Raw genomic sequence first — 56,853 nt, forward strand, 5'->3', positions numbered from 1 at the left:
TATCTCTCGCATCCCACGGCATAAGCGGCTCCATAAACGGGTTCTTATGCCTTAGTTGTAAGTGTCTACCATGTCCCCGAACAAGTGTTCACGATGTCCCCGGACCGTACACCCTGAAAGGGAGAGGGGGAAAAGAATCAGGCTCTTTCTCGCATGTAAGCAGGGGAAAAGAAGTACTGCCGTTCTGATCCCCTCTCCCCCATGGGGAGAGGGTTAGGGTGAGGGGAAAGACTAGAAAGGCGTTTCGCTCTCTGAAATAGTGAGGGGCTCATACCCGCCAAAACCCGTCCACGTCGCCAGACGCTGATAAACCTGCTCCACCGCCGCTTTCACCGCCTCCGTCATCGGATAGTAGAAGCCGACGATATCCGGCTGAATGCCGAGGAACACCGCTTCCTCCACGTCCTCTTTCAGCTGATCGACCAGATAATTAAGCGGCATATTGTGGGTGGTCATCATAAACATCTCGGCGATGTCGTCCGGGTCAATGACGCGGATCTCGCCGGGGTTGAGCATCATGTCGGTGGCATCCACAATCAGCAGCAATTCCGGATGCAGTTCGCGGATGGCAACCACGTCGTTTTCAGGCGCACTGCCGCCGTCGATAACCACCCAGTCACCCTGCGGAGAAGCCTGACACTTCTCGGCCAGCAGCGGGCCAGCCCCGTCGTCGCCCATCATGCTGTTGCCTACGCAAAGCAGTACCTTAGTCATAGCGTCTCCTTACCATCAGGTAGATGGCGGGTTCTTGTTGAATGGCCTGCAGCATGTCGAGCAGCGCCTGGCTCCAGGCCTGCTGTGCCGGGGTCTGCGTCGGCTTAGCGGCATCCAGCGCCCGGGCCAGCATCACCACGTGATTCTGGTCGATAACAATCTCGCCGTAGCGCGGCACGCCGTTCATTTTGCGCCGGGCTTCGCCGTCAGCTTCAAGCGTGGCAATCCACGCCTGATAGGCTTCCAGCGGGCAAACCAGGCTCTCTTTCAGGCAGTCGATTACCCCCAAATGGTGGCCAATCGCCAGGCTGTAGTAGACCACCTGCTGAGCGTCAGCCGGGGTGTTGTCGTTCTCATCGACAAACTTGCGGCTGAGCTGACAGAACACCACCGACTCGCTCATTACACGCGCTCCTGATGAACCAGTTGCTCAAGGTTAGTGACGATTTCCGTCAGGCGTGGGTCGTTTTCCGCGCTCAGCCACTGCTGAACGGCATCGCCCCCGGTTGTCAGGTTAGTCATGTAGCTGTCGGCAATCTGGCGGCCATAGCGGTAACCGGCCAGGCGACGGGCGGCGCGGTCAATCCGCACGCGCAGCGGCTGAACCATATTCGGGTGGAGGATTTTTGCCGGCTCAACGTCCAGCTCGCTTGCCGGGCGCGCATGGATTTTTTGTTCCAGCAGGCCAAGCGCCATCGCAAACCCGTACAGCGTAGCGGCGGGCGTTGGCGGGCAGCCGGGAATGTACACATCGACCGGCACGATTTTGTCGGTCCCGCCCCAGACGCAGTAAAGGTCGTGGAAGATCCCGCCGCTGTTGCCGCAGGCGCCGTAGGAGATGCAAATTTTAGGATCGGGCGCCGACTCCCAGGCACGCAGCGCCGGGGAACGCATCGCGCGGGTTACCGCCCCGGTAAACAGCAGAATATCGGCATGGCGCGGGGAAGGAACCACTTTGATCCCAAAGCGTTCTGCATCGAAAAGTGGCGAAAGCGTAGCAAAAATCTCGATTTCGCAACCGTTACAGCCGCCACAGTCCACACGGTAAACGTAGGCTGAGCGTTTGATGTTTTTCAGCAGCGACGCCTTCATGCTGGCGATAGATTCGTCCACCGTCATCGGCACCGGAATGCCGTTGTGGTCGCGCGGCCCCAGTAGGTTACTCATTAGCTGGCCTCTCTCATCTGACGGCTAAAGTCGATCCGGTCGGACGACACCAGGCTTTGCTGGCGCTTGCAGTCCGGGCAGGTTTCAAATGCCCCACGGCGGCTTTCCGCACGGGAATCGCCGTTGTGCTCAAGCAGCGCAATGGCGTAGTCGATCTCTTTTTGCACGGCAAACGGGCGGCCACATTCGCGACAGTTACACAGCGGGAAGCAGGCCTGCTGCAGGAAGTCGGCTTTGTTCCACACCGCCAGCTCGTACTGCTGTGAGAGTTTGATGGCGGCCGTCGGGCAAACCTCTTCACAGCGCCCGCAGAAGATGCAGCGCCCGAGGTTAAAGCTCCACTGCAGTTGCCCGGCGGCAAGATCGGTCTCAACGCTCAGGGCGTTGGACGGGCAGGCGTTCACGCAGGCCGCACAGCCGATACATTGCTGCGGATTGTGCTCCGGTTTGCCGCGAAAATTCGGATCGACGGCAATGGGCTGGAGCGGGTAAGACTCGGTTGCCACGCCGCCCTTGATGGCTTTTTTGATGAAGTTAAACATGCGTTTTCCTTGTTTGCCTGGCCTGAATGATTGACCCTCACCCCGGCCCTCTCCCTGAAAGGGAGAGGGGGAAATCTGGCTCGATGCAGTTCCCTCTCCTCTTTGGGGAGAGGGTTAGGGTGAGGGGGTTTCCCTCAAAAGCCAGGCATCAAAATCATTTCAGCGGCGAATTAGTGCGCTCAATGCTGTAGCGCTCCAGCTCTTTGTACGGCACCACCTGGGTTTTCTTCTTGCGCACGTCCACCACCGTCATGCGGTCGGTGCAGGAGTAGCAAGGATCAAGGCTGCCGATAATCAGTGGGGCGTCGGACACCGTGTTGCCGCGCAGCATGTAGCGCAGGGTTGGCCAATTGGCGTACGTCGCCGCACGGCAGCGCCAGCGGTACAGCTTCTGGTTGTCGCCGGTCATGCTCCAGTGAATGTCGTCCCCGCGCGGCGCCTCTGAGAAGCCCAGGGCAAAGCGGTTTGGAATGTAGGTAAAGCCTTCCACGGCGAGCGGGCCGCCCGGCAGGTTATCCAGACCGAAATCAATCATGTTCAGCGCGGTAAAGACTTCGTTGATGCGCACTTTCAGGCGGGAAAGCACGTCGCAGCCGTCGAGGCTGTGTACTTCCATCGGCAGCAGGCCGTAACCGACAAATGGGTGATCGGCGCGGGTATCACGGGCGTGGCCGCTGGCACGCACCATTGGGCCGACATTGCTGAAATCACGGGCGATTTGTGGATCAAGGCGGCCAATGCCGACGGTGCGCTGCTCAATGTTCGGCGTGCTCAGCAGGATATCCACCAGATCTTGCACTTCCCGGCGCATCTGCTGGGCGAGCTGGCGGGTCTGGATCATGTCGTCTTTCAGCAGATCGCGGCGGATGCCGCCGATCAGGTTCAGGCCGTAGGTTTTCCGCGCCCCGGTCAGGATCTCCGCCATCTTCATCGACATTTCACGCACGCGGAAGAACTGCATAAAACCGGAGTCGAAGCCGACAAAGTGGCAGGCCAGGCCGAGGTTCAGCAGGTGGCTGTGCAAACGCTCAACCTCCAGCAGAATGGCGCGAATCATCTGCGCGCGCTCCGGCACCACAATCCCCATCGCGTTTTCCACCGAGGTGGTATAGGCGGTGCTGTGGGCGAAGCCGCAGATGCCGCACACGCGATCGGACAGGAAGGTAACTTCGTTATAGCCCATGCGGGTTTCCGCCAGCTTTTCCATGCCGCGATGGACGTAGAACAGCCGGTAGTCGGCGTCGATAATGTTTTCGCCATCAACGAACAGGCGGAAGTGGCCGGGTTCATCAGAAGTGACGTGCAGCGGGCCAATCGGCACCACGTTGTTCTTTTTCGTGCCCAGCTCGTTAATAAACTCGTAGGTCTCTTTGTCGGTGGTCGGCGCCGGGCGCTGGCGGTAATCCATGCTGTCTTTACGCAGCGGATAAAGATCGTCAGGCCAGTCGTCCGGCAGCACCAGGCGGCGCTCATCGGGCAGGCCAACCGGCTGCAGGCCGTACATATCGCGGACTTCGCGCTCGCCCCAAACGGCGGCAGGAACGCGAGGCGTGACGGACGGGAACTCTGGTTTGTCGGCATCCACTTCCACACGCACGGTGATCCAGCACTTCACGCCGCTTTCCATCGACAGCACGTAATACACCGCATAGCTGCCGCACAGCTGGCGCTCATCGTTGCCAAACAGCACCGAAAGCCAGCCGCCCTGCTGGTAGTAAAGCCACTCCACCACCTCCGGCAGCATGTTGAGCTTCACGGTGACGGTGATTTGGTCTTTGGTCTGCCAGGCTTCGTCGATCACCGCATTCGGGAATTGCTGATGCAGCGCGGCGAGATAGTGTTGACCAATTTTTTCTTCAGACATCGATAGGTTCTCTTAAATCACGCCGCCAGCAAGGAGACGAAGGCTAAAAAGGCAAAGCCAAAACCGGCCCAGGTAATGCGCGAGGTTTCAAGCATCCGCAGGCGCGCCATGCTGTTTTCGAACAGCGCGATAATCAGCACGCTCGCCACCAGCTTCACAACGGCCAGCACCAGGGCAAGGACAAGCCCGCCCCAGCTATAGGCGCTCATTTGCCCCCAGGGCAGGAACACGCCGACAAACATTTGCAGCACAACGAGTTGCTTCAGCGAAATGCCCCACTTCAGCACCGCAAAGCCCGCGCCGCTGTATTCGGACAACGGCCCTTCCTGCAGCTCCTGCTCGGCTTCGGCGAGGTCAAACGGCAGCTTGCCCATTTCAATAAAGGTGGCGAAGGCGCAGGCTGCGAAGGCCAGAACCAGCGTCAGGCTTTGCGCCGTCGGCCAGGCGTGAATAGCCCCGGCGATATTGCTGATGTGCGTGCTGCCGGCTACCTGCGCGGCAACCCACAAACCAAGCAGCAGAATCGGCTCGACCAGCACACCAAGCATGGCTTCACGGCTGGCACCAATCCCGGTGAACGGGCTGCCGGTGTCCAGCCCGGCGATGGCGAAGAAGAAGCGGGCGATGGCGAACAGGTAAATTAAGGTTATCAGGTCGCCTAATGACGGCAGCGGCGAGGCAATTGTCACCACCGGCAGCGCGGTGGCGATGGTGAGCATCACGCCCACCATCACAAACGGCATCAGGCGGAAAACCCAGCCAGAGGCGGCGGGGGCCACGCTCTGGCGGCCCAGCAGCTTGAACAGATCCCGGTATTCCTGCAGCACGCCAGGGCCACGGCGATTATGCAGGCGGGCGCGCGTCACGCGGGTAATCCCTGCCAGCAGAGGCGCGGCAAAAAACAGCGCCAGCGCCTGGATAAGAGCGAATAAAAACGTAGTCATATCAGTTCCTCAGGCAACCATCGCCACCAGTAAGACCGCCAGCTCAACCATCGCCAGGCGGCGGAACGTGCCGGACAGGCGCTCGCACTGCCAGCCAGGGATCCACTTCACCGGGTTCAGGGTTTGGCGCAGCTTAAGCAAAGGCGCAAACGCCGCTTTTACCGGCTGGGCAAAGCCCGTCGCGGTGATCACCATCGCCTGTTCGTGGTCGTAGCCGCAGACCCACGCCGAGCCGCGAGAGCGGTTTGGCAAACGGTCGCCGCGGAAAACGATCATCAAAATAAACGGCAGCAGCGGAGAGGCAATCAGCAACAGCGTGATCATCGGCTGAGACACGGCGGTATGCGCCGGTTGAAGCGGCAGCGGCACGGCGTGCTGAAGCAGAGGCAGCAGCCACGGGGCAGCAACCCCGGCAACTACGCAGCATGCGGCAAGCAGGGCGACTGAGACGTTCATTAGCCACGGCGCAGAGGTCGCGTTTTCCGCTTCTTTAGTACGCGGCGCACCCAGGAAGGTGACGCCATAGACTTTCGCCATGCACATGACCGCCAGTGCGCCGGTGATTGCCAGCCCCACGGCCAGCAGCGGCCCGATAAAACGGCCCACAAACAGCGGCAGGCTGCCAAGGCGGAAGAACGACTGATAGATAACCCATTCCCCGGCAAAGCCGTTCAGCGGCGGCAGCGCGGCCATCGCCATCAGCCCAACCAGCATCGCCAGCGAAATAACCGGCATGCGTTTGCCGATCCCGCCCAGCTTCTCGATGTCGCGATGTCCGGTGCGGAACCAGACGGCACCTGCGCCGAGGAACAGCGTGGTTTTGAACAGGCTATGGTTGAACAAATGATAAAGGCCGCCGGTCATGCCCAGCGCCACCAGCACCGGCTCATGCAGTGCGATACCGATCAGGCCGCAGCCCAGGCCCAGCAAAATAATGCCGATGTTTTCAAGGGAGTGATAAGCCAGCAGGCGGTTGATGTTGTGCTCCATCAGCGCGTAAAGCCCGCCGATAAACGCGGTGATCATGCCGACCACCACGACCAGCACACCCCACCACAGCGGCAGCGTATTACCGATCAGCGAGAAGCTCATAATGCCGTAGAGGCCAATCTTCAACACCACGGCGGAGAACAGCGCGGCGGCAGGCGCGGAGGCATTCGCATGCGCCTGCGGCACCCAGCCGTGCAGCGGAATAATCCCGGCAAGCAGCCCAAAGCCGAGTAGCGCGAGGATCAGTACCGGGGCCGGCAGCGGCGCGCCGTCAAGGAGATGACGCAGATCGCCATAACCCAGCGTGCCGTAGCGCTGCCACAGCAGCCAGCAGGCCATTGCCAGCAGCACGGTACCCAGACGACCAAGGGCAAACCACAGCTGCCCGGACTTCTGGCAGCCGGTGAGGAAATAACCCGCCAGGGAGATGATTTCCGCCATCGCTACCAGCGTGACAAAGTTGTCGGCTACCAGCGCCGCAACGCTTGCCGCCAGGATTAAGTTAATCAGCAGGCCGTCGGCTTTTATCGCCGGATGGCGATGCCAGGCGCAGTTATAGACGGAAATAAACAGGCCGCTTAAGGCCACCGTTACCAGCCAGACGCCGTTGAAAGCGTTGAGCTGCAGGTGCCAGTGCCAGATTTGCGCATCGCCGCTGAAGCCCAGCAGCGCCTGAACGCCCACGATCAGCAAAAGCACGGCGCTGATTGCGCCGCCAACGCCGCCGATAAAGCCGCTAACGGGCTTTGAAAATGCCAGAGCGCCGGCTAACACAGCGCTGGTGACAAATCCCAAAAGCGCCCAGTGAATCAGTAAAAAAGCATTCATTTTCTCGCCTCTGGCTGGGTAAACAGGGTCAGGTCGCCAAGCGTCGCGCCTAGCGTCAGTTCACGTTTGCGCTTGCTGGCCTGGGCGATGTCTTGGTTGTCGATCAGCCGCAGCGCCTTGGTCGGACAGGTGCGAACGCAGGCCGGGCCGCTTTCGTCGAAGCTGCACAGGTCGCATTTGACCGCGATAGCGCGAACGCCGGGAACCCAGTCCAGCAGCGGGCTAACGCGAGCCGGGGCCGGAGGCGCAGGTGGCGCTTTCGGGCTGTTCACGTTGGCGGGAATATGCAGCGGGCGGCTGCCGGAAAATTCAATGGCGCCGAACGGGCAGGAGATGCCGCAAAGTTTGCAGCTTACGCACAGGCTTTCATTCAGCTGCACGGCGCCGTCCACGCGGGTTATCGCGTTGACCGGGCAAATCCCGGCGCAGGGGGCGTCTTCACAGTGGTGGCACATCTGCGGCGCAGATTCATTCAGGTTGCGCATGACTTTCAGGCGCGGCATGGACTGCAGGCCGTGCAGGCGGTGCGTCTCGGCGCAGGCCGCTTCACAGGTATGGCAGCCCATACACAATTTTGAGTCAGCGATTACAAAACGGTTCACCAGTTCTTCCTCAGGTGACAATCGTCATTTTTGACGAAAACATGCCGAAAAGCTGCCGGTTCGACAGTTCTCGACACCCCAGATATCTTCATGCCACGGCGGACTTTTGCAGCAGCGCCATGGATAACGGGGTGTTTTGCTGCACGGCCAGATAAAGGCTGTCGTACACCGGGCGGATCAGCTCGAGGTAGTGTTCCAGCACTTTCTCGCGATCGCGGTTGCTGACGGCGTTATCAATCAGTCCATCATCGTCGATAGTCGCCTTGGCAATCAGCACGTTATCGCTGCCGTCGCGCAGTTCGATGCTGTACTCGATGGTGTGGCTGTTAAAGCCTTCGGCGAGATTGATTTGAATGACGAAGTGGTCAAATAAGAAGAAGCGCAGGCTTTCGTCCGGGTTGCAGCCCACGGCGTGATGCAGCTTCGCTTTGGATAAGGTGATCCCCTGAATCAGGGTATTGCCGTACAGATGCCACTGCGAAAGCAGCCGCTGGTGCTTGTCGGCGATGTACTCGGCTTTTTCGCTCAGTTCCCAAATGTTCATGTTTTGTTCGCTCTGTTAGTGCTTGTCCCTCCGTAAGGCACGTTTCGTGCCATATTTTTAATCTATTGTTTTTAAATGGATTTAACCGATAAAAGTGTCTTTAGCGAGCAGAATGACATGTCATTTCGTCATCTTTGACTTTGGCTGACGGCACTTTTTTACCCTCACCCTAACCCTCTCCCTGGAAGGAAGAGGGGATAAAAGCAGGCCAGGCTACTCCCGGAAGGAAGGGGGATAAACGTTCCCTTTTCTTAAAAGAATTCTCCCTCGCCCCTTCGGGGAGAGGGCCGGGGTGAGGGGCAAAGAAAAAGCCTGGCACCGTCCTTGCATTACCTGCCCCAGTTACCCCCGGAGGCCCCATGCACGAAATCACCCTTTGCCAGCGCGCAGTCGAACTTATCGAAAACCACGCCCGCCAGAACAATGCCCGTCGCGTGACCGGCGTCTGGCTGGAGGTCGGCGCCTTCTCGTGCGTGGAAACCAGCGCCCTGGAGTTTTGCTTTGATCTGGTCTGCCGCGGCACCCTGGCAGAAGGCTGCAAGCTGCATATCCACCAGCAGGAAGCCGAATGCTGGTGCCATGACTGCCAGCAGTTCGTCACCTTACTGACCCAGCGCGTGAAGTGCTGCCCCAACTGTAACGGCAGCAACCTGCGCATCGTGGCGGATGACGGCATGCAGATTAAGCGTCTGGAAATCGATCAGGAGATAGCTCATGTGTAGCACTTGCGGTTGCGGTGAAGGCAACCTGTACATTGAAGGGGACGAACGTAATCCCCACTCTGGCTTTCGCAGTGCCCCGTTTGCCCCGGCGGCACGCCCGCTGCAGCAGATCACCGGCGTCAAGTTTGCCCCTACGGCTGACGAACAGGGCGACCTGCATTACGGTCACGGCGCGGCAGGCACCCACGCGCCGGGGATGACTCAGCGTAAGATGCTGGAGATCGAGCTGGACGTGCTCGACAAAAATAACCAGCTCGCCGCCCATAACCGCGACCGCTTTGCCAGCCACAATCAGCTGGTGCTGAACCTGGTCTCAAGCCCCGGCTCCGGTAAAACCACCCTGCTCACCGAGACGCTGAAGCGCCTGAATGCCAAAGTGCCGTGCGCGGTTATCGAAGGCGATCAGCAAACGGTGAACGACGCCGCGCGCATCCGCGAGACCGGCACGCCAGCCATTCAGGTGAATACCGGGAAAGGCTGCCACCTTGATGCCCAGATGATCCGAGATGCCATGCTGCGCCTGCCGCTTGAACGCGACGGCGTGCTGTTTATCGAAAACGTCGGCAACCTGGTTTGCCCGGCGAGCTTTGATTTAGGCGAGCGCCATAAGGTCGCGGTGCTGTCGGTGACGGAAGGCGAAGATAAGCCGCTGAAATACCCGCATATGTTCGCCGCGGCGTCACTGATGCTGCTGAACAAGATCGACCTGCTGCCCTACCTGCAGTTCGACGTCAGCAAGTGCCTGGCTTTTGCCCGCGAGGTCAACCCGGACATCAAAATTATTCTGGTTTCCGCGACCAGCGGCGAAGGGATGGACGAGTGGCTTAGCTGGCTGGAGGCGGAGCGATGTGCATAGGCATCCCGGGGCAAATTGTTGCGCGCCTGGCCGACGGCAGCGCGAAAGTGGACGTCTGCGGCGTGCAGCGCGACGTGAATTTAACGCTGGTGGGCGACGCCGCAGTGGGGCAATGGGTTTTGGTTCACGTCGGTTTCGCCATGAGCATGATTGATGAAGCCGAGGCGCGGGACACGCTGGATGCCCTGCAAAACATGTTCGAGGTTGAGCCGGACGTTGGCGCACTGCTTTATGGCGAGGAGCGTCGCTGATGCGCTACGTCGATGAATACCGCGATCCAGATCGCGTGATGCAGCTGATTGAAACGCTGAAATCCCGCGCCACGCTGCTGAACTACACGGCGAGCCACCCGCTGCGCATCATGGAAGTTTGCGGCGGCCATACCCACGCTATTTTTAAATTCGGCCTCGATCAGCTGCTGCCGGAAAATATCGAGTTTATTCACGGCCCCGGCTGCCCGGTTTGCGTGCTGCCGATGGGGCGAATCGACACCTGCATTGAGATAGCCAGCCACCCGGAAGTGATTTTCTGTACCTTTGGGGATGCGATGCGCGTGCCGGGTAAAAACGGCTCGCTGATGCAGGCGAAGGCGCGAGGCGCGGACGTCAGGGTGATTTACTCGCCCATGGACGCGCTGACGCTGGCTCGCCAGAACCCGGAGCGCAAAGTGGTGTTCTTTGGCCTCGGCTTTGAAACCACCATGCCCGCCACGGCAATCACGCTTCAACAGGCAAAGTCGCAGGGCATCGATAATTTCTATTTCTTCTGCCAGCACATCACGCTGATCCCGACGCTGCGCAGCCTGCTTTCCCAGCCCGACAACGGCATCGGCGCTTTCCTGGCGCCGGGGCATGTCAGCATGGTGATTGGCACCGAAGCCTATGACTTTATTGCCTCTGAGCACCAGCGCCCGCTGGTGGTGGCCGGCTTTGAGCCGCTCGATCTGCTGCAGGGCGTGCTGATGCTGGTCGAGCAAAAAATCAGGCAGCGCAGCCTGGTAGAAAACCAGTACCGCCGGGTCGTGCCGGAAGAAGGCAATTTGCTCGCGCAGAAGGCGATAAGCGACGTATTTACGGTGCGCGGCGAAGCGGAATGGCGCGGCCTGGGCGTAATCGGTGATTCCGGCGTGCAGCTCACCGAAGCCTACCGTCAGTTTGATGCCGAAGACCATTTCCAGCCCAAACCGCAGCGGGTTTACGACGACCCGAAAGCCCGCTGCGGCGACGTGCTTATCGGGCGCTGCAAGCCGCAGCAATGCCCGCTGTTTGGCCGCGACTGTAATCCTCAAAACGCCTTCGGCGCCCTGATGGTCTCCTCCGAAGGAGCCTGCGCGGCGTGGTATCAGTACCGTTCTCAGGAGTGTGAAGTATGAAAACCGTTGAGCTGGCCCACGGCAGCGGCGGCCAGGCGATGCAGCAGTTGATCGCCGACCTGTTTATGCGGGCTTTTGATAATCCGTGGCTGGCCGAGCAGGAAGATCAGGCGAGGCTTTCGCTGGCAGAGATGACCGCCTGCGGCGACCGGCTGGCGTTTTCTACCGATAGCTACGTTATCGATCCGCTGTTTTTCCCCGGCGGGGATATCGGCAAGCTGGCCGTGTGCGGCACGGCCAACGACGTCGCGGTGAGCGGGGCTACACCGCGCTGGCTGTCGTGCGGTTTTATCCTTGAAGAAGGCCTGCCGTTTGAAACGCTGGAGCGCGTGGTCACCAGTATGGCGAATGCCGCGCGCTCGGCAAATATCGCCATTGTCACCGGCGACACCAAAGTCGTACCGCGCGGCGCGGCGGACAAGTTGTTTATCAATACCGCCGGGATAGGCGCTATTCCTGCGGGCGTTAACTGGGGCGCGGCTCAGATCAAAGCAGGGGATCGGCTGATTGTGAGCGGCACGCTCGGCGACCACGGCGCAACCATCCTCAACCTGCGCGAGAAGCTGGGGCTGGACGGCGACCTACAAAGCGATTGCGCGGTGCTGGCGCCGATGATCGCCCCGCTGCTGCAGATTCCCGGCGTAAAAGCGCTGCGGGACGCCACGCGCGGCGGGGTAAATGCCGTTCTGCACGAGTTTGCCGACACCAGCGGCTGCGGAATGGAAATCAGCGAAAACAAGCTGCCGCTGAACCCGGCGGTGCGCGGCGTCTGTGAACTGCTGGGGCTGGATGCGTTAAATTTTGCTAATGAAGGCAAGCTGGTTATCGCCGCGTCTCCCGAGTCTGCCCCGGCCGTTATTCAGGCGTTACAGCAGCACTCCTGCGGCAAACAGGCGGCTGTCGTGGGTGAGGTTGTAGAGCGAAAAGGCGTGCGCGTCGCGGGGCTTTATGGCGTAAAACGCACGCTCGATCTGCCGCATTTTGAACCCTTACCGCGCATTTGTTGACCTGCACCAGTATGCATTCACGCAACGCTGACTAAACTTAAACAATATTTATATTAATTATATTTTTTAGCCCTGCGCCCGCCGCAGGGCATTTCAATGGAAAGCAAAAATGTCATACACGCCGATGAGCGATCTCGGGCAGCAGGGGTTGTTTGATATCACCCGCATGCTGCTCCAGCAGCCCGATCTCAACGAACTCGCCAGCAGCCTGACGCAGCTGGTGAAACAGGGCGCGCTGGCCGATCGCGTTAACATTCTGCTTTACCATCCCCAGCATCAGCAGGTGAGTTTTTATGGCAAGGATAAACACGGCAAGGAACTGCACTACGAAGATGAAATGGCTCTGGCCAGCGGCCCGGTGCGCCGCATATTGTCGCGCCCGGAGGCGCTGATTTGCAGCCAGCAAGAGTTCGATGAAACCTGGCCGCAAATGGCAAGCCTGGATCTGTATGCTCCTTTTGGCCGCTACTGCCTTTTACCGCTGGCCTCCGAAGGCAAAATTTTCGGCGGCTGCGAATTTATCCGCAACCGGGCGGATGGCTGGACGGAAAAAGAGCTGAACCGGCTTTATACCCTGGCGCAAATTGTCGGCCTGGTGACCGAGCAAATCCAGACCAGGCTCAATTCGAGCCACGATCACCAGTTATTGTGCCGGGAGCGCGACGATTTTCGCATTCTGGTGGCCGTCACCAACGCGGTATTGTCGAAGCTGGACCTGGACGAACTGATCAGCGAGATTGCCCGGGAAATTCACTATCACTTCGCCATTGATTCCATCAGCATCGTGCTGAAAAGCAGCCGCAAGTCGCGTCTCACGCTCTACTCTACTCACTTTGTGGATGAAGCTTCGCCGATTCACGATCAAAGCGACGTGCTTGAGGAAGGCACGCTGTCAGAACGCGTCTTTAAAAGTGGCGAAATGCTGCTGCTCAATCTTTGCCCTGGCGACAAACTGGCGCCGTATGAGCGGATGCTGCTGGAGATGTGGGACAACAAACCTCAGACGCTTTGCCTGCTGCCGCTGAAGTTCGGTCCCAATATGCTGGGCGTCCTGAAGCTCGCCAAATGCAGTGAGCAGGGCTTTACGCCAGCCAACCTCAAGCTGCTGCGCCAGATTGCCGAACGTATTGCCATCGCGGTGGATAACGCCCTCGCCTACCAGGAAATCAACCGCCTGAAAGAGAATCTGGTGGATGAAAACCTCTACCTCACCGAGCAAATTAATAACGTCGACAGCGATTTTGGCGAAATTATCGGGCGCGGCGAGGCGATGTCTATCGTGCTTAAGCAGGTGGAGATGGTGGCCAGCAGCGACAGCACCGTGCTAATCCTCGGCGAGACTGGCACCGGTAAAGAGCTGATTGCCCGGGCGATCCATAACCTGAGCGAGCGCAACAGCCGCCGGATGGTGAAGATCAACTGCGCCGCGATGCCCGCCGGGCTGCTGGAGAGCGACCTGTTCGGCCACGAGCGCGGGGCGTTTACCGGGGCGAACAATCAGCGCATTGGCCGCTTTGAGCTGGCGGATAAAAGCTCGCTGTTCCTCGACGAAGTGGGCGATATGCCGCTTGAGCTGCAGCCCAAGCTGCTGCGCGTGCTGCAGGAACAGGAGTTTGAGCGCCTCGGCAGCAATAAGGTTCAGGAAGTGGACGTGCGCCTGATCGCCGCCACTAACCGCAACCTGAAAGAGATGGTTGCCGACCGGGAGTTCCGCAGCGATCTTTATTACCGGCTGAATGTGTTTCCTATCACGCTGCCGCCGCTGCGCGAACGCCCGGAGGATATCCCGCTGCTGGTAAAATCCTTCACTTTCAAAATCGCCCGCCGCCTGAACCGCAACATCGACAGTATTCCGGCAGAAACGCTGCGCGCCCTGAGCCGCATGGAGTGGCCAGGCAACGTGCGGGAGCTGGAAAACGTGATTGAGCGGGCGGTGCTGTTAACCCGGGGCAGCGTGCTGCACCTTTCCCTGCCCGAAATGGATCACCGCCCTCCTCTGGAACGCCATCTTTCTCCGTGTGTGGAAGAAGAGAGGCGTGAAGATGAGGACGAGTGCGAGCGCATCCTGCGCGTGCTGAAAGAAGCTAACGGCGTGGTGGCCGGGCCTCGCGGCGCTGCCCAGCGATTAGGGCTGAAGCGCACCACGTTACTTTCCCGGATGAAGCGCCTGGGGATTGATAAAGACGTGCTTTAGCCGGAAACTGGGCATAACCCTACATTTTTTGTCTGGAACCTGAATCATGGCAATTATCCCTAAGAACTATACGCGGCTGGAAAGCGGCTACCGCGAAAAGGCGCTGAAGCTTTTCCCGTGGGTGTGCGGGCGCTGCTCCCGCGAGTTTGTCTATTCTAATCTGCGTGAACTGACCGTTCACCATATGGATCACGATCACACCAATAACCCAGAAGATGGCAGCAATTGGGAGCTTTTATGCCTGTATTGCCACGATCATGAACATTCTAAATACACCGAGGCCGACCAGTACGGCTCCACGGTGATTGCCGGAGAGGACGCGCAAAAGGATGTAGGCGAAGCAACCTATAATCCGTTTGCCGACCTCAAAGCGATGCTGAACAAGAAAAAGTAAGCGCCCCCCGCTTAGAGGGGTATCACGCCCCTCTAAGCGAAATCATTTCGCCTTTTCCCTTCATTTTTTCCAGACGCTGCCGATAACTTAGACAAGCATTCACTCCGTACGGTTGGGTTCTGAGGCCGGGTTATCACTTGAGGTTAAAATGGATAGTTTTCAGAAAGATATTGATGAAAGGGCCAACCTGGCGTTATCCAACAAGTTCGAGCTGCTGCTGTTCCGCTTAGGCACCAGCCAGCACGACAGCAAGTCCGAGCTGTACGGCATCAACGTTTTTAAGCTGCGTGAAATTGTGCCGATGCCGAAGATTAACCGTGCCGCAGGCATGGAATCACCGCTGCTGGGCATGGCTAATATTCGCGACCAGATTATCCCGGTTATCGATCTGCCTGCGGTCACCGGCTGCACGCCGACCACCGGCCTGAATTTATTACTGATCACCGAATATGCCCGCAGCACCCAGGCGTTTGCCGTGGAGTCCGTGGAGAACATTATTCGCCTCGACTGGAGCCAGGTGCACGCCGCCGAGGCCGGGGTCAGCAGCCGCAATATCACCAGCATCGCCAATATTGACGACCCGCTAACCGGCAAAGACCTGGCGCTGGTGCTGGACGTGGAGCAGATCCTCTATGACATTATCCCATCCGGGAGAGATGTGAATATTGCCGCGATAGAAGAGAAAACTTATACCCTGAAGCCCGGTGCGGTGGCTATTGTTGCCGAAGATTCCAAAGTCGCGCGTTCGATGCTGGAGCAGGGCCTGAAGGGGATGGGCATTCCGGCCATCATGCACGCGACCGGCCTGGAAGCCTGGGAAAAAATCAAACTTATTGCTGCCGATGCCAAAGCATCCGGCACGCCTATCACCGACAAAATCGGCCTGGTGCTGACCGATATCGAGATGCCGGAGATGGACGGTTTTACCCTGACCCGCAACATTAAGACCGAACCTTCTCTGAAGCACATTCCGGTGGTGATCCACTCCTCACTTTCCGGCAGCGCCAACGAAGATCACGTCCGTAAAGTCGGTGCCAACGGCTATGTCGCCAAGTTTGACGTCGCCGAGCTGTCTTCCGTCATCCACAAAGCGCTGGAAGACGCCGCCACTCACTAAGAGATAAGAAAAGGCCCGGAAACCGGGCCTTGTTTTTTATTCGAGCCAGAATACTTCTTTTAGCGCCTGGCTGACCGGGCTGCCGTCCGGGTTGCTGGGCATGATGTCGCGCATATGCTGCCACCAGCGCTGACAAACGTCGGTGTCGGCCACCGCATTCCAGCGCGCTTCGGACTCAATTTCTACCGTGGCAAACAGCAGATGGCGCTGTTCATCCAGATAGATCGCATAGCGATGAGCGCCGTGCTGTTTAAGCACCTCTTCCAGCTCGGGCCAAATCGGCGAATGGCGGCGCTGATACTCTTCGTGGGCGTCAGGATTAACCTGCATCACAAAAGCTTTCCTGATCACAGCGCCTCCAGATAAAGCTGGCGGATCTCTTCGCGCGAGGCGGGTCTTGGGTTACACGGCGCGCACGGATCGGCCAGCGCTTTGTCCAGCCAGCCTTCAATATCGGCAGGCTGAACGCCAAGCTCACGAAAGCCGGACGGGATGCCAACCCTGGCGGATAACGCGCGAATCGCTTCGATGGCTTTATGGCTTGCCTGCTCGTCGGTCAGCCCCTGAGTATCGCTCCCCATCGCCTGCGCCAGACGAGCAAAGCGAGGCACCGCGTTTGGCCTGTTAAAGGCTTCAACAACCGGCAGCAAAATCGCATTACATACGCCGTGCGGCAGGTTGTGCGTCGCGCCCGGCTGGTGCGCCATCGCATGTACCAGCCCCAACCCGGCGCTGTTAAACGCCATCCCCGCGAGATATTGGCCGTAGGCCATCATTTCACGCGCTTCCAGGTTCTGCCCGTCGTCTACGGCTTTCGGCAACCAAGTGTTTATCAGGCGAATGGCCTCCAGCGCGTTGGCATCCGTTAACGGATGTGCGCTGACGGAAACATAGGCTTCAACGGCGTGGGTAAGCGCATCCATCCCAGTTGCAGCGGTAACGGAGGACGGAATATTCACCATGACTCTGGCATCATCCACGGCAATATCCGGGATGAGATTGGTGTCGATGATCACCTCTTTCACCTGACGTTCGCTGTCGGTGATCACCGCATTACTGGTCATTTCTGCCGCCGTGCCCGCCGTGGTGTTAATCGCCACCAGAGGAACTCCGCCATTTTTTACTTTCCCGACACCGGAATAATGCACGGAAAGCCCCGGGTTTGCGGTCAGGATTTTCACCGCTTTCGCCGTATCAATCGGGCTGCCGCCGCCGAAAGCAATGAGGTAGTCGCAGTCGGCCAGGTTAAATCTTGTGATGCCTTTTTGCACCAGCGCTTCGGTCGGGTTGGGGAACACTTCATCGAACAGTTCGTAAGGCAGGTTATGCTCGTCCAGCGCCGCAAACAGGCTACCTAATAGCCCCATTTTCACCAGTTGTCCGTCGGTTACCACTAACGCTTTGCCCCAGCGTTTTTCGGCGATGAGCTCCACCATATCGCCAATGGCGCCCGCTCCGTGCAGGCTGATTTTGGGTAGTGCCAGCATAAAACTCATCTTTTGCTCCTCAATCCTTAAGTGCTTCTGCAAGTGGCGTGACGCCGAAACGCTCGCCAAGCGCCACCAGTTCCGTGCGAGTGATAGTCTGCTTCATGCCGCCCATCGAATAGATTTTCACCAGGATTTCAGCCGACTTCTCAGCGGTGTCTATCAGGCCAAAGGCTTCGTCGAGCGTAGGCCCGGTGCCAAAAATGCCATGATGTGGCCACAGCACCAGGCTGTGAGCGCGCATTTGCTCTGCGGTGGCGGTGCCAATGTCGTCAGTGCCCGGCACCTTCCACGGCACAATGCCGATACCCTCCGGGAAGACTACCAGGCATTCGGTACTGCCTTCCCAAAGCTGGCGCGTGAAGGCCGCGTTTTCCAACGGCAGGACGTAGCTTAGCGCAATCAGGTTGGTGGCGTGGCAATGCATGATCACCCGATCTTTCCCCCCGGAGATGAGCTTGCGTACCCCGTGGGACTGGAAATGTGCTGCGAGTTCTGAAGTTGGCATCCCGCCGTTGGTCAGCCCCCAGTGGATGCTGTAGGACTGGCCATCGTTGCTGACCTGCAGCAGCGCCAGATTGTCCGCCGGATCGAGCTGAACGTTACGGAAAAACTTGCCTGAACCGGTCACCAAAAACCAGCATCCCGCAAGCATTTCTGCAGGCTGGCTTAGCGCGACGCTGTGCGGTGCATGGCTGAATTGGTCGCGGTAATATTCGACGTCTTCGGCATCCAGCCGCAGGCTAATATTGCCGCCGTTGCGCTCGTCCCAGCCCTTTAGCCACATATCGCCGGTGGCCTTCACCATGTCCTGAATAAACCATGAGTTGAGGATGTTCTGCATTGTTTCGTGTTCCTTAAGACGCTCCCTCTCCCCAAAGGGGAAAGGGAATTGTTCAGTAAGAATGTCGGTTTCACCCTCTCCCTTTTAGGGAGAAGGCCGGGGTGAGGGTCAATTCACGCGCTGCGCTAAAATTTGCTGTTCATACTGGCGAACAGTGCTCAGCCAGGAGGCATCCGCTGGAGTGTCGTGGCGCAGGCAGTACATCTCCCAGACGGCCTGCCACGGCAGACATTTCTGTTCTTCAAGCAGCGCCAGGCGGGCGGTGTAATCGCCTGCCAACTCCAGTTGGCGAAGCTGGGCTGTGGGCTCAAGCAGCGCCCGCAGCAGGGCTTTCTTCATGTTGCGCGTGCCGATAACCCAGGCCGCAACGCGGTTGATTGAGGCATCAAAGAAGTCGAGGCCAATGTGGACGCGGTCAAACAGGTTGTGACGGATGATTTCGCTGGCAATCGCCTGGGTTTCGTCGTCCAGCAGCACAACGTGGTCGCTGTCCCAACGCACCGGGCGGCTGACGTGCAGCAGCAGGCGCGGGATGTAGAGCATGGCGCTGGAGATTTTGTCGGATATCGCTTCGGTGGGATGGAAGTGGCCAGCATCGAGGCACAGGGCCGTCTGGCGGCTGGTGGCATAGCCGAAGTAAAACTCATTGGAACCGACGGTGTAGCTTTCCGCGCCGATACCGAACAGTTTGCTTTCCACCGCATCAATGTGGTGTGCCGGGTTAAGTTTTTCAGCCATGGCTTCATCCAGCGCCTCCACGAGACGCCTGCGCGGGCCCAGACGGTCGACGGTGATATCTTTCATGCCGTCCGGGATCCAGATATTCATCACCGATGGCGTTCCCAGCTGTTCGCCGAAGTAAGCCGATATTTTGCGGCAGGCTTTAACATGATTGATCCAGAACTGGCGGGTTTCATCCCTGGCGTGTGACAGCGTAAAACCGTCCGCACTTAGCGGATGAGAGAAGCAGGAAGGGTTAAAATCCAGCCCCATGCCATGGTTTTTAGCCCATTCAACCCAGTTTTTGAAATGCTCAGGCTTGATGCAGTCGCGAGAGACAGGCTCGTCGGACTCGAGATAAATCGCATGCAAATTCAATCGCTTTGGCCCGGGGATCAGGCTCAGAGCACAGTCCAGATCGGCGCGCAGTTCAGCCGGATTACGCGCTTTACCTGGGTAGTTGCCCGTGGCCTGGATGCCGCCGCTTAGCTCGCCTTCGGGGCTTTCAAACCCGGCGACGTCATCACCCTGCCAGCAGTGCATGGAGACGGGCAGGCGATCGAGCTGGCGTAAAACCTCCTCCGCATCAACGCCTGCTGCGGCAAAACGCTGTTTCGCCAGGGCCCAGGCTTCTTCGATTTGAGTCGTCATGCGTAAAGCTCCTTACGTGTCTGAATGTTTTGCCGTTGCTGCCCGACGTAGCGGCGAATGTCACTGTCCGGGTTCGGCATGAAGGAAATGAGATTGCTGTTTTGGCGCACGAAGTGGCGAAAGGCGTCTACGTCTGGAATCACGTCCAGCGCCATCAGCTGACAGCCAATGTTTCCCAGCGTTGAAGCCTCCACCGGCCCGGCAACAACGGGGATCCCACAGGCATCGGCACAAAGCTGGTTGAGGAAATGATTCTGGCTGCCGCCGCCGACAATATGCAGGCAGTCAAAAGGCTCGCCTCGCAACGCTTCCAGCTCGCGCAGTACCTCGGCATAGAGCAAGGCCAGGCTGTCAAAAATACAGCGCGCAAGCTCTGCATCGCTTTCCGGCACCGGCTGGTTCGCCTCACGGCAGGCGGCCTGAATTTCAAGGCTCATGTTGACCGGATTGATAAAGCGATCGTCGTTGGGGTTGATGGTGAAGCGGCAGCCGGGCAGACGCTGCGCCAGGGCAATAAGATCGGGGATATCCATTCCCGCGCTTTCGCGGGAAACGCGCTGCAGCAGCCACAGCCCCATGATGTTTTTCAGGACGCGATAACGCCCTTCTGCCCCACCTTCGTTAGTTATATTGGCCGCCAGCGCCGCCTCGCTGACGCAGGGCGTTTTGCTTTCAAAACCCATTAATGACCAGGTCCCGGAGGAGAGATAAGCGGCGTTTTCCCCGACCAGAGGAGCGGCAATTACCGCGCTGGCCGTATCGTGGGTAGCGACGCTGACTACCGGAATTTTGTTGCCTTCACGGCACACCCACTCGCCGCTCATCACGCCGGGATGCGTGGGTGTGCCAAACCAACGCTCCGGCACCCCTGCCCAGGCAAGCAGCTGGCTGTCCCAGCTATCCGTCTGGATGTTTATCATCTGAGTCGTGGTGGCGTTGGTGTATTCCCAGTTCATCACCCCGGTAAGCCGAAAACTGAAATAATCCGGGATCAGCAGCGCGCGAGTGGCTCGCTTTACCCAGTCCGGGTGCTGCTCTACCAGTGCACGAAGCTGATATAACGTGTTGAAAGGTAGAAATTGAATACCGCTGCGGCGGTAGATTTCTTCGCGCCCAAGCTCGCTGATAGCCCGAGCCATTACGCCGTCCGCCCGACTATCGCGATAGGACACGGGCAGGCCCACGCGGCGGCCATTTTCATCGAGCAGAACGAAATCCACGCCCCAGGTGTCGATGCCAATGCTGTCGATTCGCACGCCTTCATCACAGGCTTTTTGTAGCCCAAGGCGTATTTCAGCTTCGAGGCTGTCAAGATCCCAACAGTCATGGCCGTCAATGCGAATCAGCCTGTTGGTAAAGCGGTGAATTTCCCGCAGGGAGATCTGCCGGGCGGCTTGATCATAGCCCGCCAGCATCACGCGGCCGCTGGAGGCACCGAGATCGACGGCAACGCTGTGGCGAAAAGTCATGATGGGAGTCCTTATTGGCGTCATTGCCCATCAGTCTAAAAATGCCGCTCTGCCCCTGCCTTCATCCCAATGACAGCGTGCGTTCCCGCCTGGCAAAGAGGCAAAGATGAACGAGAGAGAGTTCACATATTTACTTAGCCCGCCTCGAAAGGCCGCGCTTCACTCCTGTGACCGCACACACATTTCCCGATAAAGCCCGTTTCATCTTCAAAAAAGAACGCTTTATGCACGATTTTGTGTCGAAAATTTAAGGTGATGCCGGGCGCGGTTCTCTACTATCGACCCATCGTTAGCACAGTGAGAAGCAATCATGACGGTATTACACAGCGTGGATTTTTTTCCAGACGCCGGGATATCGGTGGCCATTGAGCCCCGCCAGCCTCAGCCGGACTTCCCTGAGCACATCCATGATTTCAATGAAATCATTATTGTTGAACGCGGCACCGGCTCCCATATTTTCAACGCGCAACCTTATACGCTGAGCGGCGGCTCCATCTGCTTTGTTCGCGATCACGATCATCATCAGTTTGAGCACACCGAAAACCTCTGCCTGACCAATATTCTGTACCGTGAGCCGGAAGCCTTTTGCTTTCTATCCGGGCTGCACAAACTCCTGCCGCAGGAACAAGACGGCTATTATCCGGCACACTGGCGGGTCAATCAGGGCGTATTGCGTCAGGTGAAAGGGTTTATCGAGCAGTTTGAGGCGCTGAGTTCGGAAAACACGGCGCCTGCCCTCGCCAGGCGAGAACTTCTCTTTATGCAGCTGCTGGTGTTGCTGAGCCAGGCGAATCAGGCAGACAATCGGGGCGGGGCCGACGAGCGCTTAAACCAGCTTCTTCTCTGGCTGGAAGATCACTCTTCGGAAGAGGTTTGCTGGGAGCAGCTGGCAGCCTCTTTTACGCTCTCGCTGAGAACCCTGCATCGCCTGTTAAATCAGAAAACCGGGCTCACGCCTCAGCGCTACCTCAACCGACTCCGTTTGATGAAAGCGCGTTATTTACTGCGACATAGCGAGGAAAGCGTGACGAATATCGCCTTTCAGTGCGGCTTTGGCGACAGTAACCATTTCTCCACGCTTTTTAAGCGAGAGTTTTCTTACTCTCCCAGGGTGGTACGCCAGGGCCGGGATACTCCGTTGGTATAACGTGGCTGACGTCACCGTATTTTAGGCGAAAAAAAGCAATGATTTCAGCCCATTCAGTCACGGAGCGACGTCTGTGCCAGGCCAGTTAGTGCTTAAAAAAGCGGATTTTTTTGCCTCCGATACGCAGCCGGTCGCGGTGGCCGATCGCTATCCTCAAAACGTTTTTGCCGAGCATACCCATGAATTTTGTGAACTGGTGGTGGTCTGGCGCGGCAACGGGCTGCACATTCTTAACGGCAGGCCCTGGCGCATCACCTGTGGCGATTTGTTCTACATTCGTGCGGAAGATAAGCACAGCTACGAATCAGTGCACGATCTGGTCCTGCATAACATTATTTACTGCCCGGAAAGGCTGGCGTTAAACGTTAACTGGGGGGATCTGCTGTCTAACCCTCCCCACGGCAGCGACAGCGATCCTCGCTGGCGGCTGGGTAGCCAGGGCATGGCGCAGGTACGTCAGATCATCGGGCAGCTCGAGCATGAAAGTCCGAAAACGGACCTCCTGTCACGCTGCCTGTCGGAAAGCTTGTTTTTACAACTGCTGATAACCCTGCGCCGCCATCGCTACCGGGTGGCCGATGCCGCCAGCCTGCGTGAGGGTGAAACGCTGGATCTGCTGATGGCCGCACTGGGAAACAGCCTTGAAGAGCCGTTTGATTTCGGGCTGTTTTGCCACCACCATCAGGTGACAGAGCGGCAGATGCGCTCCCTGTTTCGCCAGCAAACGGGCATGACGCTAAACCAGTATCTGCGCCAGCTAGGTATTTGCCAGGCGCAGTATCTGCTGCGCCACAGCGAGCTGTTAATCAGCGAGATCGCCGCCCAGTGCGGCTTCGAGGACAGTAACTATTTTTCCGTGGTGTTCACCAAAGAGACGGGCGTGACGCCAAGGTTATGGCGCCAGCGTTTTCGTTGAGCCTCATCCGTTCGCCATGCCCAGGCCGACGATATTGGCAGCAAGAATGATCGTCAGGCAGCCCATCGCCAGTACGCCAACCGGCCTGCGCCCCGCGGACTTCCACTCCTTCATGATTAACCCTACCAGCCCGCCGCAGAGCACGTAGAAGCTCATATGCAGCATCCAGCTCATGTAGTCATACTGTGCCGGAATTTTAGCGTGCCCCCAGGCGTAGAAGAAGAATTGCAGGTACCACATCAGGCCGCCAAGTGCCGATAAAATCAGGTTGGTAACAATCAGCGATTTTGCCAGCGAGAAATCGGCTTTTACCGACAAGTTTTTTACTTTTACCAGTCGGATAAAGCAAAATCCCAGATTAATAACGGCGCCGCCCCCCATGATCACCACATAGCTTGGCAGGGCAATATAAAGCGGATCGACGCCCAGATTCGACGCCGCCTGATGCATGGGCTTCGCTGCATCCATCGCAAATGACATACCGGCGGAGAAAATGCCGCACATCATTGCCAGCAGCAGCCCTTTTTTCAGGTTAAATTCTTCCGCTTTAATCCCCATCTGACGCTCTTTTAGCAGCCCGGCCCAGGTCACAATAGCCACGCCGATAAGTGCCACCAGCACGCCAAGGAGCGTCATGCGTCCGCCTGGCGTACCCGTCAGCATGGCAAATTTGCCATTGATGATCGGGGTCAGTAATGTGCCGACAATCAGCGTGATGCCGATAGCGACGCCAATCCCCATCGACATCCCCAGATAGCGCATCGTCAGGCCATAATTGATATTACCGATGCCCCACATGGCACCAAACAAAAACACCGGCAGCAGCGTGCCCACGCTGAACGACCCGTAATACCCCCAGAAATCGGGTAGCAGTACGGCACTCACCGCCCACGGCAGGATAAGCCAGGAGACAATCCCGCCGACGGACCACATGGTTTCCCAGGACCAGTGCCGCACTTTTTTAAACGGGGCATAAAAACAGGCGGCGCTGGCGGCGCCGATCAGATGCCACAGGATCCCCATCGTGATTGCATTGCTCATGATTAACCCTCGCTGTTTTTGGGCCGTCGCCTCTGCGACAGTCTGCAATGTCAACGAGTCTAAAGAGTGAGCTGCGGGCTAACCTTCTGGGCAATGCCGCGCACCCGATGAAGCTGGCAAAATTCAGCGAGTGCCGCCGATGGCGATCACAATTTGTACTCCTCTCAGGTTCTTCTCATGCCGTTACGTCACGACCGGGTAACAATTCGCCGTTACTCTGGGAAAATGGCTTTTTACCCGCTGCGTTATAGCCGTAAGCCGTGGTTTCATGAAGAAAAGTTATAACCACACGCTAAGTACGGCATTGATAAACATTTTCAATATCATTTAATTAACTATAATGAACCGACTGATTACGCGGCGTTAACAGCATTACAGCCGCTCTACGTTAATGGAGACGATGAATATGAGCTATACACTGCCATCCCTGCCTTACGCTTACGACGCGCTGGAACCGCATTTCGACAAAGAAACCATGGAAATCCACCACAGCAAACACCACCAGGCTTATGTCAACAACGCGAACGCCGCGCTGGAATCCCTGCCTGAGTTTGCCAGCCTGTCTGCTGAAGAACTGATCGCTAAACTGGATCAGCTGCCTGCGGATAAGAAAACCGTACTGCGTAACAACGCCGGTGGCCACGCTAACCACAGCTTCTTCTGGAAAGGCCTGAAAAAAGGTACCGAGCTGAAAGGTGACCTGAAAGCCGCTATCGAGCGCGATTTCGGCAGCGTTGACGCGTTCAAAGCTGAGTTCGAAAAAGCAGCCGCTACCCGTTTCGGCTCCGGCTGGGCGTGGCTGGTACTGAAAGGCGACAAACTGGCTGTAGTTTCTACTGCAAACCAGGACAGCCCGCTGATGGGCGAAGCTATCTCCGGCGCTTCCGGCTTCCCGATTGTGGGCCTGGACGTTTGGGAACACGCTTACTACCTGAAATTCCAGAACCGTCGCCCGGACTACGCGAAAGAGTTCTGGAACGTGGTTAACTGGGACGAAGCAGCAGCACGTTTCGCCGCTAAAAAATAAGGTTGCAATCCGACCTTAGAGAAGCGAGCCTGATGGCTCGCTTTTTTTATGTCTATTTCGCAGGGAGTCGCTTATGCATCGCTATCCGCTTCAGGTTTACGTTGGCCAGATCCGTGCTTACGAAGGGAGTCGGCCCAGCGCCATCGCCAAGGTGCAGGTGGACGGCGAACTTCGCCTGACCGAGCTTGGGCTGGAGGGCGACGAGCAGGCGGAGAAAGTGATTCACGGCGGGCCAGACAGGGCGCTGTGCCACTATCCGCGCGAGCATTATCAGCACTGGGCGCAACTCTTCCCGGATAAAAGCGATTTGTTTAACGCCCCGGCCTTCGGCGAAAACCTGTCCACGGAAGGGATGACGGAAAAGAACGTCTGTATGGGGGATATTTACCGCTGGGGTGAAGCGCTGATTCAGGTGACTCAGCCTCGTTCGCCCTGCTTTAAGCTGAACTACCATTTTGGCGTAGAGGATATGGCAACGCGGATGCAGGAAGCGGGCTACTGCGGCTGGCTTTATCGCGTGATTCTGGCGGGGAATGTTTCCGCCGATGCACCGCTGGAACTGGCCTCTCGCGTTAGCGACGTGACGGTGGCAGAAGCTATCGCCATTGCCTGGCATATGCCGTTTGATGATTCACAGTATCATCGGCTTTTGTCAGCGGCTGGGTTGTCGGTAAGCTGGAGCAGAACGATGCAGAAGCGCAGAATTTCAGGGAAGATCGAGGATAATTCTCGGCGTTTGTTCGGGAAGTAACGGCGCCTCACCCCAGCCCTCTCCCAAAGGGGAGAGGGGGGAAGAAGCGTCGACCCCTCTCCTTTTAGGAGAGGGAACGGAAATGCTTACTCTTTCGGATCTTTACCCGCTAGCAGCTTGTCCAGCTCATCCCCGCCCACGTGACGGAAATCCTGCCCCTTCACGAAGTAGAAGATGTATTCGCAGATGTTCTGGCAGCGGTCACCGATACGCTCGATAGAACGAGCGCAGAACAGCGCGGTCAGCACGCTTGGAATGGTACGGGAGTCTTCCATCATGTAGGTCATCAGCTGACGCACGATGCCTTCATATTCCTGGTCAACTTTCTTGTCTTCGCGGTAAATACGCACCGCTTCGTCCAGATCCATACGCGCAAAAGCGTCCAGCACGTCGTGCAGCATCTGCACGGTGTGGCGCCCCAGCGATTCCAGGCTGACCAACAGCGGCTGGTGCTGCTGGGAGAACTTCTCCAGCGCGGTGCGGCAAATTTTGTCCGCTACGTCGCCAATACGTTCCAGCTCGGCGATGGTTTTGATGATCGCCATCACCAGGCGCAGGTCGCTGGCGGTAGGCTGGCGTTTGGCGATGATACGCACGCAGGCTTCATCGATCGCCACTTCCATCATGTTGACCTTCTGGTCACCGGCGATAACGCGCTTCGCCAACTCGCTGTCCTGGTTGTGCATCGCGGTGATGGCGTCGGAGAGCTGCTGTTCCACCAGCCCGCCCATCGTCATCACCTGAGTACGGATGTACTCCAGCTCGGCGTTGAACTGACCAGAAATGTGTTTGTTTAAGTTGAGGTTATCCATCGCGCTCTCCAAATCAACCGTAGCGGCCAGTAATGTAATCTTCGGTTTGTTTCTTCGCTGGCGTAGTAAACAGCGTATCGGTTTCGCTGAATTCGATCAGCTCGCCGAGGTACATAAACGCCGTGTGGTCAGAACAACGCGCCGCCTGCTGCATGTTGTGGGTCACGATCACTACGGTATAGTCTTCTTTCAGCTCGGTGATCAGCTCTTCAATACGCCCGGTGGAGATCGGGTCAAGCGCGGAACACGGCTCATCCAGCAGCAGAACTTCCGGGCGAATCGCGATGCCGCGAGCGATGCACAGACGCTGCTGCTGACCACCGGAGAGGCTGTAGCCGCTCTGGTGCAGTTTATCTTTAGTTTCGTTCCACAGCGCGGCTTTGGTCAATGCCCACTGCACGCGTTCATCCATGTCGCTGCGGGACAGCTTTTCAAACAGACGCACGCCAAAAGCGATGTTGTCGTAAATAGACATCGGGAACGGCGTCGGCTTCTGGAAGACCATGCCGACTTTGGCACGCAGCAGGGCGATGTCCTGGCTCTGGGTGAGAATATTTTCTCCATCCAGCAGGATTTCACCTTCTGCACGCTGCTCAGGGTAGAGCGAGTACATTTTGTTAAAGGTACGCAGCAGGGTGGATTTACCACAGCCTGACGGCCCAATGAAGGCGGTAACCTGGTTCTTCGCGATATCCAGATTGATGTTCTTCAGGGCGTGGAACTTACCGTAATAGAAGTTCAGATCGCGAACCTGGATTTTGCCTGGGGCTAAATCAACCTTACTCATCTGTGTCTTAATCTCCGTCCGGCGCCGCGAGGGCCGCGCCGTAAAATTTAACCGTGTTTACTCTTCGAGAAAATCACGCGCGCCAGAATGTTCAGCAGCAGCACGCAGAGGGTAATAATCAGCACCCCTGCCCAGGCCAGCTGTTGCCACTCGGCAAACGGGCTCATCGCAAATTTGAAAATGGTCACCGGCAGGTTGGCGATAGGCTGCATCATGTCCGTGCTCCAGAACTGGTTGGAGAGGGAGGTGAAGAGCAGCGGAGCGGTTTCGCCAGCGATACGGGCAATCGCCAGCAGCACGCCGGTGATAATCCCGGAGACGGACGCCTTAAGCGTAATCGCGGAGATCATCTTCCATTTTGGTGTTCCCAGTGCGTAAGCGGCTTCGCGCAGGCTGTCCGGCACCAGTTTCAGCATGTTTTCAGTGGTACGAATGACGATAGGCACCTGCAGCAGCGCCAGCGCAATCACGCCCGCCCAGCCGGAGAAGTGTTCCATTTTCGCCACCACGATGGTGTAAACGAACAGACCGACCACAATCGATGGGGCGGACAGAAGAATGTCGTTAATAAAACGAATCACTTCGGCCAGGGCGGATTTACGGCCATATTCGGCCAGATAAATCCCGGCCATGATGCCCAGCGGCGTACCGATAACGGTCGCCCACAGGATCAGCAGGCCGCTGCCCGCCAGGGCGTTAGCCAGGCCACCGCCCGCGGTATTAGGCGGAGGCGTCATTTCGGTAAACAGCGCCAGCGACATGCCGTCGATGCCGCGGGTTACCGTGGAAAACAGGATCCACACCAGCCAAAACAGACCGAACACCATGGTCGCCATAGAGAGCGTCAGGGCGATACGGTTCTTCATGCGGCGACGCGCCTGCATTTTGCGGCGCGACTCAGCCAGTGCCGCGCTGCTTTGCATTTCCATCGTGGTCATGAGCGAGCCCCTTCGTTTTTCGCCAGGCGCATAATCATGAACTTAGAGATAGCCAGTACGATAAAGGTAATCACAAACAGAATTAGGCCAAGCTCCATCAGCGCGGCGGTATGCAGGCCGGATTCTGCTTCGGCAAATTCGTTCGCCAGCGCAGAGGTAATACTGTTGCCCGGCATATACAGTGAGGCGCTGTCGAGCTGGTAGGTATTACCGATGATAAAGGTCACCGCCATGGTTTCACCCAGCGCACGGCCAAGACCAAGCATCACGCCGCCGATAACGCCGTTTTTGGTGAACGGCAAAACAATGCGCCAGATAACTTCCCAGGTGGTACAGCCGATGCCGTAGGCCGATTCTTTCATCATCACTGGCGTTTGTTCGAAGACATCGCGCATCACGGAGGCAATGTAAGGGATGATCATAATGGCGAGGATCACGCCGGCGGCAAGAATGCCGATACCAAACGCAGGGCCAGAGAACAGCGCGCCAACGATAGGCACGGCAGAGAGCACGTTGCCTACGGGTTCCTGGAAGTAAGTCGCGAACAGGGGAGCAAAGATAAACAGGCCCCACATGCCGTACACGATACTTGGAATGGCCGCCAGCAGTTCAATGGCGATACCCAGCGGGCGCTTCAGCCAGCCAGGCGCAAGTTCTGTCAGGAACAGCGCGATACCAAAGCTCACCGGAACCGCAATCAGCAGTGCGATAAACGAGGTTACGAGGGTTCCGTAGATCGGCACCAGTGCGCCGAAGACTTCATTAGGGGCATCCCACTCTTTGGACCAGAGGAAAGAGAAGCCAAACTTCTCAATGCTCGGCAGCGAGGAGATAAACAGCGAGATGATAATCCCACCCAGCAGAAATAGCACAATCAGCGCAGCCAGTCTTACCAGCGCACTGAAAATTACATCGCCTTGTTTGCCAGGGGCTTTAAACGTCGGCTTAGTCACAGCCATAGCGTACTCTTCGTAGTTGCTGAATAAACCGGGGTAACATACCTGTTACCCCAGATTTTTGCACTTAGTACAGCGCCTTACCGGAACTGTCTTTTACATTGGTCTTCCATGCAGCGCGAACTTGTTCAACCACAGAGGCTGGCAGCGTTGCGTAATCCAGGGCGTTAGCTTCTTTCGCGCCAGATTTGTATGCCCAGTCAAAGAACTTCAGCACTTCTGCGCCCTGCTCAGGGTTTTTCTGCTCTTTATGGACCAGGATGAAGGTGGTGGAGGTGATTGGCCACGCTTCGTCACCTTTCTGGTTGGTCAGATCCTGTGCGAAGGATTTGCTCCAGTCAGCGCCTTTAGCCGCGTTAGCAAAGTTTGCTTCGGTCGGGCTAACTGGCTTACCGTCAGCGGACAGCAGCTTGGTGTAAGTCAGGTTGTTCTGCTTAGCATAAGCGTATTCAACATAGCCAATGGAGCCTGGCAGACGCTGTACGAAGGCTGCGATGCCGTCGTTGCCTTTGCCGCCCAGACCGGTTGGCCAGTTAACGGTAGAGCCTGCGCCAATTTTAGATTTCCACTCTTCGTTCACTTTAGACAGGTAGCTGGTGAACACGAAGGAAGTACCGGAGCCGTCAGCACGACGAACAACCGCGATGTTCTGATCCGGCAGTTTGTGGCCTGGGTTCAGCTTAGCAATCGCCGGGTCGTTCCATTTTTTGATGGTGCCCAGGTAGATATCACCCAGGGTTTTGCCGTCCAGAACCAGCTCGCCAGACTTAAAGCCTGGCAGGTTAACAGCCAGCACTACGCCACCGATTACGGTAGGGAACTGGAACAGGCCTTCTTGCTGTAATTTGTCATCCGCCAGAGGGGCGTCAGAAGCGCCGAAGTCAACGGTGTTAGCAATGATTTGCTTCACGCCGCCGGAGGAACCGATACCCTGGTAGTTCACCTTGTTACCAGTTTCTTTCTGGTAGGTATCTGCCCACTTGGCATACACCGGCGCAGGGAAGGTTGCACCAGCGCCAGTCAGGCTTGCAGCTGCAAACGCAGTAGAAGCGCTCAGAGATAAGGTCGCGGCGACAACAGTTGCGACAGTGGTACGCATAACGTTCATAATGTCTCCTGCCAGATGTTCGTAAATTGTTGTTTAATTGAATACAGGGTAGAAAATAGGACAGTTTGGTGACAGTTAAATGTACGAATTATGACAGTTTTATGACAATCCGCTCAGCGCCATAAAAAAACACACAACCCCATGTTTTTTAAAGCATCATTAAATTCAGTTTATTTAAAAAGGTGTTTAAAAATGAAAGCCTATCTGTCTGTATTATGTACGATATCACTCATTATGACAGCCTCTACCGTTTACGCTGATGCCGTTGAAGCACGTAATACGGATAGTTTCAGCTCAACGCTCGCCACCTTTTTAGGAAGTAATACCCTCGTCCCTACATCGATTAAGGAAAGCACAATTGTCGAGATGAAGGATCGCCTGGAAAAGTTGCAGTCAAATTACGACGGTAGCGTCAGGAAAATAGATGAGCAGGAAACCAGGCTGGATGAGATGAAAAACAAACTGTCTCAAATGGAAAGTAAAGCCAATGAGCAGCAATCCAAAATGGACAGCCTGAAGCGGGATAACGAGCAGCTTTCCCGCAAGATTGATGAACTCACCCAGAAAATTAAATAACAAAAAAGCCCTCAACTGCGTAGAGGGCTTCTCTATGACTCCGCGACAATTTATCCGGCGACGCTAGAGCACGTCTCTGTCCAGCTCGGGCATCATCACCACGCTCTCCTGCTCGTTAGGATCGGTCCGCGAAATAATCACCACCGCAGGCTCATCGGTATTGTTGTAAGGCAGGTGCGGGGTATCCATTGGGATATAAAGAAAACTGCCGGCGGGAAGCTCAAGAAAATGCTCCAGCCCATCGCCATAAAGCACCGACGAAGTTCCGCTCAGGGCATAAATTGCGGTTTCATGGTGTTCGTGCTTGTGGGCTTTAGCCTGCGAACGAGGAGGTATGGTCGCCAGCTGCATATGGATATGCTGTGAATCGACGGCCTCCTTTGAAACACCTACCTGATAAGAAAGCCCCTGCTTGCCTATAAATACTGGCTGCGGCTTGACCAGCCGACAGTGAGGTTTGTTTGCCGACATTTGTTGTTTCCCGCTCAGAAATAAAAACACCCTGCAAACTCGCCGTTCGCAGGGTGGATGCGAAAGCTAACCCGGTATTTCGCCCGAGGTTAGCTTCGTTTATAGCATTATTGATCTGGTGAGAAACGGCTTTTCCATCCGCTAATCGCGACTGATTAGTGACAAAAAATTACTCAACCGTTACTGATTTCGCCAGGTTACGCGGCTGATCCACGTCGGTGCCTTTGATCAGCGCCACGTGGTAGGACAGCAGTTGCAGCGGCACGGTGTAGAAGATAGGCGCAATCACCTCTTCCACATGCGGCATCTCGATGATGTGCATGTTGTCGCTGCTGGTAAAGCCGGCGTCACGGTCGGCGAACACATACAGCTGGCCACCGCGGGCGCGAACCTCTTCGATGTTGGATTTCAGTTTTTCCAACAGCTCGTTGTTCGGAGCCACAACGATAACCGGCATATCGGCATCGATCAGCGCCAGCGGGCCGTGCTTCAGCTCGCCTGCCGCATAGGCTTCAGCGTGAATATAGGAGATCTCTTTCAGCTTCAGCGCACCTTCCATGGCGATCGGGTACTGATCGCCACGGCCAAGGAACAGCGCATGATGTTTGTCAGAGAAATCTTCCGCCAGCTGCTCAATGCGTTTGTCCTGGGACAGCATTTGCTCGATACGGCTTGGCAGCGCCTGCAGGCCATGTACGATATCTTGCTCAACCTGTGCGTCAGCGCCTTTCAGGCGGCTCAGCTTAGCCACCAGCATCAACAGTACGGTCAGTTGAGTGGTAAACGCTTTGGTTGAGGCCACGCCGATTTCCGTTCCGGCATTGGTCATCAGCGCCAGGTCGGATTCACGCACCAGAGAAGAGCCTGCCACGTTACAAATCGCCAGCGAACCGAGATAGCCCAGCTCTTTGGAAAGGCGCAGCGCCGCGAGGGTGTCCGCCGTTTCGCCAGACTGGGAAAGGGTGATCATCAGGCTGTTGCGGCGCACCGCAGATTTGCGGTAGCGGAATTCAGAGGCGATTTCGACATCGCAAGGCACGCCGGCCAGCGCTTCAAACCAGTAGCGGGAAACCATACCTGAGTTATAGGACGTACCGCAGGCTACGATTTGAATATGCTCAACTTGAGAGAGCATTTCATTGGCTTTTGGCCCCAGCTCCGTCAAATCCACTTCACCGTGGCTGATGCGCCCGGCCAGGGTGTTTTTGATGGCGTTCGGCTGCTCGTAGATCTCTTTCTGCATGTAATGACGGTAAATGCCTTTGTCGCCCGCGTCATACTGCAGATTGGATTCGATGTCCGGGCGCTGAACCTGCTCGCCTTTAGTATCAAAAACGGTCACCGCGCGACGGGTCACTTCTGCGATATCACCTTCTTCGAGGAAGATAAAGCGGCGGGTTACCGGCAACAGCGCCAACTGATCGGAGGCGATAAAGTTTTCACCCATGCCCAGGCCGATGACCATCGGGCTACCGGAACGCGCGGCCAGCAGCACATCCGGGTTACGGGTATCCATGATTACGGTGCCATAAGCGCCGCGAAGCTGAGGAATAGTGCGAAGGACAGCGTCGCGCAGCGTGCCACCCTGCTCCAGTTCCCAATGCACCAGATGAGCAATAACTTCGGTATCCGTCTGGGAGACAAACGTGTAGCCGCGAGACTGCAGCGCTTCACGCAGCGGCTCGTGGTTTTCGATAATACCGTTGTGTACGACCACAATGTGGTCGGAAACATGTGGGTGAGCATTAATTTCTGAAGGTTCGCCGTGCGTTGCCCAACGGGTATGGGCAATCCCGGTGCCGCCATGCAGAGCGGTTTCTTCCGCAGCTTCCGCCAGTTTCTGTACTTTACCCAGACGACGCAGACGGGTCATGTGACCTTTGTCGTCAACAACCGCCAGGCCCGCAGAGTCGTACCCGCGGTATTCCAGACGACGAAGCCCTTCGAGAAGGATTTCAGCGATATCACGTTGCGCCACTGCGCCAACAATTCCACACATAATTTTTAAGTCCTGATAATGGCGTTAGCCATGTGTTGTCGCTGACCTGTTTATTCCGGTTTTCCGGAGCCCCGAGCCTTGTAGAGAGTGGGGTTATTTTTATGGTTACTGCCTTTGGGCGGGGCGTTTTCAAGAACGACCCTCACCCCAGCCCTCTCCCTTCCAGGGAGAGGGCGGAAATCTGTGTTTTGTTCAGCTCCCTGGCCCTTAGAGAGGAAGGGAAAGCTGTCTCAGTCCAGTTCCCTCTCCCTTTGGGGAGAGGGTTAGGGTGAGGGGAAATTACTTTTTCTTAACCGGACGCTGCCAGCCCTGAATGTGTTTCTGTTTTACGCGGCTGATCACCAGTTCATTTTCAGCAATGTCGCGCGTCACTGTCGTCCCGGCGCCAATGGTGACACCGCTGGCCACGGTGATCGGGGCCACCAGTTGAGTATCAGAGCCAACAAACACGTCATCACCAATGATCGTTTTATGTTTGTTCGCACCGTCGTAATTGCAGGTAATTGTGCCTGCACCGATGTTCACGTTGTCGCCAATTTCGGCATCACCGAGGTAGCTCAAATGGCCCGCTTTAGAACCTTTCCCCAGACGAGCTTTCTTCATTTCAACGAAGTTGCCCACGTGAGCGCCTTCCGCTAGTTCCGCGCCAGGGCGCAGGCGGGCAAATGGCCCGATGGTGCAGGCGGCTTCAAGCGTCGCATCTTCAATAACCGTATACGGACTGATTTCGCAGTCATCACCGATAACGGCATTTTTAATCACGCAGCCGGTCCCAATCTTCACGCGGTTACCCAGCGTAACGCGGCCTTCCACAATGACATTAGTATCTATTTCAACATCGCGCCCGTGCGTGAATTCACCGCGTAGATCGAACCGAGCCGGATCGCGGAGCATAACGCCCGCCAGCAGCAGCTTATCGGCCTGCTCCGTCTGGTAAACGCGCTCCAGGCGAGAAAGCTGCAGGCGGTTATTCACGCCTTCAACTTCACTCAGGCGATCCGGATGAACGGCGGCAATCTCACGCCCTTCACCATGAGCCAGAGCAATAATGTCCGTGATGTAAAACTCGCCCTGGGCGTTGTTGTTATCCAGCTTGCCGAGCCAGCGCTTCAGATCTGCGCCGTTAGCCACCAGAATCCCGGTGTTGATTTCATTGATTTTGCGCTGTTCTTCACTGGCGTCTTTATGCTCAACGATGCCAACGACCTTGCCATTTTCCCGCGCAATGCGGCCATAGCCGGTCGGATCATCAAGCTTAACGGTCAGCAAACCAATGCCGCCCTGCGGTTTAGCTTCACGCAGGCGCCGTAAAGTTTCGACGGAGATCAGCGGCACATCGCCGTACAGCATCAGAATGTCTTCGTCATCGGCAAAGAACGGTGCCGCCATCTGCATCGCGTGGCCGGTTCCCAGCTGCTCCGCCTGCAGCACCCAGTTAAGCGAGCCGTCGTTCAGGGTTTGCTTTAGCAGATCCCCGCCGTGGCCATACACCAGGTTTACCCGCTGGGCGCCTAATTTATTAGCGGCATCAATGACATGCTGAACCATTGGCTTCCCAGCCAGCGTGTGCAGCACCTTTGGAAGATCTGAGTACATGCGGGTTCCTTTGCCGGCGGCAAGGATAACCACGCTCATTGCGCTGTTTGACATACGTGTCCTGAATCTGTTTAGTGTGTGAAGTAAAGCGATTTAGCCTTGAAAATTCTACATATTTTGCACCAAAAAATACGTTGCTGCTAATTTCACCGCCTTGAGATTATCTGCGTCTTTTATAGCAGTAATCGCGGCAGAATCCATGAGAATTAAGGCCGAAACAGGGGCTAAACACCCCGAGAAAACCGCTATCTAGCTGGTTTTATGGTTATTTTGAGCATGGAATAAAGCTGAGAAATAAAAAATGCCAGTCAGGTTTCCCGGACTGGCATTTGTCTTTTCAAGCAGGTAGTTACATCGCTTTTTTGGTTAACTCGATAACGCGCAGTTTGGCGATCGCTTTAGCCAGTTCAGCAGAAGCCTGAGCGTAATCCACGTCACCGTGGGAGCTGTGCATGTGCTCTTCAGCTTTGCGTTTCGCTTCCAGGGCACGCGCTTCGTCGAGATCCTGGCCGCGAATTGCGGTGTCAGCCAGGACGGTTACGTTACCCGGCTGCACTTCCAGAACACCGCCGGACAGGTAGATAAACTCTTCATGTCCGTGCTGTTTAACGATGCGAATCATACCAGGCTTAATGGCGGTGAGCAGCGGGGCGTGACCTGGGTAGATACCCAGCTCACCTTCGCTACCCGTTACCTGGATCTTTTCGACCAGACCGGAGAACATTTGCTGCTCCGCGCTGACGACGTCCAGGTGGTAAGTCATAGCCATGTCACCCTCCGATTAGGCGTTAAAGTTTTTTCGCTTTCTCAACGGCTTCGTCGATGGAGCCAACCATGTAGAACGCCTGCTCTGGCAGATGGTCGTATTCGCCGTCCATGATGCCTTTAAAGCCACGGATGGTATCTTTCAGCGAAACGTATTTGCCTGGAGAACCGGTAAAGACTTCTGCTACGAAGAATGGCTGAGACAGGAAGCGCTGGATCTTACGCGCACGTGCTACAACCAGTTTGTCTTCTTCGGACAGTTCGTCCATACCCAGAATCGCGATGATGTCTTTCAGTTCCTGGTAACGCTGCAGGATAGACTGGACGCCACGCGCGGTATCGTAGTGCTCCTGACCAACAACCAGTGGATCCAGCTGACGGCTGGTGGAGTCCAGCGGGTCAACTGCCGGGTAAATACCCAGAGATGCGATCTGACGGCTCAGCGTAACAGTTGAGTCCAGGTGCGCAAAGGTGGTCGCCGGAGACGGGTCAGTCAAGTCATCCGCAGGAACGTAAACGGCCTGTACGGAGGTGATAGAACCGGTCTTGGTGGAGGTAATACGCTCCTGAAGAACACCCATCTCTTCTGCCAGAGTTGGCTGATAACCTACCGCAGAAGGCATACGACCCAGCAGTGCAGATACTTCTGTACCGGCCAGGGTATAACGGTAGATGTTATCAACGAACAGCAGAACGTCGCGGCCTTCGTCACGGAATTTTTCCGCGATGGTCAGACCGGTCAGCGCTACGCGCAGACGGTTACCTGGTGGCTCGTTCATCTGGCCGTAAACCAGTGCTACTTTATCCAGAACGTTGGAGTCGGTCATTTCGTGGTAGAAGTCGTTACCCTCACGAGTACGTTCACCCACGCCCGCAAACACGGAATAACCGGAGTGCTCGATCGCGATGTTACGGATCAGCTCCATCATGTTTACGGTTTTACCTACGCCCGCACCACCGAACAGACCAACTTTACCGCCCTTAGCGAACGGACAAATCAGGTCGATAACTTTGATGCCGGTTTCCAGCAGTTCCTGAGAGCTGGACAGCTCTTCGTAGGAAGGTGCTGCACGGTGAATAGCCCAACGGTCTTCTTCGCCGATGTCGCCTTTCATGTCGATTGGCTGACCCAGTACGTTCATGATACGGCCCAGGGTCGCTTTACCTACCGGGACTTCGATCGGGTGCTCGAGGTCATTGACTTGCAGACCGCGACGCAGACCGTCGGAGGAACCCATTGCGATGGTACGCACGATACCGCCGCCGAGCTGCTGCTGAACTTCCAGCACCAGCTTCTCATTGTTGTTCTGTACCTCAAGCGCGTCATAAACGCGCGGTACGCCGTCCTGAGGGAACTCGACGTCCACCACGGCGCCGATTACCTGGACAATCTTTCCAGTAGCCATCTTGAATCCTCTACGTAATTCGTTTACCCGTCATATTTCAATTTGCAGATGCGTTGACTGCCTTCCCTCACCTCCGTCACTTACTGAAGTAAGCTCTTGAGGATTTGCTCAGTTGGCGTCTTTCTGCAAACCGAACTATTTAGGGTAATAAACCTGGTTTAAACCGCGGACGCACCACCGACGATTTCGGTAAGTTCCTGAGTAATGCTGGCCTGACGAGCTTTGTTGTATACCAACCGCAGCTCTTTAATCAGGCTGCCGCCGTTATCGGTTGCGGCTTTCATCGCCACCATACGTGCGGCCTGCTCGCTGGCCAGGTTTTCTACGACGCCCTGATAAACCTGAGACTCAACATAACGACGCAGCAGGGTGTCCAGCAGCGCTTTCGGGTCCGGTTCGTACAGGTAGTCCCAGGATTTACGCTTCAGATCCTCATCTTCTGATGCCGGTAACGGCAGCAGCTGAGTGATGGTCGGAACCTGAGACATGGTGTTAACAAATTTGTTGCTGACAACGTACAGCTTGTCCAGACGACCTTCGTCGTAGGCTTGCAGCATCACTTTCACCGGGCCGATCAGTTCAGACAGGGAAGGGGTATCTCCCATGCCGGTAACCTGAGCAACCACGTTGCCGCCAACGGAGTTGAAGAAAGAAACGCCTTTAGAGCCGATCATCGCGAGTTCGCTCTGAACGCCCTTATCGGACCACTCTTTCATATCCGCCAGCACTTTTTTGAACAAGTTAATGTTCAAACCGCCGCACAAACCACGATCGGTCGACACCACCAGGTAGCCCACGCGCTTAACGTCGCGTTCTTCCAGGTATGGGTGCTTATATTCCAGATTACCGTTCGCAAGGTGACCAATCACTTTGCGCATGGTATCTGCATAAGGACGGCTGGCCGCCATGCGATCCTGCGATTTACGCATTTTGGAAGCGGCGACCATCTCCATCGCTTTGGTGATCTTCTGCGTGTTCTGGACGCTTGCGATCTTACTACGTATCTCTTTTGCGCCGGCCATGAGCTTCTCCTCAATGCCTTGCGGCTTGCCCTAGAGCAAGCCGCCAGACGTTACCAGGACTGGGTTGCTTTAAAGGAGTCGAGGATGCCTTTCAGCTTGCCTTCGATCTCGTCGTTATAGCCACCGGTCTGGTTAATTTCTTGCATCAGCGGAGCGTGATCACGGTCAGCGTAAGCCAGCAGAGCGGCTTCGAAGCTACCGATTTTCGCCAGTTCCACGTCTTCGAGGTAACCGCGTTCAGCCGCGAACAGCACCAGACCCTGTTGTGCAACAGACATTGGGGCATACTGTTTCTGTTTCAGCAGCTCGGTCACTTTCTGACCGTGGCTCAGCTGTTTACGGGTGGCTTCATCCAGATCGGATGCGAACTGAGAGAACGCAGCCAGTTCACGATACTGTGCCAGCGCGGTACGAATACCACCGGACAGTTTCTTGATGATCTTGGTCTGAGCAGCACCACCAACACGAGATACCGAAATACCTGGGTTAACTGCCGGACGAATACCGGAGTTAAACAGGTTGGTTTCCAGGAAGATCTGACCATCGGTAATCGAAATTACGTTGGTTGGAACGAACGCAGAAACGTCACCCGCCTGGGTTTCGATGATCGGCAGAGCGGTCAGGGAGCCGGTTTTACCTTTAACTTCACCTTTGGTGAAAGCTTCCACGTATTCCGCGTTAACGCGGGATGCGCGCTCCAGCAGACGGGAGTGGAGGTAGAACACGTCGCCCGGGAAGGCTTCACGACCTGGTGGACGACGAAGCAGCAGGGAAACCTGACGATAAGCAACAGCCTGTTTAGACAGGTCATCGTATACGATCAGCGCATCTTCACCGCGGTCACGGAAGTATTCGCCCATTGCGCAACCAGCATATGGTGCCAGGTATTGCAGTGCAGCGGATTCAGAAGCAGTTGCCACAACAACGATGGTGTTGGACAGTGCGCCGTGCTCTTCCAGTTTACGAACCACGTTAGAAATGGTGGACGCTTTCTGGCCGATAGCCACGTACACACATTTAATACCGGAGTCACGCTGGTTGATGATGGCATCGATTGCCATCGCGGTTTTACCAGTCTGACGGTCACCGATGATCAGCTCACGCTGGCCACGGCCGATTGGAATCATCGCATCGACGGATTTATAACCGGTCTGCACCGGCTGATCGACGGACTGACGTTCGATTACGCCTGGCGCGATAACTTCGATTGGCGAGAAGCCATCGTTATCAACCGGACCTTTACCGTCGATTGGTGCACCCAGGGTGTTCACCACGCGGCCCAACAGGCCACGGCCAACCGGAACTTCCAGAATACGGCCAGTACACTTAACCTTCATGCCTTCGGCGAGGTCAGCGTATGGGCCCATCACTACAGCACCTACGGAGTCGCGCTCCAGGTTCAGTGCGATAGCGTAACGGTTACCCGGCAGGGAAATCATCTCACCCTGCATACAATCGGCCAGGCCGTGAACGCGGATAATACCGTCACTTACAGAAACAATAGTACCTTCGTTATGAGCTTCGCTCACAACATTGAACTGAGCAATGCGCTGCTTGATCAGTTCGCTGATTTCGGTGGAATTCAGTTGCATGCTCCAGTCCCCTTAAGACTGCAAGACGTCTGCAAGACGTTCAAGACGGCCGCGTACGCTACCGTCAATGACCATATCACCCGACTGGATGATAACGCCCGCCATAACAGACTTATCGATTTTGCAATTCAGCTTAACTTTGCGTGACAGACGTTTTTCCATTGCGGACGTAATGTTTGCAAGCTGTTCATGGCTAAGTTCAGCCGCGGAGGTTACCTGAACCTCTGCAATCGCTTCACTCAGCGCGCGTAAATGCGCGAACTGCTCAAGAACATCCGGGAGCGCTTTTAAACGACCGTTATCAGCCATCACCTTAATCAGGTTCTGGCCGTTGGCGTCCAGCTGCTCGCCGCAAATGGCGATGAACGAATCTGCGAGCGTTTCTGGTGCCAGGGCACCGGAAAGAAGCTCTTCCATTTGTTCGTTTTTCGTTACCTCGGCAGCAAACGCCAGCATATTCTGCCAGCGGTCTACGCTCTGGTGTTCGACGGCAAAGTCAAAAGCTGCTTTGGCGTAGGGGCGAGCTACAGTAACAAATTCAGACATCAGCCCCTCCCTCCTTACAGTTCAGCGACCAGTTTATCGACGATGTCGCTGTTAGCAGCTTCATCTACGGAACGTTCGATTATCTTCTCGGCACCGGCAATTGCCAGCAGAGCGACCTGCTTACGCAGCTCTTCACGAGCGCGTTTACGCTCAGCGTCGATTTCTGCCTGAGCCTGCCCAACGATTTTATTACGTTCCTGCTCTGCCTCAGTTTTCGCTTCATCAAGGATCTGGGCACGGCGTTTGTTCGCCTGCTCAATGATCACCTGAGCTTCCGCTTTGGCTTTTTTCAGCTGGTCGGTCGCGTTGGCCTGTGCAAGGTCAAGGTCCTTTTGAGCACGTTCTGCAGAAGCAAGACCGTCAGCAATTTCTTTCTGACGTTTCTCGATGGCTGCCATTAATGGCGGCCATACGTACTTCATGCAGAACAGAACAAACAGGACAAACGCGATGGCCTGGCCGAGGATTGTTGCGTTAATGTTCACAGCACAATGCCTCTTTGTTAGTTAACGTTCTGATATTACTAGATGACTCAAACATCGCTCACTAGGCGACGGCGAACATCACGTACAGACCCAGACCAACAGCGATCATTGGGATTGCATCCACCAGACCCATTACGATAAAGAACTGAGTACGCAGCAGTGGAATCAGATCTGGTTGGCGTGCAGCGCCTTCCAGGAATTTGCCCCCGAGGATGCCGATACCGATCGCAGCACCGATTGCCGCCAGACCCATCATCACAGCGGCAGCCATGTACAGCAGATCCATATTCAGGTTTTCCATGACAGTCTCCAAGTTTGTTTCAGTTAAACGCAGTAGTGGTAAGTAAATTAATGTTCTTCAGACGCCATCGACAGATAGACGATCGTCAGAACCATGAAGATGAAGGCTTGCAGCGTAATAATCAGGATGTGGAAAATGGCCCACGGCACATTCAGAATCCACTGTGACCACCACGGCAACAGACCTGCAATCAGAATGAAAATCAGCTCACCGGCATACATGTTGCCGAACAGTCGCAGACCCAGTGATACAGGTTTGGACAGCAGGCTTACCCCTTCAAGGATTAAGTTGACAGGAATAAATGCCCAGTGATTGAACGGCTGCAGCGTCAGCTCTTTCGTGAAGCCGCCAATGCCTTTCATTTTGATGCTGTAGAACAGAATGAGGATAAACACGCCTAGCGCCATAGACAGGGTGATATTCACGTCCGCAGACGGCACCACGCGCAGGGCTGGCAGGCCTAAGAAGTGCTCGCCGATAAGCGGCAGCAGATCGATAGGCAACAGATCCATCAAGTTCATCAGGAAGACCCAGACGAAAATCGTCAGAGCGAGTGGAGCGATAACCTTGCTTTTGCCATGGTACATGTCTTTCACGCTGCCATGCACAAAGCCAATAATCAGCTCGATAAAAGTCTGAAATTTACCCGGGACGCCGCTGGTTGCGGTTTTCGCCACTTTACGGAACAACACCAAGAACACCAGCCCCAGAAATACTGAGAAGAACATGGAGTCGATGTTGAGCGTCCAGAAGGTAGCCGGGGGGTTATGCGGATCCACCAGCGAGAAAGTACGCAGGTCCAACTGAAGGTTATTCAGGTGGTGACCTATATACTCCTGCGGTGTAGAGATTTCTCCTGCAGACATGATGCCTCTTACCCTTTGTTGTTAATTACAGCTGGTGCGAGTATCTGCACAACCAGCACCGAAACCCACGTCACTATTAGCGGCAATACCACCGCCTTAAAGTACGCCAGCGCCACCACTAAAATGATGAAGGTCGCAATCACCTTTAGCACTTCGCCGAAAGCGAATGTCCAGGCCACGCGGCCTTTTGCGGGTGTATGCGCCTGATGACGCCAGGCAAAAATCATAAACAGCGAGTTTGGCAACCAAACCGCCAGGCCTCCACCGAGAGCGGAAGCGCCCCAAGAAGGAGCTTTAAGGCAAAACAGCAGTCCAATTGCTACCACAGCCAGAAGTTGGATGAACAGAAGCTTGCGGGCTACGTTCTTACTCAAGAGCGACACAGACATGACGTTTCCTAACTCCTGCTACCTATGAGGTATGTCGCGTGTCGTATAAAACTGTCTTTGCGACGCTGAGTCAAGCCTCAAAAAGCGAGCAAATTATACGGTGCGGCCCAGTGATTTCAAACAATAAGTAGCGAAAAGGTGAACAAATGTTTAATTAATTTTCCGCAGAGCCGTTTTCTGACTTTTGGTGAATCGCATCGGCTTCCTCAAAAAGTGCAAATAAGCCGAAATCCCTGACAGCAAAGCGTGCACACGATCACAAATTAAACATCTTATCGGCAGACATTATTTTGCCGCTTAAGAAAGCACTAATTACAGATGACTGATAATTAAGCTGATTAATGTGCACTCTGTTTAAAACAAGCTGAAACATCATAAAAACCTTTCATTGACATTCCAGTTAAACTTTTAACATCCGACAAAGGCCGTTTTTCGGCATAATTTTAGCCGGATGATATTTTCGAATAAAATTATTACCCTGGTAATTAATCACTTTTAAGTTAAAAGCAGGATAAATCCGAGTTAAAGATTGGTTAAATGTAACCAACCATTACATCGATCGCCCCGCCGTTTTTTAACCTCAGTGAAACATCTCTATCGCGTCGTTTTTTGATAAATATTAAGTTTTGTTTGCCTTAATCAGCACCAAATGCCTCTCCCCTTCCAGGCTCGGCACGTTGAGTTTGACGATATTTTCAACGGTGAATCCGGCAGGCAGTTGGGTAATTTCTTCATCCGGACGCACCCCTTTCAGCGCATAGAACTTCCCGTGCGCAGCAGGCAGATGGTGACACCAGTTCACCATGTCGCTTAGCGAGGCAAAAGCCCGGCTGATAACGCCGTCAAACGGAGGTTCCGCCGGAAAATCCTCCACGCGACTTTGTACCGGAGTAATGTTTTCCAGCTTCAGCTCGTGCTGGACCTGACGCAGGAATCGCACACGCTTGCCGAGGCTGTCCAGCAGGGTGAAATGCGAATCAGGGCGCACGATTGCCAGCGGGATCCCAGGCAGACCAGGGCCCGTGCCAACGTCGATAAACCGGCTGCCCTGCAAATGCGGTTCGACCACAATGCTATCCAGAATATGCCGCACCAGCATTTCATCAGGATTACGCACCGAAGTGAGGTTATAGGCCTTGTTCCATTTGTCGAGCAGCGAAACATAGCCCACCAGTTGCTGCTGCTGATTTTCAGGGAGAGTGATGCCCGCTTCTTTCAGCAGGCGAGATAATTTAGTCAGCACGTCATAAACCCATCAAAAAAAGAGGCCAGGATTGCCTGGCCTGTTGTCGTCTGTTTTTAAGCGCTGCGTCGCAGCAGCCCTTGTTTTTTAAGCCAGACAAGCAAAATAGAGATTGCCGCAGGGGTAATACCCGAGATGCGCGATGCCTGGCCAATGGAAACCGGTTTGTGATCGTTAAGTTTGGCGATCACTTCGTTAGACAGCCCGCTCACCTGACTATAGTCGAGCGTGGCTGGTAACACAGTATTCTCATTGCGTTGCTGTTTTTCAATCTCATCCTGCTGGCGTGCAATATAGCCTTCGTATTTAACCTGGATCTCGACCTGCTCTGCAGCCTGAGGATCTTGAAGTCCTGGCGCAAAGGTCGACAGCTGCGTCATCGCCGCGTAGGTCATTTCTGGGCGACGCAGCAGATCTTCGCCGTTAGCTTCTTTGGAAAGCGGGGCACTGAGCTGCGCGTTCACCTCTGCTACCTGCTCAGAGTTCGGGTGCAGCCAGATATCTTTCAGGCGCTGACGCTCACGTTCGATCATTTCCAGCTTGTCGTTGAAGCGAGCCCAGCGAGCATCATCCACCAGACCCAGCTCACGGCCAGCTTCGGTGAGACGCAGGTCGGCGTTGTCTTCACGCAGCATCAGGCGATATTCAGCCCTGGAAGTAAACATACGGTACGGTTCTTTGGTCCCCAGAGTGCACAGGTCATCAACCAGCACGCCAAGGTAAGCCTGATCGCGACGCGGTGCCCAACCCTCTTTCTCGGCAGAGAACCGAGCGGCATTGAGACCGGCAAGCAGACCCTGAGCAGCGGCTTCTTCGTAACCAGTGGTGCCGTTGATCTGACCAGCAAAGAACAGCCCCTGGATAAATTTGCTTTCCAGCGTTGGTTTCAGATCGCGCGGATCGAAAAAGTCATACTCAATCGCGTAGCCTGGGCGAACGATCTTCGCATTCTCCATTCCCTTCATCGAACGAACGATTTGCATCTGAACGTCAAAGGGCAGGCTGGTGGAGATCCCGTTCGGGTAAATCTCGTTGCTGGTCAGCCCTTCAGGCTCCAGGAAGATTTGGTGCGCGTTGCGATCGGCAAAACGCATCACTTTGTCTTCGATAGACGGACAGTAACGAGGACCAATGCCTTCGATAATCCCTGCATACATTGGACTGCGGTCGAGGTTATTACGAATGACCTCGTGAGTTTGCTCATTGGTATGCGTGATGTAGCAAGGTACCTGCTCCGGGTGCTGGTTCACGTTCCCCATGAAGGAGAACACCGGCATCGGGTTATCTCCGTGCTGCGGAGCAAGTACGCTGAAATCAATGGTGCGGGCGTCAATGCGCGGAGGTGTCCCGGTTTTCAGGCGACTGACGCGCAAAGGCAGTTCACGTAAGCGACGTGAGAGCGGGATCGACGGAGGATCGCCTGCACGGCCGCCGCTGTAGTTATCCAGCCCGATGTGGATCTTACCATCCAGGAAGGTGCCTACCGTCAGCACAACCGCTTTCGCGCGGAATTTAAGCCCCATCTGGGTGACCGCACCGACGACACGATCGTTCTCAACGATAAGATCTTCAACCGCCTGCTGGAAAATCATCAGGTTTGGCTGGTTCTCCAGCGCGGTGCGCACGGCCTGACGGTAAAGCACGCGGTCTGCCTGAGCGCGAGTGGCGCGGACTGCCGGGCCTTTGCTGGCGTTTAGTATTCTAAACTGAATACCTGCATGATCGATCGCGGTAGCCATCAGGCCGCCGAGAGCATCCACTTCCTTAACCAAATGTCCCTTGCCAATACCGCCAATAGCCGGGTTACAGGACATCTGTCCCAGCGTGTCGATATTGTGTGTCAGAAGCAGGGTCTGCTGACCCATACGAGCTGCGGCCATTGCCGCCTCTGTGCCTGCATGACCCCCGCCGATGATAATGACGTCAAAAGGATCTGGATAAAACATGGTAACTGCCTCGGTTTCGCGAATGAGGGTTTGTGACTTCCCGGGCTGGGGATTCTACTCAACTTTAGTCTTTCGAGAAAGCATCGGGATCTTCGGTTATTAAAAGAAGATCTTTTTTATTTAAAGATCTCTTTATTGTGATCTCTTATTAGGATCGACCACCTCTGTGGATAAGCCATTTATCCATTTAAGGATCAACAACCTGGAAAGGATCGTTTGCTGTGTACTACCGGTGATCCCAGACCGTATAAGCTGGGATCAGAATTGAGGTTTATGCACAACTCAAAAAGTGAACAGCGGTTGTTATTGGGATAACTACGGGTTAATCCAAGCTTTTAACCAGAGTTATCCACATCTGATCGCGCAATCTTTACACTTCAGGGAGTAAATTAATCCAGGAACCAACCCAAATTTCGGCTGGATCCTCAGGAATGTCGTGATCGAGGATGTTAATTTTGAGCAAGGATCCTATGCGGGTTGCACCACATTCGGTCAGAAGCAGATCGATCTTCTCTATAGCACCGCAAAACGTATCGTATTCACGGCTGCCGATCCCGATCGCGCCATAGCTTACGTCGCTCAGATCCGGGCGCTGTTCATTTATAGCGTCATAGAAAGGCTGCAGGTTGTCCGGCAGATCGCCAGCACCATGTGTGGAAGAGACCACCAGCCAGATACCGCTGGCTTTAAGATCTTCTAAAAGAGGGCCATGCAGCATTTCAGTGCCGTGTCCCGCTTCTTCAAGCTTCTCTGCCAGATGTTCTGCTACATATTCGGCACTACCCAGAGTACTGCCGCTAATCAGAGTGATATCAGCCATTGTGTCCCGCCTTTTCAAATCGTCGCGTATTGTACGCTGTGAAAGAGCGGGGATCTACCTGTGGATAATATGGGTATTAAAATTAACGATCAGGGCCGGATAGTGCGCATGATCGGGTTCTGCAGCGAGATCAGCGTTTCAGTGGACTGAATTTCATCGATTGTTTGGATCTTGTTGATAAGTACCTGCTGGAGGGCATCAATGGATCGGCACATCACCTTAATAAAGATGCTGTAGTGGCCGGTGGTGTAGTAAGCCTCAGTCACCTCATCCAGGTTTTCCAGCTTGGTCAGAGCGGAGGGATAATCTTTGGCGCTTTTCAGAATGATGCCAATAAAGCAGCAGACATCGTAGCCGAGCTGCTTCGGGCTGATGTCGATGCGCGCCCCGGTAATGATCCCCGCCTGCTTCATCTTTTCGACGCGCACGTGAATGGTGCCCGGGCTGACGCCAAACTGTTTGGCCAGTTCTGCATATGCGGTGCGGGCATTGGCCATTAATGCTTCGAGTATGCCGCGATCGAGATTGTCGATCTGATAATTATCCATCACTTTTTCCTATGATAAATGCCGATTTTCCATTTTTTATAGCCTTAAATTCGTTGATTAAAAAGAGGCTGGCCTTTTTTATTGTTGATTATTGAATACGGTGACGTTTCTGTTGCTTAATCGATGACAGAAACACCACAACAAAGAGAAAAGCCATGAAAACCGCCTGGATTGCTAAACAACGTCAGATCAGTTTTGTGAAAACCCATTTTTCCCGTCAACTGGAAGAGAAGCTGGGCCTGATAGAAGTACAGGCACCGATCCTCAGCCGCGTAGGGGATGGCACACAGGACAACCTTTCTGGCAGCGAGAAAGCAGTGCAGGTGAAGGTGAAAACCTTGCCGCAGGCGCAGTTTGAAGTGGTGCATTCGCTGGCCAAATGGAAAAGAAAAACGCTCGGCCAGCACGACTTCAGCGCGGGCGAAGGGCTTTACACGCACATGAAAGCTCTTCGCCCCGATGAAGACCGTTTATCCCCGATTCACTCGGTCTATGTCGATCAGTGGGACTGGGAACGCGTGATGGGTGACGGCGAACGCCACACCGGCACGCTAAAACAAACCGTAGAGAGCATCTGGGCGGCAATTAAGGCTACCGAGGCTGAAGTGAGTGAACGGTTTGGCCTGGCTGCCTTGCTGCCGGAGAAAATCCATTTTGTTCACAGCGAAACGTTATTGCAGCGCTTCCCTGGTCTGGACGCAAAAGGCCGCGAGCGGGCTATCGCTAAAGAACTTGGCGCGGTCTTCTTAATCGGCATCGGGGGCAAGCTGTCGGACGGGAAACGTCACGACGTCCGCGCCCCGGATTATGATGACTGGTCAACCGGCGGGGAAGCAGGTTTACCGGGGCTGAACGGCGATATCCTGGTCTGGAACCCGGTGCTGGAAGATGCGCTGGAGCTTTCTTCTATGGGGATCCGCGTGGATGCGGACACCCTGAAGCGCCAGCTGGCGATCACCGGAGATGAAGACAGGCTCCAGCTCGAATGGCACCAGTCGTTGGTGAAAGGTGAAATGCCGCAAACCATCGGCGGCGGCATTGGCCAGTCTCGTCTGACGATGCTGCTGCTTCAGCTGCCGCATATTGGCCAGGTCCAGTGCGGCGTCTGGTCGCCAGAAGTGCAGGCTAAGGTTAGCGACCTGCTGTGAGTCTTAGCGCCGCCAGCGACGCAGCAGGCGGCTTCTCATCCCGGTGTCAAAGCGCCAGATATGGTCAAAGATGCGCATGATGCCGGGTTTTCCATGCCCTGACATGGCGACCGCGTGAAAGCGGTTCTGATACTGCCGCTGCAGCGCCTTCACGCTGCTGACGACATCGTCCGGTAGCCGCTGGGCGATAAAATCTGAGATCACCACCGCATCGGCATCGTGCCAGTCTCCGGTTTGCATTTTTTCCAGGATCGAGCGGAAACAGCTGGCAAGATCCGTCCCGCCGCTGAAGTGCTGGCTTAAAAAACGGATCGCCTGATCGATGCCGTCCCGCCCGCTGACCTCATAGCGCACCACTTCGCTGGAAAACAGCATAATAAAGCAGCGCCGGTTGTCGGCGAGGGCAATGCGCATCAGCGCCAGGCAAAAAGCCTTTGCGCATTGCTCGTTGAATCCGCCCATGGAGCCTGAAGTGTCCACGCAGACAATAAATGGCCCGCGAGGTTGTTCGTCAAAATCCTGATGGGCGACCGGGCGTTCGATGATTTTTTCACGCCATGCGTCACCGTGCAGACGGTAAGTGAGCAGTTGCTTCTCCACCAGACGGCGGTAGAACTCAAATTCCAGTTCGGTAATCCCAAGGGTTGCCAGTTCGGGCGGCAGCAGGCGCAGGATATCGTCGCTGCGCTGTAGGCCGTCAACCTGTTCGGGCACGGTGGCAGGTTCCCGAACCAGCATACGCCAGGGCTCCGTGGGGGAATCTTTCCGCGGGACCGATTTTGCCTCGCGGGAGCGGCCCAGCTGTTCGGCAAGCTGCATCAGCTCGGGCTGGCCGGTGAGAAACTCGCCGTATTGCACAATCAGCTGATAGTCCCCGCGCTTGAGCGTGCCGCCGCTCATGTCCCACAGCTTGCCCGCTGCTTTATCGTTTTCGGCAAGTGCGGGGTCCAGTTGCCCGCTAAGTGCCAGCCGCTCCTGAATCTCCGCCAGCAGCTTGTCGCGCTCGTCTTCTAACAACTGCTGGTTAAGCGACGTGGCCTGTACAACCAGGCTCAACCGCCAGCGCTGCAGAAACAGCGTATGCTGCGCCGGGGTGAAGTGCGGGTTATCAGCCACCAGCGTTTTGGCCTGTTCATAGAACGGCGAGCCGAGCTTATGCAGCAGCTGAATAATTTCCGGCAGCCGCATGATGAGCTGCCCGGTGGTGAGTAACTGACTCTGCTGGTAGCAAAGGACTTCCTGCGCCAGCTCATCCGGGACGTGTCCGTCCTTCAGTCGGCCTTTGAGCTGGTCTCGCCAGCGAGGTAAGTCTTCACTAACTGCTTTTTTCAAACGCGGGAATTTTTCGAAAAACACCGCCAGCTGCGGGGCAGCCAGCAGGGTAATAATGATCTCTTCTATCAGTTCGCCTTCACCAATAGTCAGGATCATATCCAGCGTTTCAACGCTTATCATTGCCGGGCCTGTTTCAGCTGTGCCGCAACGTCCTGCAGGCTGGCTTCAATTTTTCCCAGCCAGTCGCTTTCAATAAACAGGCATTTTTGCTGATCGTTAAAGCGCTCGTGCTGCTGGTGTAACGCGGCGTCGAGATCGTCAAACTGCTTTTTGATCTCATCCGGTACGCCCTGTTGCTGGTGGCCCGGCAGCGCCAGCCGTGTGGCCTGGAGGCTAACATCGCGAATGGTCAGGTGCAGGCTGTTGTCCACTTCAAGGTTAAGCAACTGCGCAAAACCAATGCCGTTCAACTTGCCGCGGATCTCGCCTCCTTTATTAAGCCACTGCGCCAGCGCCTCACGCGCCAGGGTGATATGAATCACTTCGATATCGTGCAGTTTCAGCGGCTTTTGCAGTAAAAGCGTTAGCGTTTCGCCGGTTATCTCATCCGGGAGCTGGTACTGCGGCTTGCGGCTGAACATACCGGTCTGCTTGAGCACGGTGAAAGCGTCCCGATCGCTGCTTTGCTGCTGAAGCTGGAGGCGGCGCTGGACGATGCCGCTGAGCTTGCTCAGAATGGCCTGCTGCTGCCACGCGTGGCCGGTCATCAAAACTTCAATCTGCTGCTGCATCAAATTCATGGTTGCCGTGTCGTGCCACAGACAGTCTTTGAGCAGGATAAGATCGATAGGCGCCACGGCATCGCGGCCGTTAAAGAAGGCGCTGGCCTGCAGCAGACGAATGGCTTTTTTCCAGCGGCGATCGGATACATAAGGTGCCCCCGGCGTGGCCTCAAGCAGCTGCCTCAGGGTGAAGATCAGTTCAAAAACGTCGTCCGGCAGCGCGACGCCGCCAATTTGCTGTTGCCAGGTGAAATATTCTTCATCGGTAACCTGCAGGTTTTCGGTGACCGGATTAAAGTTTTCGTCGTGCTGGCTGATGAGCATTGAGCGGAAATTCGCTTTGTCCTGTACTTTGTCGAGCCACAGGCGGATTAGCATGCGGTCATACAGCGCTTCCAGGCTGCTGTCCGCTTCGGGCAATTCGTTGGAGGCGGCCACCAGCAGGCGCATGGGGATTTTGTCTTCGCTGGCGCCATTGCGGAAGCGGCGTTCGTTAATGGCGGTCAGCAGGGTGTTTAGAATTGCCGGGCCGGCTTTCCAGATCTCATCCAGAAACACGATTTCGGCTTCCGGCAGGTAGCCGGCGGTCAGGCGCTCATAGCGGCCTTCATCTTTCAGCGCCTGAATAGAAAGCGGGCCAAAAACTTCTTCTGGCGTTGAGAAGCGAGTCATTAGATATTCAAAGGCGCGCGCTTCGCGAAAGGCGAATTTCAGGCGGCGGGCGATCAGGCTTTTTGCAATGCCTGGCGGACCAAGTAAAAAGACGCTTTCGCCGCTCAGCGCCGCCAGCAAACAGAGACGAACGGCGTGCTGACGTTCAAAAAGTCCCTTTTCCAGCGCCTGGCTGAGACGAGAAATTCTTTCAGCCAGCAAATGTGATTGAGCCATAATTAGCTTTGCATCCTTACGCGGTTAACCCTGTGGAGAAACGCGAGTATAGCGTTTATTTTTAGCCAGTTAATGTGCTGATTATGCCGCATGCAACGTTTGAGCTGAGATAAGTCAAATGCATTTAGGAGTACGATTTACACAATTATCGTGCATACTGTGCGCCGTTTTGTGGGCCAAGGGACTAAGCACACGTTTTCGGGATTCCAACAAAAGATTAGTCTATGAGCGCTGATAATAAACAATCGTTGCCGGCCGTTACGCTGGCTGCTATCGGGGTTGTGTACGGTGATATAGGTACCAGCCCGCTTTATACCCTTCGTGAATGCCTGTCCGGGCAGTTTGGGTTTGGCGTTGAACGCGACGCCGTGTTTGGCTTTTTGTCGTTAATTTTTTGGCTGTTGGTACTGGTCGTCTCCATCAAATATCTCACCTTCGTGATGCGGGCGGATAACGCCGGGGAAGGCGGGATCTTAACGCTAATGTCGCTTGCCGGGCGTAATACGACGGCGCGAATGACCTCTGTACTGGTGATCATGGGGTTGATTGGCGGCAGCTTCTTCTACGGCGAGGTGGTTATCACACCGGCGATATCGGTGATGTCGGCCATAGAGGGTCTTGAGATAGCCGCGCCGCAGCTCGATCAGTACATTGTTCCCCTTTCTATTATTGTTCTGACGCTGCTGTTTATGATTCAGAAGCACGGCACCGGGATGGTGGGCAAGCTGTTTGCTCCGGTGATGCTGCTGTGGTTCCTGACGCTCGCTGTTCTGGGCGCGCGCAGTATCATCGGCAACCCGGAAGTTCTGCAGGCGCTTAACCCGGCCTGGGCGGTGAATTTCTTCGTGCAGTACAAAGCCGTGTCGTTCGTTGCTCTCGGCGCTGTTGTGCTGGCTATAACCGGGGTTGAAGCGCTATATGCAGATATGGGGCACTTTGGTAAGCTCCCGATTCGCATCGCGTGGTTTATCGCGGTTCTGCCTTCATTAGTTCTGAACTATTTTGGCCAGGGCGCGCTGCTGTTAAAGAACCCGGAAGCGATTAAAAACCCGTTCTTCCTGCTGGCACCTGACTGGGCGCTGATCCCTTTATTGGTCCTGGCGACGCTGGCAACGGTTATTGCCTCTCAGGCCGTGATTTCCGGCGTATTCTCGCTGACTCGTCAGGCGGTTCGCCTGGGTTACCTCTCGCCAATGCGTATCATCCATACCTCGGAAATGGAGTCCGGGCAGATTTACATTCCAGCGATTAACTGGATTCTGTATATCGCCGTGGTGATCGTCATCGTTAGCTTCGAACATTCAAGTAACCTGGCGGCGGCATACGGGATCGCAGTAACCGGCACGATGGTGCTGACCTCGATTCTCTGCTGTACCGTCGCGCGCAAAAACTGGCACTGGAATAAAATTGCCGTGCTCCTGATGTGCGTGGGCTTCCTGTTTATCGACGTGCCGCTGTTCTCTGCTAACCTCGAGAAAATCGTCTCTGGCGGCTGGCTGCCGCTCACGCTGGGGCTTGTCATGTTTACCATCATGACGACGTGGAAGAGCGAGCGTTTCCGCCTGCTGCGCCGTATGCACGAGCACGGTAACTCGCTGGAAGCGATGATTGCGTCCCTTGAGAAGTCTCCGCCGGTTCGCGTACCGGGCACCGCGGTTTATATGTCCCGCGCGTTGAACGTGATCCCGTTTGCCATGCTGCACAACCTGAAGCACAACAAAGTGCTGCATGAGCGAGTCGTACTGCTGACGCTGCGCACCGAAGATGCCCCATACGTTCACAACGTTAAACGCGTTTCTATTGAGCAGCTGTCACCCACCTTCTGGCGCGTGGTGGCCAGCTACGGCTGGCGTGAAACGCCGAACGTGGAAGAGATTTTCCACCGCTGTGGTTTGGAAGGCTTAAGCTGTCGGATGATGGAAACCTCGTTCTTCATGTCGCATGAGTCGCTGATTATCGGTAAGCGTCCGTGGTATCTCCGCCTGCGCGGCAAGCTGTTCCTCGCCCTGCAGCGAAATGCCCTGCGCGCGCCTGATCAGTTTGAGATCCCGCCGAACAGGGTTATCGAGCTGGGCACCCAGGTCGAGATTTAAGTCAGCCAGTCTTTACTGGCCTGATGCCCTCACCCCAATCCTCTCCCACAAGGAGAGGGCGCAAAGACTAAAAAACGGTACTCAGGTACCGTTTTGCATTTATTAGCGAAACGTTTCGATGTTGATCACACTTCTTTAACCTGGTGGTTGTTTAACCGCCACCTCTTTTCCTACACTCATTATCAGCGAAACGTTTCGCTAGTGGAGCAGGAAAATGAAGAAAGGTACCGTTCTTAACGCTGATGTTTCGGCCGTTATCTCCCGTCTGGGGCACACCGATTCACTGGTGATTGCCGATGCCGGGCTGCCAATTCCGCGCCATACACAGCGCATTGATTTGGCATTAACTCACGGCGTTCCGGGCTTTATGCAGGTCGTGGATGTGGTAACGCAGGAAATGCAGGTTGAGGCGGCAATCGTTGCTTCTGAAATCAAACAATATAATCCCGCGCTTCACGAAACGTTGCTCAGCCATATTGAGCAACTGCAAAAACACCAGGGAAACACCATAACTATTCGTTACATCAGCCATGAGCAGTTCAAGCAGCACACCGCGGATGCACATGCGGTTATTCGCAGCGGGGAGTGTTCCCCGTATGCGAATATCATTCTCTGTGCCGGCGTAACCTTCTGAGGAGGTCAGCATGGAACCCTTACTGCAACTTAAAGGGATCGATAAATCGTTCCCAGGGGTGAAAGCCCTGTCTGGTGCGGCGTTGAACGTTTACCCGGGCCGCGCAATGGCGCTGGTGGGTGAGAACGGCGCCGGCAAATCCACGATGATGAAAGTCCTGACCGGGATCTACACCAAAGATGCCGGTTCGCTGCTGTGGCTGGGAAAAGAAACTGCCTTTAGCGGGCCAAAAGCGTCTCAGGAAGCCGGTATCGGGATTATCCACCAGGAACTCAACCTGATCCCGCAGCTCAGCATTGCGGAGAACATCTTCCTTGGCCGCGAGTTTGTCGGGCATTTTGGCAACATTGACTGGAAGAAGATGTACCGTGAAGCCGACAAGCTGCTGGCGAAGCTGAATTTACGCTACACCAGCGAGCGTCTGGTGGGCGAGCTGTCGATTGGCGATCAGCAAATGGTTGAGATTGCCAAGGTGCTGAGCTTTGAGTCCAAAGTCATCATCATGGATGAACCGACCGATGCGCTGACCGACACGGAAACCGAGTCGCTGTTCCGCGTTATCCGTGAGCTGAAGGCTCAGGGCTGCGGCATCGTTTATATCTCCCACCGCATGAAAGAGATTTTTGAGGTGTGCGACGACGTGACAGTGCTGCGTGACGGGCAGTTTATTGCCGAGCGCGAAGTCTCCACGCTTACCGAAGATACCCTGATCGAAATGATGGTTGGCCGCAAGCTGGAAGACCAGTATCCGCATCTGGACAAACAGCCCGGCGATATTCGCCTGCGGGTCGATAACGTATCTGGCCCCGGCGTGAAGGCGGTTTCTTTCACGCTGCGTAAAGGCGAAATCCTCGGCGTTGCCGGGCTGATGGGTGCCGGGCGTACCGAATTGATGAAAGTGCTTTATGGCGCGCTGCCGAGAAGCGGTGGCTATGTGGCGCTGGATGGCCGTGAAGTAGTGACTCGTTCTCCGCAGGATGGGTTGGCTAATGGCATCGTTTACATCTCTGAAGACCGCAAGCGCGATGGGCTGGTTCTGGGGATGTCGGTGAAGGAGAACATGTCGTTGACCGCGCTGCGTTATTTCAGTCGCGGGGCTGGCAGCCTGAAGCATAAAGATGAGCAGCAGGCGGTGCAGGACTTTATTCGCCTGTTCAACGTCAAAACGCCTTCCATGGAACAGCCAATTGGCCTGCTGTCCGGCGGTAACCAACAGAAAGTTGCCATCGCGCGTGGCCTGATGACCCGTCCGAAAGTGCTGATCCTCGACGAGCCAACTCGTGGCGTCGACGTTGGGGCGAAAAAAGAAATTTATCAGTTAATTAACCAGTTTAAAGCCGAAGGGTTGAGCATCATCCTTGTGTCGTCCGAGATGCCGGAAGTGCTGGGCATGAGCGACCGCATTATGGTTATTCACGAAGGGCGACTGAGCGGGGAGTTCTCCCGTGAAGAAGCCACCCAGGAGGCGCTGATGGCCGCGGCCGTTGGTAAGCTTAATCGAGTGAATCAGGAGTTAGATAAATGAGTACCCAGACCGTGTCCACCCGTCGCTGGTTCACCAAAGCGTGGCTGATGGAGCAAAAATCGCTGATCGCTCTGCTGGTGCTGATTGCGATTGTCTCGGCCCTGAGCCCGAACTTCTTTACCGTGAATAACCTGTTCAACATCCTGCAGCAAACGTCGGTGAACGCCATTATGGCGGTGGGGATGACGCTGGTCATTCTGACCTCCGGGATCGACCTGTCCGTCGGTTCTCTTCTGGCGTTGACCGGGGCGGTGGCGGCCTCGATTGTGGGCTTTGAGGTCAATGCGCTGGTGGCCGTTGCCGCTGCGTTGGCTCTTGGGGCTGCCATTGGTGCCGTCACCGGCGTGATTGTGGCGAAAGGGCGAGTTCAGGCCTTTATTGCCACGCTGGTGATGATGCTGCTGCTGCGCGGGGTGACGCTGGTTTACACCAACGGCAGCCCGATGAATACCGGCTTCTCGGACAATGCTGACCTGTTTGGCTGGTTCGGTATTGGCCGCCCGCTGGGGATCCCGACGCCGGTCTGGATCATGGCGATTGTCTTCCTGGCCGCGTGGTACATGCTGCACCATACTCGCCTGGGGCGTTACATCTATGCGCTCGGCGGTAACGAAGCGGCGACTCGTCTGTCAGGCATTAGCGTCAACAAAGTGAAAATCATCGTCTACTCTCTGTGTGGTCTGCTGGCGTCGCTGGCCGGGATCATCGAAGTAGCGCGTCTTTCCTCTGCGCAGCCAACGGCGGGTGCGGGATATGAACTGGACGCTATCGCGGCGGTTGTGTTGGGTGGCACTAGCCTGGCGGGCGGCAAAGGCCGGATTGTCGGCACGCTGATCGGGGCATTGATCCTCGGCTTCCTGAACAACGGTCTGAATTTATTAGGTGTTTCTTCTTATTACCAGATGATCGTCAAAGCGGTGGTAATTTTGCTGGCGGTGCTGGTGGACAATAAAAAGCAGTAAAACCATAACCCTACAGGACATCTGACTATGAACATGAAAAAACTGGCTACCCTGGTTTCCGCTGTCGCCCTGAGCGCCACCGTAAGCGCAAACGCCATGGCAAAAGACACCATCGCGCTGGTGGTGTCTACCCTGAATAACCCGTTCTTCGTGTCGCTGAAAGATGGCGCGCAGAAAGAAGCCGACAAGCTGGGCTACAACCTGGTGGTGCTGGATTCACAAAACAACCCGGCAAAAGAGCTGGCCAACGTGCAGGACTTAACGGTTCGCGGCACCAAATTAATGCTGATTAACCCAACGGATTCCGACGCGGTGGGCAATGCCGTTAAGATGGCAAACCAGGCTAAAATCCCGGTGATCACTCTCGACCGTATGGCAAACCAGGGGACCGTGGTGAGCCACATTGCTTCTGATAACGTTGCTGGCGGCAAAATGGCCGGTGATTACATCGCTAAGAAACTGGG

Annotated in this window: 57 protein-coding genes (1 of these 57 only partly in view); 19 read left to right on the top strand and 38 right to left on the bottom strand. The window is 55.6% G+C overall.

What is annotated here, in order from left to right; translation table 11 throughout:
- Positions 1-231: 231 nt before the first annotated feature.
- From hycI to hycA, 9 genes are all read right to left on the bottom strand, one after another.
- On the bottom strand, positions 232-714 hold the full coding sequence (gene hycI, locus WFN87_RS21415; protein ID WP_336983706.1) for a hydrogenase maturation peptidase HycI: 483 nt from the start codon (positions 712-714) through the stop codon (positions 232-234).
- Positions 707-1,117 carry a formate hydrogenlyase maturation HycH family protein gene (locus WFN87_RS21420; protein ID WP_008457679.1) on the bottom strand — a complete coding sequence of 137 codons (411 nt, stop codon included), beginning with the start codon at positions 1,115-1,117 and terminating at the stop codon, positions 707-709. The genes hycI and WFN87_RS21420 overlap by 8 nt, the downstream gene beginning before the upstream one ends.
- Positions 1,117-1,881 (bottom strand): NADH-quinone oxidoreductase subunit B family protein, encoded by a 765-nt coding sequence (locus WFN87_RS21425; protein WP_336983705.1) that lies wholly within the window; start codon positions 1,879-1,881, stop codon positions 1,117-1,119. The genes WFN87_RS21420 and WFN87_RS21425 overlap by 1 nt, the downstream gene beginning before the upstream one ends.
- Entirely contained in the window at positions 1,881-2,423 is a 543-nt protein-coding gene (locus tag WFN87_RS21430; protein WP_008457681.1) for a formate hydrogenlyase complex iron-sulfur subunit, read from the bottom strand. Before WFN87_RS21430 ends, WFN87_RS21425 begins: the two co-directional genes overlap by 1 nt.
- 154 nt (positions 2,424-2,577) lie before the next feature.
- On the bottom strand, positions 2,578-4,287 hold the full coding sequence (locus tag WFN87_RS21435) for an NADH-quinone oxidoreductase subunit C (protein ID WP_166994900.1): 1,710 nt from the start codon (positions 4,285-4,287) through the stop codon (positions 2,578-2,580).
- Between the two features lie 17 nt (positions 4,288-4,304).
- Entirely contained in the window at positions 4,305-5,231 is a 927-nt protein-coding gene (locus WFN87_RS21440) for a respiratory chain complex I subunit 1 family protein (protein ID WP_336983704.1), read from the bottom strand.
- A 9-nt stretch (positions 5,232-5,240) separates the two neighbouring features.
- On the bottom strand, positions 5,241-7,049 hold the full coding sequence (gene hycC, locus WFN87_RS21445; RefSeq protein ID WP_336983703.1) for a formate hydrogenlyase subunit 3: 1,809 nt from the start codon (positions 7,047-7,049) through the stop codon (positions 5,241-5,243).
- The gene (locus WFN87_RS21450) at positions 7,046-7,651 is read right to left on the bottom strand and encodes a 4Fe-4S dicluster domain-containing protein (protein WP_336983702.1); all 606 of its coding nucleotides are present in this window, start codon (positions 7,649-7,651) and stop codon (positions 7,046-7,048) included. The genes hycC and WFN87_RS21450 overlap by 4 nt, the downstream gene beginning before the upstream one ends.
- 88 nt (positions 7,652-7,739) lie before the next feature.
- Positions 7,740-8,195 carry a formate hydrogenlyase regulator HycA gene (hycA, locus tag WFN87_RS21455; RefSeq protein ID WP_008457686.1) on the bottom strand — a complete coding sequence of 152 codons (456 nt, stop codon included), beginning with the start codon at positions 8,193-8,195 and terminating at the stop codon, positions 7,740-7,742.
- 359 nt (positions 8,196-8,554) lie between these two features.
- On the opposite strand from hycA, the gene hypA reads away from it, so the two are divergent.
- From hypA to WFN87_RS21495, 8 genes are all read left to right on the top strand, one after another.
- Positions 8,555-8,917 (top strand): hydrogenase maturation nickel metallochaperone HypA, encoded by a 363-nt coding sequence (gene hypA, locus WFN87_RS21460; RefSeq protein ID WP_336706683.1) that lies wholly within the window; start codon positions 8,555-8,557, stop codon positions 8,915-8,917.
- A complete protein-coding gene (gene hypB / locus WFN87_RS21465; RefSeq protein WP_008457688.1) occupies positions 8,910-9,773 on the top strand; it encodes a hydrogenase nickel incorporation protein HypB in 864 nt (287 codons plus the stop codon). Before hypA ends, hypB begins: the two co-directional genes overlap by 8 nt.
- On the top strand, positions 9,764-10,024 hold the full coding sequence (locus WFN87_RS21470) for a HypC/HybG/HupF family hydrogenase formation chaperone (protein ID WP_008457689.1): 261 nt from the start codon (positions 9,764-9,766) through the stop codon (positions 10,022-10,024). Before hypB ends, WFN87_RS21470 begins: the two co-directional genes overlap by 10 nt.
- Positions 10,024-11,145 (top strand): hydrogenase formation protein HypD, encoded by a 1,122-nt coding sequence (gene hypD, locus WFN87_RS21475; protein WP_336983701.1) that lies wholly within the window; start codon positions 10,024-10,026, stop codon positions 11,143-11,145. The genes WFN87_RS21470 and hypD overlap by 1 nt, the downstream gene beginning before the upstream one ends.
- On the top strand, positions 11,142-12,152 hold the full coding sequence (gene hypE / locus WFN87_RS21480) for a hydrogenase expression/formation protein HypE (protein WP_336983700.1): 1,011 nt from the start codon (positions 11,142-11,144) through the stop codon (positions 12,150-12,152). Before hypD ends, hypE begins: the two co-directional genes overlap by 4 nt.
- Before the next feature lie 109 nt (positions 12,153-12,261).
- Positions 12,262-14,346, top strand: coding sequence for a formate hydrogenlyase transcriptional activator FlhA (gene flhA, locus WFN87_RS21485; RefSeq protein WP_336983699.1), 2,085 nt, complete (start codon positions 12,262-12,264; stop codon positions 14,344-14,346).
- A 46-nt stretch (positions 14,347-14,392) separates the two neighbouring features.
- Positions 14,393-14,740, top strand: a complete 348-nt coding sequence (yajD, locus tag WFN87_RS21490) for an HNH nuclease YajD (RefSeq protein WP_008457693.1) — start codon at positions 14,393-14,395, stop codon at positions 14,738-14,740.
- Between the two features lie 148 nt (positions 14,741-14,888).
- Positions 14,889-15,857 (top strand): chemotaxis protein, encoded by a 969-nt coding sequence (locus WFN87_RS21495; RefSeq protein ID WP_336983698.1) that lies wholly within the window; start codon positions 14,889-14,891, stop codon positions 15,855-15,857.
- A 36-nt stretch (positions 15,858-15,893) separates the two neighbouring features.
- Here WFN87_RS21495 and rhaM read toward each other — a convergent pair whose 3' ends face one another.
- The 5 genes from rhaM to rhaB all read right to left on the bottom strand — a co-directional run bounded on the left by rhaM (position 15,894) and on the right by rhaB (position 21,028).
- Positions 15,894-16,208, bottom strand: coding sequence for an L-rhamnose mutarotase (rhaM, locus tag WFN87_RS21500; protein ID WP_166994921.1), 315 nt, complete (start codon positions 16,206-16,208; stop codon positions 15,894-15,896).
- A complete protein-coding gene (gene fucO / locus WFN87_RS21505) occupies positions 16,205-17,353 on the bottom strand; it encodes a lactaldehyde reductase (protein WP_336983697.1) in 1,149 nt (382 codons plus the stop codon). Before fucO ends, rhaM begins: the two co-directional genes overlap by 4 nt.
- Positions 17,354-17,363: 10 nt before the next feature.
- Positions 17,364-18,188: a rhamnulose-1-phosphate aldolase gene (rhaD, locus tag WFN87_RS21510; RefSeq protein ID WP_336706689.1), complete on the bottom strand. Its 825-nt coding sequence runs from the start codon at positions 18,186-18,188 to the stop codon at positions 17,364-17,366.
- 108 nt (positions 18,189-18,296) lie between these two features.
- Positions 18,297-19,559 (bottom strand): L-rhamnose isomerase, encoded by a 1,263-nt coding sequence (locus WFN87_RS21515; protein ID WP_336983696.1) that lies wholly within the window; start codon positions 19,557-19,559, stop codon positions 18,297-18,299.
- Entirely contained in the window at positions 19,556-21,028 is a 1,473-nt protein-coding gene (rhaB, locus tag WFN87_RS21520; protein WP_336983695.1) for a rhamnulokinase, read from the bottom strand. Before rhaB ends, WFN87_RS21515 begins: the two co-directional genes overlap by 4 nt.
- A 310-nt stretch (positions 21,029-21,338) precedes the next feature.
- On the opposite strand from rhaB, the gene rhaS reads away from it, so the two are divergent.
- Both rhaS and rhaR read left to right on the top strand, forming a co-directional pair.
- Complete coding sequence (gene rhaS / locus WFN87_RS21525) at positions 21,339-22,175, top strand: HTH-type transcriptional activator RhaS (RefSeq protein ID WP_336983694.1); 837 nt, start codon at positions 21,339-21,341, stop codon at positions 22,173-22,175.
- Between the two features lie 73 nt (positions 22,176-22,248).
- Positions 22,249-23,091 carry an HTH-type transcriptional activator RhaR gene (rhaR, locus tag WFN87_RS21530; protein ID WP_336983693.1) on the top strand — a complete coding sequence of 281 codons (843 nt, stop codon included), beginning with the start codon at positions 22,249-22,251 and terminating at the stop codon, positions 23,089-23,091.
- 3 nt (positions 23,092-23,094) lie between these two features.
- Here rhaR and rhaT read toward each other — a convergent pair whose 3' ends face one another.
- On the bottom strand, positions 23,095-24,132 hold the full coding sequence (gene rhaT / locus WFN87_RS21535) for an L-rhamnose/proton symporter RhaT (protein WP_336983692.1): 1,038 nt from the start codon (positions 24,130-24,132) through the stop codon (positions 23,095-23,097).
- 406 nt (positions 24,133-24,538) lie between these two features.
- On the opposite strand from rhaT, the gene sodA reads away from it, so the two are divergent.
- Both sodA and yiiM read left to right on the top strand, forming a co-directional pair.
- Positions 24,539-25,159, top strand: coding sequence for a superoxide dismutase [Mn] (sodA, locus tag WFN87_RS21540; protein ID WP_008457716.1), 621 nt, complete (start codon positions 24,539-24,541; stop codon positions 25,157-25,159).
- A gap of 73 nt (positions 25,160-25,232) precedes the next feature.
- Positions 25,233-25,910 (top strand): 6-hydroxyaminopurine reductase, encoded by a 678-nt coding sequence (gene yiiM / locus WFN87_RS21545; RefSeq protein WP_336983691.1) that lies wholly within the window; start codon positions 25,233-25,235, stop codon positions 25,908-25,910.
- Between the two features lie 86 nt (positions 25,911-25,996).
- Here yiiM and phoU read toward each other — a convergent pair whose 3' ends face one another.
- The 5 genes from phoU to pstS form a co-directional block, all read right to left on the bottom strand.
- On the bottom strand, positions 25,997-26,722 hold the full coding sequence (gene phoU / locus WFN87_RS21550) for a phosphate signaling complex protein PhoU (protein WP_008457720.1): 726 nt from the start codon (positions 26,720-26,722) through the stop codon (positions 25,997-25,999).
- Between the two features lie 13 nt (positions 26,723-26,735).
- On the bottom strand, positions 26,736-27,509 hold the full coding sequence (gene pstB / locus WFN87_RS21555) for a phosphate ABC transporter ATP-binding protein PstB (protein ID WP_008457722.1): 774 nt from the start codon (positions 27,507-27,509) through the stop codon (positions 26,736-26,738).
- Between the two features lie 47 nt (positions 27,510-27,556).
- On the bottom strand, positions 27,557-28,447 hold the full coding sequence (gene pstA / locus WFN87_RS21560; protein WP_008457724.1) for a phosphate ABC transporter permease PstA: 891 nt from the start codon (positions 28,445-28,447) through the stop codon (positions 27,557-27,559).
- On the bottom strand, positions 28,444-29,406 hold the full coding sequence (gene pstC / locus WFN87_RS21565) for a phosphate ABC transporter permease PstC (protein WP_008457726.1): 963 nt from the start codon (positions 29,404-29,406) through the stop codon (positions 28,444-28,446). Before pstC ends, pstA begins: the two co-directional genes overlap by 4 nt.
- A gap of 64 nt (positions 29,407-29,470) precedes the next feature.
- Positions 29,471-30,511, bottom strand: a complete 1,041-nt coding sequence (gene pstS / locus WFN87_RS21570; protein WP_008457728.1) for a phosphate ABC transporter substrate-binding protein PstS — start codon at positions 30,509-30,511, stop codon at positions 29,471-29,473.
- A 192-nt stretch (positions 30,512-30,703) separates the two neighbouring features.
- On the opposite strand from pstS, the gene WFN87_RS21575 reads away from it, so the two are divergent.
- Complete coding sequence (locus tag WFN87_RS21575) at positions 30,704-31,087, top strand: hypothetical protein (RefSeq protein ID WP_336983690.1); 384 nt, start codon at positions 30,704-30,706, stop codon at positions 31,085-31,087.
- 63 nt (positions 31,088-31,150) lie between these two features.
- On the opposite strand, the gene WFN87_RS21580 is transcribed toward WFN87_RS21575, so the two are convergent.
- From WFN87_RS21580 to asnC, 16 genes are all read right to left on the bottom strand, one after another.
- Entirely contained in the window at positions 31,151-31,558 is a 408-nt protein-coding gene (locus tag WFN87_RS21580; RefSeq protein WP_166994937.1) for a cupin domain-containing protein, read from the bottom strand.
- 169 nt (positions 31,559-31,727) lie between these two features.
- Positions 31,728-33,557: a glutamine--fructose-6-phosphate transaminase (isomerizing) gene (glmS, locus tag WFN87_RS21585; protein ID WP_166994939.1), complete on the bottom strand. Its 1,830-nt coding sequence runs from the start codon at positions 33,555-33,557 to the stop codon at positions 31,728-31,730.
- Positions 33,558-33,836: 279 nt separating this feature from the next.
- Complete coding sequence (gene glmU, locus WFN87_RS21590) at positions 33,837-35,207, bottom strand: bifunctional UDP-N-acetylglucosamine diphosphorylase/glucosamine-1-phosphate N-acetyltransferase GlmU (RefSeq protein WP_336983689.1); 1,371 nt, start codon at positions 35,205-35,207, stop codon at positions 33,837-33,839.
- A 295-nt stretch (positions 35,208-35,502) separates the two neighbouring features.
- Positions 35,503-35,922: a F0F1 ATP synthase subunit epsilon gene (locus tag WFN87_RS21595; RefSeq protein ID WP_008457739.1), complete on the bottom strand. Its 420-nt coding sequence runs from the start codon at positions 35,920-35,922 to the stop codon at positions 35,503-35,505.
- Between the two features lie 19 nt (positions 35,923-35,941).
- Positions 35,942-37,324 (bottom strand): F0F1 ATP synthase subunit beta, encoded by a 1,383-nt coding sequence (gene atpD / locus WFN87_RS21600; RefSeq protein WP_008457741.1) that lies wholly within the window; start codon positions 37,322-37,324, stop codon positions 35,942-35,944.
- Positions 37,325-37,482: 158 nt separating this feature from the next.
- On the bottom strand, positions 37,483-38,346 hold the full coding sequence (gene atpG, locus WFN87_RS21605) for a F0F1 ATP synthase subunit gamma (protein WP_008457744.1): 864 nt from the start codon (positions 38,344-38,346) through the stop codon (positions 37,483-37,485).
- Between the two features lie 50 nt (positions 38,347-38,396).
- The gene (gene atpA, locus WFN87_RS21610; RefSeq protein ID WP_008457747.1) at positions 38,397-39,938 is read right to left on the bottom strand and encodes a F0F1 ATP synthase subunit alpha; all 1,542 of its coding nucleotides are present in this window, start codon (positions 39,936-39,938) and stop codon (positions 38,397-38,399) included.
- Positions 39,939-39,950: 12 nt separating this feature from the next.
- Positions 39,951-40,484, bottom strand: a complete 534-nt coding sequence (gene atpH, locus WFN87_RS21615; protein WP_039299001.1) for a F0F1 ATP synthase subunit delta — start codon at positions 40,482-40,484, stop codon at positions 39,951-39,953.
- A gap of 14 nt (positions 40,485-40,498) precedes the next feature.
- Positions 40,499-40,969 carry a F0F1 ATP synthase subunit B gene (gene atpF / locus WFN87_RS21620; RefSeq protein WP_008457751.1) on the bottom strand — a complete coding sequence of 157 codons (471 nt, stop codon included), beginning with the start codon at positions 40,967-40,969 and terminating at the stop codon, positions 40,499-40,501.
- 61 nt (positions 40,970-41,030) lie between these two features.
- On the bottom strand, positions 41,031-41,270 hold the full coding sequence (atpE, locus tag WFN87_RS21625; protein WP_000429386.1) for a F0F1 ATP synthase subunit C: 240 nt from the start codon (positions 41,268-41,270) through the stop codon (positions 41,031-41,033).
- Positions 41,271-41,317: 47 nt separating this feature from the next.
- Positions 41,318-42,136, bottom strand: coding sequence for a F0F1 ATP synthase subunit A (atpB, locus tag WFN87_RS21630; RefSeq protein WP_008457754.1), 819 nt, complete (start codon positions 42,134-42,136; stop codon positions 41,318-41,320).
- An 8-nt stretch (positions 42,137-42,144) separates the two neighbouring features.
- Positions 42,145-42,525, bottom strand: coding sequence for a F0F1 ATP synthase subunit I (gene atpI / locus WFN87_RS21635; protein WP_336983688.1), 381 nt, complete (start codon positions 42,523-42,525; stop codon positions 42,145-42,147).
- A 619-nt stretch (positions 42,526-43,144) separates the two neighbouring features.
- Positions 43,145-43,768, bottom strand: a complete 624-nt coding sequence (gene rsmG / locus WFN87_RS21640; RefSeq protein WP_008457757.1) for a 16S rRNA (guanine(527)-N(7))-methyltransferase RsmG — start codon at positions 43,766-43,768, stop codon at positions 43,145-43,147.
- A 56-nt stretch (positions 43,769-43,824) separates the two neighbouring features.
- Positions 43,825-45,714 (bottom strand): tRNA uridine-5-carboxymethylaminomethyl(34) synthesis enzyme MnmG, encoded by a 1,890-nt coding sequence (gene mnmG, locus WFN87_RS21645; RefSeq protein ID WP_008457760.1) that lies wholly within the window; start codon positions 45,712-45,714, stop codon positions 43,825-43,827.
- A gap of 370 nt (positions 45,715-46,084) precedes the next feature.
- Entirely contained in the window at positions 46,085-46,534 is a 450-nt protein-coding gene (gene mioC, locus WFN87_RS21650) for an FMN-binding protein MioC (RefSeq protein ID WP_008457762.1), read from the bottom strand.
- An 89-nt stretch (positions 46,535-46,623) separates the two neighbouring features.
- Entirely contained in the window at positions 46,624-47,082 is a 459-nt protein-coding gene (gene asnC, locus WFN87_RS21655) for a transcriptional regulator AsnC (protein ID WP_008457765.1), read from the bottom strand.
- Between the two features lie 155 nt (positions 47,083-47,237).
- Here asnC and asnA point away from each other — a divergent pair, with 155 nt between their 5' ends.
- Positions 47,238-48,230 carry an aspartate--ammonia ligase gene (asnA, locus tag WFN87_RS21660; protein WP_336983687.1) on the top strand — a complete coding sequence of 331 codons (993 nt, stop codon included), beginning with the start codon at positions 47,238-47,240 and terminating at the stop codon, positions 48,228-48,230.
- A gap of 3 nt (positions 48,231-48,233) precedes the next feature.
- On the opposite strand, the gene viaA is transcribed toward asnA, so the two are convergent.
- Positions 48,234-49,685 carry an ATPase RavA stimulator ViaA gene (gene viaA, locus WFN87_RS21665; protein ID WP_166994947.1) on the bottom strand — a complete coding sequence of 484 codons (1,452 nt, stop codon included), beginning with the start codon at positions 49,683-49,685 and terminating at the stop codon, positions 48,234-48,236.
- A complete protein-coding gene (ravA, locus tag WFN87_RS21670; RefSeq protein ID WP_008457770.1) occupies positions 49,682-51,175 on the bottom strand; it encodes an ATPase RavA in 1,494 nt (497 codons plus the stop codon). The genes viaA and ravA overlap by 4 nt, the downstream gene beginning before the upstream one ends.
- Positions 51,176-51,399: 224 nt before the next feature.
- On the opposite strand from ravA, the gene kup reads away from it, so the two are divergent.
- From kup to rbsB, 5 genes are all read left to right on the top strand, one after another.
- Complete coding sequence (kup, locus tag WFN87_RS21675; RefSeq protein ID WP_008457772.1) at positions 51,400-53,268, top strand: low affinity potassium transporter Kup; 1,869 nt, start codon at positions 51,400-51,402, stop codon at positions 53,266-53,268.
- A gap of 214 nt (positions 53,269-53,482) precedes the next feature.
- Positions 53,483-53,902, top strand: a complete 420-nt coding sequence (gene rbsD, locus WFN87_RS21680) for a D-ribose pyranase (protein WP_336983686.1) — start codon at positions 53,483-53,485, stop codon at positions 53,900-53,902.
- Between the two features lie 10 nt (positions 53,903-53,912).
- Entirely contained in the window at positions 53,913-55,427 is a 1,515-nt protein-coding gene (gene rbsA / locus WFN87_RS21685; protein ID WP_166994953.1) for a ribose ABC transporter ATP-binding protein RbsA, read from the top strand.
- The gene (gene rbsC / locus WFN87_RS21690; RefSeq protein WP_008457775.1) at positions 55,424-56,389 is read left to right on the top strand and encodes a ribose ABC transporter permease; all 966 of its coding nucleotides are present in this window, start codon (positions 55,424-55,426) and stop codon (positions 56,387-56,389) included. Before rbsA ends, rbsC begins: the two co-directional genes overlap by 4 nt.
- 27 nt (positions 56,390-56,416) lie before the next feature.
- Positions 56,417-56,853, top strand: the 5' end (the start) of a protein-coding gene (gene rbsB, locus WFN87_RS21695; protein WP_008457776.1) for a ribose ABC transporter substrate-binding protein RbsB. It continues 451 nt past the right edge of the window; only the first 437 of its 888 coding nucleotides appear in the window; the start codon lies at positions 56,417-56,419; its stop codon lies off the right edge, out of view.

This window comes from Cedecea sp. AS113, assembly GCF_037152415.1.
In the GTDB taxonomy this organism is placed as follows: Bacteria; Pseudomonadota; Gammaproteobacteria; order Enterobacterales; family Enterobacteriaceae; genus Cedecea.

Bases quoted from the DNA above. Each gene is read 5' to 3' on its own strand.
- hycI (WP_336983706.1), bottom strand. From the start codon at position 714: ATGACTAAGGTACTGCTTTGCGTAGGCAACAGCATGATGGGCGACGAC.
- WFN87_RS21420 (WP_008457679.1), bottom strand. From the start codon at position 1,117: ATGAGCGAGTCGGTGGTGTTCTGTCAGCTCAGCCGCAAGTTTGTCGAT.
- WFN87_RS21425 (WP_336983705.1), bottom strand. From the start codon at position 1,881: ATGAGTAACCTACTGGGGCCGCGCGACCACAACGGCATTCCGGTGCCG.
- WFN87_RS21430 (WP_008457681.1), bottom strand. From the start codon at position 2,423: ATGTTTAACTTCATCAAAAAAGCCATCAAGGGCGGCGTGGCAACCGAG.
- WFN87_RS21435 (WP_166994900.1), bottom strand. From the start codon at position 4,287: ATGTCTGAAGAAAAAATTGGTCAACACTATCTCGCCGCGCTGCATCAG.
- WFN87_RS21440 (WP_336983704.1), bottom strand. From the start codon at position 5,231: ATGACTACGTTTTTATTCGCTCTTATCCAGGCGCTGGCGCTGTTTTTT.
- hycC (WP_336983703.1), bottom strand. From the start codon at position 7,049: ATGAATGCTTTTTTACTGATTCACTGGGCGCTTTTGGGATTTGTCACC.
- hycA (WP_008457686.1), bottom strand. From the start codon at position 8,195: ATGAACATTTGGGAACTGAGCGAAAAAGCCGAGTACATCGCCGACAAG.
- hypA (WP_336706683.1), top strand. From the start codon at position 8,555: ATGCACGAAATCACCCTTTGCCAGCGCGCAGTCGAACTTATCGAAAAC.
- hypB (WP_008457688.1), top strand. From the start codon at position 8,910: ATGTGTAGCACTTGCGGTTGCGGTGAAGGCAACCTGTACATTGAAGGG.
- WFN87_RS21470 (WP_008457689.1), top strand. From the start codon at position 9,764: ATGTGCATAGGCATCCCGGGGCAAATTGTTGCGCGCCTGGCCGACGGC.
- hypD (WP_336983701.1), top strand. From the start codon at position 10,024: ATGCGCTACGTCGATGAATACCGCGATCCAGATCGCGTGATGCAGCTG.
- hypE (WP_336983700.1), top strand. From the start codon at position 11,142: ATGAAAACCGTTGAGCTGGCCCACGGCAGCGGCGGCCAGGCGATGCAG.
- flhA (WP_336983699.1), top strand. From the start codon at position 12,262: ATGTCATACACGCCGATGAGCGATCTCGGGCAGCAGGGGTTGTTTGAT.
- yajD (WP_008457693.1), top strand. From the start codon at position 14,393: ATGGCAATTATCCCTAAGAACTATACGCGGCTGGAAAGCGGCTACCGC.
- WFN87_RS21495 (WP_336983698.1), top strand. From the start codon at position 14,889: ATGGATAGTTTTCAGAAAGATATTGATGAAAGGGCCAACCTGGCGTTA.
- fucO (WP_336983697.1), bottom strand. From the start codon at position 17,353: ATGAGTTTTATGCTGGCACTACCCAAAATCAGCCTGCACGGAGCGGGC.
- rhaD (WP_336706689.1), bottom strand. From the start codon at position 18,188: ATGCAGAACATCCTCAACTCATGGTTTATTCAGGACATGGTGAAGGCC.
- WFN87_RS21515 (WP_336983696.1), bottom strand. From the start codon at position 19,559: ATGACGACTCAAATCGAAGAAGCCTGGGCCCTGGCGAAACAGCGTTTT.
- rhaB (WP_336983695.1), bottom strand. From the start codon at position 21,028: ATGACTTTTCGCCACAGCGTTGCCGTCGATCTCGGTGCCTCCAGCGGC.
- rhaS (WP_336983694.1), top strand. From the start codon at position 21,339: ATGACGGTATTACACAGCGTGGATTTTTTTCCAGACGCCGGGATATCG.
- rhaT (WP_336983692.1), bottom strand. From the start codon at position 24,132: ATGAGCAATGCAATCACGATGGGGATCCTGTGGCATCTGATCGGCGCC.
- sodA (WP_008457716.1), top strand. From the start codon at position 24,539: ATGAGCTATACACTGCCATCCCTGCCTTACGCTTACGACGCGCTGGAA.
- yiiM (WP_336983691.1), top strand. From the start codon at position 25,233: ATGCATCGCTATCCGCTTCAGGTTTACGTTGGCCAGATCCGTGCTTAC.
- phoU (WP_008457720.1), bottom strand. From the start codon at position 26,722: ATGGATAACCTCAACTTAAACAAACACATTTCTGGTCAGTTCAACGCC.
- pstB (WP_008457722.1), bottom strand. From the start codon at position 27,509: ATGAGTAAGGTTGATTTAGCCCCAGGCAAAATCCAGGTTCGCGATCTG.
- pstA (WP_008457724.1), bottom strand. From the start codon at position 28,447: ATGACCACGATGGAAATGCAAAGCAGCGCGGCACTGGCTGAGTCGCGC.
- pstC (WP_008457726.1), bottom strand. From the start codon at position 29,406: ATGGCTGTGACTAAGCCGACGTTTAAAGCCCCTGGCAAACAAGGCGAT.
- pstS (WP_008457728.1), bottom strand. From the start codon at position 30,511: ATGAACGTTATGCGTACCACTGTCGCAACTGTTGTCGCCGCGACCTTA.
- WFN87_RS21575 (WP_336983690.1), top strand. From the start codon at position 30,704: ATGAAAGCCTATCTGTCTGTATTATGTACGATATCACTCATTATGACA.
- WFN87_RS21580 (WP_166994937.1), bottom strand. From the start codon at position 31,558: ATGTCGGCAAACAAACCTCACTGTCGGCTGGTCAAGCCGCAGCCAGTA.
- glmS (WP_166994939.1), bottom strand. From the start codon at position 33,557: ATGTGTGGAATTGTTGGCGCAGTGGCGCAACGTGATATCGCTGAAATC.
- glmU (WP_336983689.1), bottom strand. From the start codon at position 35,207: ATGTCAAACAGCGCAATGAGCGTGGTTATCCTTGCCGCCGGCAAAGGA.
- WFN87_RS21595 (WP_008457739.1), bottom strand. From the start codon at position 35,922: ATGGCTATGACTTACCACCTGGACGTCGTCAGCGCGGAGCAGCAAATG.
- atpD (WP_008457741.1), bottom strand. From the start codon at position 37,324: ATGGCTACTGGAAAGATTGTCCAGGTAATCGGCGCCGTGGTGGACGTC.
- atpG (WP_008457744.1), bottom strand. From the start codon at position 38,346: ATGGCCGGCGCAAAAGAGATACGTAGTAAGATCGCAAGCGTCCAGAAC.
- atpA (WP_008457747.1), bottom strand. From the start codon at position 39,938: ATGCAACTGAATTCCACCGAAATCAGCGAACTGATCAAGCAGCGCATT.
- atpH (WP_039299001.1), bottom strand. From the start codon at position 40,484: ATGTCTGAATTTGTTACTGTAGCTCGCCCCTACGCCAAAGCAGCTTTT.
- atpE (WP_000429386.1), bottom strand. From the start codon at position 41,270: ATGGAAAACCTGAATATGGATCTGCTGTACATGGCTGCCGCTGTGATG.
- atpB (WP_008457754.1), bottom strand. From the start codon at position 42,136: ATGTCTGCAGGAGAAATCTCTACACCGCAGGAGTATATAGGTCACCAC.
- atpI (WP_336983688.1), bottom strand. From the start codon at position 42,525: ATGTCTGTGTCGCTCTTGAGTAAGAACGTAGCCCGCAAGCTTCTGTTC.
- mnmG (WP_008457760.1), bottom strand. From the start codon at position 45,714: ATGTTTTATCCAGATCCTTTTGACGTCATTATCATCGGCGGGGGTCAT.
- mioC (WP_008457762.1), bottom strand. From the start codon at position 46,534: ATGGCTGATATCACTCTGATTAGCGGCAGTACTCTGGGTAGTGCCGAA.
- asnC (WP_008457765.1), bottom strand. From the start codon at position 47,082: ATGGATAATTATCAGATCGACAATCTCGATCGCGGCATACTCGAAGCA.
- asnA (WP_336983687.1), top strand. From the start codon at position 47,238: ATGAAAACCGCCTGGATTGCTAAACAACGTCAGATCAGTTTTGTGAAA.
- viaA (WP_166994947.1), bottom strand. From the start codon at position 49,685: ATGATAAGCGTTGAAACGCTGGATATGATCCTGACTATTGGTGAAGGC.
- ravA (WP_008457770.1), bottom strand. From the start codon at position 51,175: ATGGCTCAATCACATTTGCTGGCTGAAAGAATTTCTCGTCTCAGCCAG.
- kup (WP_008457772.1), top strand. From the start codon at position 51,400: ATGAGCGCTGATAATAAACAATCGTTGCCGGCCGTTACGCTGGCTGCT.
- rbsD (WP_336983686.1), top strand. From the start codon at position 53,483: ATGAAGAAAGGTACCGTTCTTAACGCTGATGTTTCGGCCGTTATCTCC.
- rbsA (WP_166994953.1), top strand. From the start codon at position 53,913: ATGGAACCCTTACTGCAACTTAAAGGGATCGATAAATCGTTCCCAGGG.
- rbsC (WP_008457775.1), top strand. From the start codon at position 55,424: ATGAGTACCCAGACCGTGTCCACCCGTCGCTGGTTCACCAAAGCGTGG.